45 protein-coding genes (1 of these 45 running past the window's edge) are annotated in these 57671 nt (G+C 51.6%); 5 read left to right on the top strand and 40 right to left on the bottom strand.

Annotated features, from left to right (window positions below; all coding sequences use genetic code 11):
* From B5F29_RS00225 to B5F29_RS00110, 24 genes are all read right to left on the bottom strand, one after another.
* Positions 1–1794: the 5' portion of a DUF6020 family protein gene (locus B5F29_RS00225; protein WP_087152674.1), read on the bottom strand. The gene continues 108 nt to the left of window position 1, outside the view; 1794 of the gene's 1902 nt are visible here — the first part of the coding sequence; its start codon is at positions 1792–1794; its stop codon lies beyond the left edge, outside the window.
* Complete coding sequence (locus B5F29_RS00220; protein WP_087152673.1) at positions 1788–2627, bottom strand: Cof-type HAD-IIB family hydrolase; 840 nt, start codon at positions 2625–2627, stop codon at positions 1788–1790. Before B5F29_RS00220 ends, B5F29_RS00225 begins: the two co-directional genes overlap by 7 nt.
* Before the next feature lie 14 nt (positions 2628–2641).
* Positions 2642–3700 carry a glycosyltransferase family 2 protein gene (locus B5F29_RS00215; RefSeq protein ID WP_087152672.1) on the bottom strand — a complete coding sequence of 353 codons (1059 nt, stop codon included), beginning with the start codon at positions 3698–3700 and terminating at the stop codon, positions 2642–2644.
* On the bottom strand, positions 3697–4674 hold the full coding sequence (locus B5F29_RS00210; RefSeq protein WP_087152671.1) for a glycosyltransferase family 2 protein: 978 nt from the start codon (positions 4672–4674) through the stop codon (positions 3697–3699). Before B5F29_RS00210 ends, B5F29_RS00215 begins: the two co-directional genes overlap by 4 nt.
* On the bottom strand, positions 4671–5699 hold the full coding sequence (locus tag B5F29_RS00205) for a glycosyltransferase family 2 protein (protein ID WP_087152670.1): 1029 nt from the start codon (positions 5697–5699) through the stop codon (positions 4671–4673). The genes B5F29_RS00210 and B5F29_RS00205 overlap by 4 nt, the downstream gene beginning before the upstream one ends.
* A complete protein-coding gene (locus B5F29_RS00200; protein ID WP_087152669.1) occupies positions 5699–8287 on the bottom strand; it encodes a DUF2142 domain-containing protein in 2589 nt (862 codons plus the stop codon). Before B5F29_RS00200 ends, B5F29_RS00205 begins: the two co-directional genes overlap by 1 nt.
* 81 nt (positions 8288–8368) lie before the next feature.
* Positions 8369–9634: a CdaR family protein gene (locus B5F29_RS00195; protein ID WP_087152668.1), complete on the bottom strand. Its 1266-nt coding sequence runs from the start codon at positions 9632–9634 to the stop codon at positions 8369–8371.
* On the bottom strand, positions 9612–10490 hold the full coding sequence (cdaA, locus tag B5F29_RS00190) for a diadenylate cyclase CdaA (protein ID WP_143449095.1): 879 nt from the start codon (positions 10488–10490) through the stop codon (positions 9612–9614). The genes B5F29_RS00195 and cdaA overlap by 23 nt, the downstream gene beginning before the upstream one ends.
* 41 nt (positions 10491–10531) lie before the next feature.
* Complete coding sequence (locus B5F29_RS00185; RefSeq protein WP_087152667.1) at positions 10532–11482, bottom strand: hypothetical protein; 951 nt, start codon at positions 11480–11482, stop codon at positions 10532–10534.
* A 1-nt stretch (position 11483) separates the two neighbouring features.
* Positions 11484–11912 carry a hypothetical protein gene (locus B5F29_RS00180; RefSeq protein ID WP_087152666.1) on the bottom strand — a complete coding sequence of 143 codons (429 nt, stop codon included), beginning with the start codon at positions 11910–11912 and terminating at the stop codon, positions 11484–11486.
* A 42-nt stretch (positions 11913–11954) separates the two neighbouring features.
* Positions 11955–12662, bottom strand: coding sequence for a ComF family protein (locus B5F29_RS00175; protein ID WP_087152665.1), 708 nt, complete (start codon positions 12660–12662; stop codon positions 11955–11957).
* The gene (gene recD2, locus B5F29_RS00170) at positions 12652–14877 is read right to left on the bottom strand and encodes an SF1B family DNA helicase RecD2 (protein ID WP_087152664.1); all 2226 of its coding nucleotides are present in this window, start codon (positions 14875–14877) and stop codon (positions 12652–12654) included. Before recD2 ends, B5F29_RS00175 begins: the two co-directional genes overlap by 11 nt.
* Before the next feature lie 103 nt (positions 14878–14980).
* Positions 14981–15976 carry a rod shape-determining protein MreB gene (gene mreB, locus B5F29_RS00165; protein WP_087152663.1) on the bottom strand — a complete coding sequence of 332 codons (996 nt, stop codon included), beginning with the start codon at positions 15974–15976 and terminating at the stop codon, positions 14981–14983.
* Between the two features lie 133 nt (positions 15977–16109).
* Positions 16110–17375 (bottom strand): peptidoglycan-binding protein, encoded by a 1266-nt coding sequence (locus B5F29_RS00160; protein WP_087152662.1) that lies wholly within the window; start codon positions 17373–17375, stop codon positions 16110–16112.
* A gap of 100 nt (positions 17376–17475) precedes the next feature.
* Positions 17476–19410 (bottom strand): NAD(+) synthase, encoded by a 1935-nt coding sequence (locus tag B5F29_RS00155; RefSeq protein WP_087152661.1) that lies wholly within the window; start codon positions 19408–19410, stop codon positions 17476–17478.
* Position 19411: 1 nt separating this feature from the next.
* Positions 19412–20290 carry an Hsp33 family molecular chaperone HslO gene (gene hslO / locus B5F29_RS00150; protein ID WP_087152660.1) on the bottom strand — a complete coding sequence of 293 codons (879 nt, stop codon included), beginning with the start codon at positions 20288–20290 and terminating at the stop codon, positions 19412–19414.
* Positions 20287–21060 carry a class I SAM-dependent DNA methyltransferase gene (locus tag B5F29_RS00145; protein ID WP_087152659.1) on the bottom strand — a complete coding sequence of 258 codons (774 nt, stop codon included), beginning with the start codon at positions 21058–21060 and terminating at the stop codon, positions 20287–20289. Before B5F29_RS00145 ends, hslO begins: the two co-directional genes overlap by 4 nt.
* Positions 21061–21128: 68 nt before the next feature.
* Positions 21129–21386 (bottom strand): HPr family phosphocarrier protein, encoded by a 258-nt coding sequence (locus B5F29_RS00140; protein WP_087152658.1) that lies wholly within the window; start codon positions 21384–21386, stop codon positions 21129–21131.
* Positions 21379–22335, bottom strand: a complete 957-nt coding sequence (whiA, locus tag B5F29_RS00135; protein ID WP_087152657.1) for a DNA-binding protein WhiA — start codon at positions 22333–22335, stop codon at positions 21379–21381. Before whiA ends, B5F29_RS00140 begins: the two co-directional genes overlap by 8 nt.
* A gap of 12 nt (positions 22336–22347) precedes the next feature.
* Complete coding sequence (gene rapZ / locus B5F29_RS00130; RefSeq protein ID WP_087152656.1) at positions 22348–23223, bottom strand: RNase adapter RapZ; 876 nt, start codon at positions 23221–23223, stop codon at positions 22348–22350.
* 21 nt (positions 23224–23244) lie between these two features.
* On the bottom strand, positions 23245–24144 hold the full coding sequence (gene murB / locus B5F29_RS00125; protein WP_087152655.1) for a UDP-N-acetylmuramate dehydrogenase: 900 nt from the start codon (positions 24142–24144) through the stop codon (positions 23245–23247).
* Positions 24145–24191: 47 nt separating this feature from the next.
* A complete protein-coding gene (gene uvrA / locus B5F29_RS00120; RefSeq protein WP_087152654.1) occupies positions 24192–27050 on the bottom strand; it encodes an excinuclease ABC subunit UvrA in 2859 nt (952 codons plus the stop codon).
* A gap of 12 nt (positions 27051–27062) precedes the next feature.
* Complete coding sequence (uvrB, locus tag B5F29_RS00115) at positions 27063–29051, bottom strand: excinuclease ABC subunit UvrB (RefSeq protein ID WP_087152653.1); 1989 nt, start codon at positions 29049–29051, stop codon at positions 27063–27065.
* 217 nt (positions 29052–29268) lie between these two features.
* Positions 29269–30618, bottom strand: a complete 1350-nt coding sequence (locus B5F29_RS00110; protein ID WP_087152652.1) for an MATE family efflux transporter — start codon at positions 30616–30618, stop codon at positions 29269–29271.
* 166 nt (positions 30619–30784) lie between these two features.
* Here B5F29_RS00110 and B5F29_RS00105 point away from each other — a divergent pair, with 166 nt between their 5' ends.
* On the top strand, positions 30785–31243 hold the full coding sequence (locus B5F29_RS00105; RefSeq protein WP_087152651.1) for an Lrp/AsnC family transcriptional regulator: 459 nt from the start codon (positions 30785–30787) through the stop codon (positions 31241–31243).
* Between the two features lie 25 nt (positions 31244–31268).
* Here B5F29_RS00105 and B5F29_RS00100 read toward each other — a convergent pair whose 3' ends face one another.
* Positions 31269–32039, bottom strand: coding sequence for a uroporphyrinogen decarboxylase family protein (locus tag B5F29_RS00100; protein ID WP_162608318.1), 771 nt, complete (start codon positions 32037–32039; stop codon positions 31269–31271).
* 74 nt (positions 32040–32113) lie between these two features.
* Here B5F29_RS00100 and B5F29_RS00095 point away from each other — a divergent pair, with 74 nt between their 5' ends.
* The 3 genes from B5F29_RS00095 (at position 32114) to B5F29_RS00085 (ending at position 36001) form a co-directional block, all read left to right on the top strand.
* Positions 32114–32902, top strand: coding sequence for a uroporphyrinogen decarboxylase family protein (locus B5F29_RS00095; protein ID WP_242955533.1), 789 nt, complete (start codon positions 32114–32116; stop codon positions 32900–32902).
* Positions 32903–32919: 17 nt separating this feature from the next.
* Positions 32920–34488: a PucR family transcriptional regulator gene (locus tag B5F29_RS00090; protein WP_087152648.1), complete on the top strand. Its 1569-nt coding sequence runs from the start codon at positions 32920–32922 to the stop codon at positions 34486–34488.
* Positions 34489–34645: 157 nt separating this feature from the next.
* Positions 34646–36001, top strand: a complete 1356-nt coding sequence (locus tag B5F29_RS00085; RefSeq protein ID WP_087152647.1) for an NCS2 family permease — start codon at positions 34646–34648, stop codon at positions 35999–36001.
* A gap of 49 nt (positions 36002–36050) precedes the next feature.
* On the opposite strand, the gene B5F29_RS00080 is transcribed toward B5F29_RS00085, so the two are convergent.
* The 14 genes from B5F29_RS00080 to B5F29_RS00015 all read right to left on the bottom strand — a co-directional run bounded on the left by B5F29_RS00080 (position 36051) and on the right by B5F29_RS00015 (position 54945).
* Positions 36051–36605 carry a hypothetical protein gene (locus B5F29_RS00080; protein ID WP_087152646.1) on the bottom strand — a complete coding sequence of 185 codons (555 nt, stop codon included), beginning with the start codon at positions 36603–36605 and terminating at the stop codon, positions 36051–36053.
* A gap of 15 nt (positions 36606–36620) precedes the next feature.
* The gene (locus B5F29_RS00075; protein WP_087152645.1) at positions 36621–37769 is read right to left on the bottom strand and encodes a tetratricopeptide repeat protein; all 1149 of its coding nucleotides are present in this window, start codon (positions 37767–37769) and stop codon (positions 36621–36623) included.
* Between the two features lie 28 nt (positions 37770–37797).
* Positions 37798–39264 (bottom strand): tetratricopeptide repeat protein, encoded by a 1467-nt coding sequence (locus tag B5F29_RS00070; protein ID WP_087152644.1) that lies wholly within the window; start codon positions 39262–39264, stop codon positions 37798–37800.
* A complete protein-coding gene (locus tag B5F29_RS00065) occupies positions 39265–39852 on the bottom strand; it encodes a tetratricopeptide repeat protein (RefSeq protein WP_087152643.1) in 588 nt (195 codons plus the stop codon).
* Between the two features lie 30 nt (positions 39853–39882).
* Positions 39883–41538, bottom strand: coding sequence for a leucine-rich repeat protein (locus B5F29_RS00060; protein WP_087152642.1), 1656 nt, complete (start codon positions 41536–41538; stop codon positions 39883–39885).
* Between the two features lie 38 nt (positions 41539–41576).
* Positions 41577–42281 carry a hypothetical protein gene (locus tag B5F29_RS00055; protein WP_087152641.1) on the bottom strand — a complete coding sequence of 235 codons (705 nt, stop codon included), beginning with the start codon at positions 42279–42281 and terminating at the stop codon, positions 41577–41579.
* 19 nt (positions 42282–42300) lie between these two features.
* Positions 42301–43671: a hypothetical protein gene (locus B5F29_RS00050; protein ID WP_087152640.1), complete on the bottom strand. Its 1371-nt coding sequence runs from the start codon at positions 43669–43671 to the stop codon at positions 42301–42303.
* 12 nt (positions 43672–43683) lie between these two features.
* Positions 43684–45705, bottom strand: a complete 2022-nt coding sequence (locus tag B5F29_RS00045; RefSeq protein ID WP_087152639.1) for an AAA family ATPase — start codon at positions 45703–45705, stop codon at positions 43684–43686.
* Positions 45706–45723: 18 nt separating this feature from the next.
* Positions 45724–47202, bottom strand: a complete 1479-nt coding sequence (locus tag B5F29_RS00040; RefSeq protein ID WP_162608317.1) for an Hsp70 family protein — start codon at positions 47200–47202, stop codon at positions 45724–45726.
* A gap of 44 nt (positions 47203–47246) precedes the next feature.
* Complete coding sequence (locus B5F29_RS00035; protein ID WP_162608316.1) at positions 47247–49355, bottom strand: tetratricopeptide repeat protein; 2109 nt, start codon at positions 49353–49355, stop codon at positions 47247–47249.
* On the bottom strand, positions 49327–50685 hold the full coding sequence (locus tag B5F29_RS00030; protein WP_087152636.1) for an MATE family efflux transporter: 1359 nt from the start codon (positions 50683–50685) through the stop codon (positions 49327–49329). The genes B5F29_RS00035 and B5F29_RS00030 overlap by 29 nt, the downstream gene beginning before the upstream one ends.
* A complete protein-coding gene (locus tag B5F29_RS00025; RefSeq protein WP_087152635.1) occupies positions 50682–52682 on the bottom strand; it encodes an NB-ARC domain-containing protein in 2001 nt (666 codons plus the stop codon). The genes B5F29_RS00030 and B5F29_RS00025 overlap by 4 nt, the downstream gene beginning before the upstream one ends.
* Before the next feature lie 4 nt (positions 52683–52686).
* Positions 52687–53619 (bottom strand): hypothetical protein, encoded by a 933-nt coding sequence (locus B5F29_RS00020; RefSeq protein ID WP_087152634.1) that lies wholly within the window; start codon positions 53617–53619, stop codon positions 52687–52689.
* Positions 53620–53859: 240 nt separating this feature from the next.
* Positions 53860–54945, bottom strand: a complete 1086-nt coding sequence (locus B5F29_RS00015) for a KamA family radical SAM protein (protein ID WP_087152633.1) — start codon at positions 54943–54945, stop codon at positions 53860–53862.
* 169 nt (positions 54946–55114) lie between these two features.
* Between B5F29_RS00015 and B5F29_RS00010 the strand changes: the two genes are divergently transcribed.
* Complete coding sequence (locus B5F29_RS00010; RefSeq protein ID WP_162608315.1) at positions 55115–57028, top strand: transglycosylase domain-containing protein; 1914 nt, start codon at positions 55115–55117, stop codon at positions 57026–57028.
* A gap of 9 nt (positions 57029–57037) precedes the next feature.
* Here the strand turns inward: B5F29_RS00010 and B5F29_RS00005 are convergent, their stop codons facing one another.
* Entirely contained in the window at positions 57038–57538 is a 501-nt protein-coding gene (locus tag B5F29_RS00005; protein ID WP_087152631.1) for an ATP-binding protein, read from the bottom strand.
* Between the last annotated feature and the right edge of the window lie 133 nt (positions 57539–57671).

Here is a 57671-nt window from a genome sequence, read left to right as displayed (position 1 = left end):
GGGCGACGCCACGCATACCAGCAGCGCGACCAGCAGAGGCAGTGCGGAAAGCAGGTATTTTTTCCGTCCGGAGCCGATCCACACCGCTGCCGCCAGAATCGTCATCCAGGATACAAAACCGGCATTTTCAAACCAGTTGACGACCGGTACTCTTGACAACAGTTTGGCCACACGCTCCATCACCTGGCGCACCCCTGCAAGTTTCTCCGGCTGCACAATCTCCCAGCGGATTTCCTGCCCGTCGATTGTGGGCGTCATCAGGTAATTATGGGCGTACCCTTCCTGATAAAACCAACCATAAGCATTGTTCATCGTAGCTTCCACCGCGCTGCCCGGGTGCTTCAGAAGCTGTCGGAACCACACGCCAAAATAATCCAGCAGATCCCCTGTCGCCTCCGCGTGATAGGTATATTTCACCGGATCGGATGTAATCGGGTCATACAGCTCTGCCAGATTCTCATAATCCAGCACCTGTCCTATGATTTCCGCCTCTTCCTCTGTCACTTCATCCCCATAATCCCGGACATATCGCGCCGTCTGTTGGAACGGGATAGACAAAGCTTCTTTCGGGCCGTTGTCTGTCACTCCGCAGGCAGGCAGCAGGACCTTCTGATAACCGGCAAAAAGCAGGAGCGGCAGCAGAACTGCCGTCATGATCCGGATACAGTTCGTCCGATGCCCGTTCCATAAAATCCGGAACACATATACCGCCACGGCGATGCCGGATACCAGAATTAAATAGAATCCTTCATTCCGGTTGCAGGCCACTCCCATACAGACCAGAACCATGCCAACCATCTTTTTCCAGGAATACACCTCGTCCGCCCGAATCGTCCGCACCAGTTCGTAGAGCAGCAGCACCAGGAAAATTACGCACGCTGTATAGGGGACATCTTTCTCCACGATTGTAGATTCCATCGGGAAAAACTGTACAATACAGATAATGGCAAGCGATGCATAGCGGATCATGTACGGAGTCTTCCACCGTTTCATCAGAACGAACCCATAAGAGAACGCCGACAAAAGAAGAGCGAGCTGCAATACCAGATTCAGGAAAAATCCAAGCGTATACGAATGTATCAGATTGCCGAGCTGCATGATCAGACTCATGGTCACCGTATGGAACGGCGGGTAATAATTGTTAATGTCGTTCCAGTAAAACTGCCTCATTTCCGCCAGCGTCTCCGGCATGGCGGCTCCTGGGAATTTCGCCAGGATATACGGCGCCCAGAACAGCAGAATCACCAGAAAGGGTCCCCAAAACGCATGCTTTTCAAAGATCCACTCCGTTGCTTTCCACGGTCTCGCATTTACGCCCCTTTCAGAGGCCATTCTGCAGATCCGGTAAAGAAACTGGCTGTAAATTCTGGAGAACAGGAAATAATATCCCGCCATCATCAGTGCAGATACCAGAAGATGGAATGTATCCATGAAAATTAAATCCCATGAATTGGTATATCGGAAGCTGTAACCGAACACCAGAAAAAATGCGGTCAGTGCCGCCGGCATCCGGTATGTCCACCGGGAAATCTGCGTATCCCATTCCTCTCCGGCTTTTTGAAAAAAGAAAAAAATAAAAAACGCAAGCAGCGCATCCCGATAGGTAAACACCGGAAGCAGATACTCCAATTTTTTTATGTATCCCGCCAGCAGATTCCAGAAACCGCCTGCAGCCGCTTCGGCGCTGATCTCACTCAGATCTGTATTCAGCGATATCATCAGCGCGAAACAGGCGAAAACAGCATAGATCCAGTTTCTCTGCCTGCCGATACATTGGCCCAGCTTTTTCAACATATTCCCATCCTTTCCAACTCCCGGATCACCCCGTCTTCCTCCACAGATTCACAGACCCGGTCAGCAATCTTTTTCACTTTTTCATCCGCGTTTCCCATAGCGACTCCCACTTCTGCCATTTCAATCATCTGATAATCGTTCATGCTGTCTCCAAAAGCTATCGTGTCTTTGATATCTGCTTTCAGAAGGTCCGCCGTCCGCCGTACTGCCGTACCTTTATTGTCTTTCAGCGAGATCAGCTCCCCGTTGAAGAAATCACCTGATCCGGTCTGGAACAGCGCCATATAAAAATCATCTTTTAACTCTGATTCCAGCTTTTCCAGATATTCTTTTCCCCACAACATAAAAGTCACTTTAGGGATCGGCGTCTGATCCGGATCCCACTCCTCGAAGCTCCGGACATTCTTTTTCTGCCGGAAGAAATTTCTCCATCGTACCATCTCAGGATTAAGATCTTCGGACGCCACCTGATCCAACAGCAGCTTTCTTCCATAGCCGCATACATACATGTGGTCATAGCCTTCCAGCACATAAACCGCTCCAAATCCTTCCAGGAGCCTGCTGGCCTTCCGGATCTGCTCCACTTCCAGAGAACCGCGGTAGACATTCTGTCCATGAATCCAGATATCGCTTCCGGCGCTGGCGATCACCCCGTCCCATGTCAGATCGTCCAGTTCCGCGGGCAGCACCGACACAGCTCTCCCTGTACAGATAAAGATCTGATGCCCCCGGTTGCGGGCCCTCCGGAGTCCTTCCATAACCTCCCGACGGACAACCATTCCCGGGATCAAAATTGTCCCGTCAATATCCAGAAATATCAATTTCCGTTCCATTTTTCTCTCCTTTATCACTGCATACGGGAAAAGATCCGATAGTAAAAAGTAAAGAATATCTTTGTAACCAGATAGCAGCTAAACGCCATCCCGTGTTTCATCATAAAAATATAAAGCCTGACAGATAATCCTATCCTGTCCATCGTATGATTCCGCAATGCCTCCTGCACGGAGGCATCCCGGCACATGGCACTTACATTTTCCAATACTTTTCCCAACGGGTCCCGACGGTTTCTCCAAATCTCGTTTTTCACTGCCATAACCGCCAGACTCAGAAAATCGTTGCGGATCTGAGGCCGGAAATCATAGACTCCTTTTTCGTCAGAGATCTTCTCCATCCGTTCGCGAAGCAGTTTAATCTTTTGAAGATATGCCGGATCGTGTCCGCCAGTCATAGAAGCCATATTGTACCAGTAATGGTACGGATAATAATCCGGGACCGCGCAGATCCCCCGGGCATCCAGCACTGCGGCGAAGACCATCTGCAGGTCCTCTCCTACCGTCACCCGTTCATCCCACAGGTCCAGGTTGCGCTCCACCAGCTCTCTCCGGAACAGCTTTGTCACACGGGAAGGCTGGATCGTTCTCCCGATAAAACTTCCGTCATTCAAAAGGACCGGAAAAAGGGCTTTCAAATCCGCGCTGTCATAAAACGGCTTCTCCATCCGGTTCGTCTCCCGGCGGGGAGGATATCCCGGATCCGCATAGTCAAAAACCAGCCCCGCCATGGCGATATCCGCATCTTTTTCCTCCAATGCTCCCGCCAGCCGCTCATACATGTCCGGATCGATCCAGTCATCGCTGTCCACAAATCCCAGCAGCGCTCCTTCCGCATGACGCACTCCTTCTTTCCATGCGGAAGTAAGTCCTCCGTTCCTTTTGTGTATGGTCCGGATATTGGAAAATCTCCTGCTGTAGTCGTCGCAGATCGCCGGACAGCTATCCGGCGATCCGTCATCCACCAATATTATTTCTATATTTTCATATGTCTGCGCCAGAATACTTTCCACACAGCGTCCCAGCACTTTTTCCACGCCGTAAACCGGCACAATTACACTGATCTTTTCTTTCATCCCGGCTCCTGTATCCTGCTCAGAATTTTTTGATAGACTCCCGGTGAAATACGAAACAGCCGGTACCCCGTCCGTGTTTTCCAGGGAAGCTTGCGGATGAACGCCGCTCCGTCCTTCTGATATTTCTGCAGGCGTTTTTTTAAGTCAGCCTGCAGCGTCTTTGAGCTCTCCACATCCTCCGTACAGCGAAAATAAAAAGTGATGCATGCGTCGCATAGCTTTCTGTACGCTGCCGGAAGCAGATTTTCATATCCGTGATCCGCGAAAAAGCAGATCCTCTCCTCATGGGCAGTCATCCAGTCCAGTCTTTTCCGCGAAAACACCGCCGTAATGCTCCCTGTATTTCCTGTGTAGTATCCATACAACGCGCGGTCCAGAAAAGCCAGTTTTTTCCCTGCATGGAATAACCGGTATGTCGTTGCCTCGTCTTCATGAACCCTGCCTTCCGGGTATCGGATACCGTCAAATAAATCCTTTCGGTATAGTTTGTTCCATGCCACAACAAAACAAGTCGCTTCTTCTTCCGGACCGTAGAGCTGGGTCATCAGGCTCTCTCCCCGATAGATTTTCCAGACCTGATTTTCTCTTTCCCGAAGTCTTTCTCCCTGTACATAAGAAAATTTGCACTGCGCAATCGGACACCCGGTCTCCTCTGCAAGCGTGTACAAAGATTCGATAAAGTCCTCCGTTACATAATCGTCCGAATCCACGAATGCCAGATATTCGCCTGCTGCCGCGTCGATTCCCGCATTCCGCGCTCCCGAGAGTCCTCTGTTTTCTTGATGAATAACCCGGATCCTCACATCTCTGGCCGCATATTTCTCACAAATCTCCGGACAGTGATCCGGAGATCCGTCATCCACCAGAATAATCTCCAGATTTTCATAAGTCTGCGCCCTCAGACTGTCCACGCATCTTGGCAGAAATTCTTCCACCCGGTAAACAGGCACAATTACACTGATCAAAGGTTTCATCTCTGTCTCCTCCTGCGCATTTCATGTACAATCGTCACCACTGCACGGCGAAGCACACATAAAGCATACACGGTGCGCGGCATATCCCGTTTCAGAAAAAACCACAGAATCCGGTAATCCGGCAGCGAAAGACATGCTTCCTTACCTCTCTGCCTCACCCAGGAATCTCCGGCACACATATGAATGTATTCTCTTTTTTCTTTCAAACTCAGACTGCGGTCCGTCGGCAATTTCTCACATTCATCCAGAATCTCGTTCATATATCGGGTAAAAATTCTTCCATCCGGTCTGGTCTTCCACCGTTCTTCGTAGAAATGTTCCGTCTCCCGACATACCATTTTCGCCAGTTCCAGACGGTCTTCCCTCTTTCGGGAAGAAAGAGTCGTTTTCTGCTCTTCCTGTATATAAAAACAAAGAGCTTCCGGAACCACTGTGATTTTCCGGCATCTTCTCAGATACTCCAGGTTAAAGAGCAGATCTTCTCCCAGGCTGAGATCTGTATCGAATTTTCCCAGCCATTCTCTGCGGAAAAGCTTGTTCCAGGGCATATTCAGATAACTCTTTTCATACAGAGAGAGAAACGGCTCCGCGAAAGCTTCCATTGCCCAGGTTCCGGACAGCTCCGGAACTTTCCTGATATCCGTTCCGTCATACAGATGGTGAAACCCGCATAATACCAGATCGCTGTCCTCCAGCCGCTGCGCGGAGGCCATCTTTTCCAGATAAACTGGTTCCACATAATCGTCGCTGTCCGTAAACAGCAAGAATTCTCCCCGCGCGGCACCAATTCCCGCATTTCTGGCCGCGGACACGCCCGCGTTTGTCTGATGTATTACACGGATCCTGGAATCCCCACCGGCCAGTTCTTCACATTTATCGCCGCTTCCGTCCGTGGAACCGTCGTCTACCAGAATCAGTTCCAGATCACTTCTCGATTGTCCCAGCCAGGAAGCCACACATCTTTCCAGCGTATCCAGAGCCTGATAGACCGGAATCACCACGCTGAACCTCACATCTTCATTCATTATACCATCGTCACCTGTTTTATCACATACATAAGGGTCAGGAGCTGCCCTGTCACGGCAGCGGACACAATTCCTCTGTCGATCCTGCGCCTGAGCAGAATAAATTTGTTTTTGCACGCAGTCAGCAGGACCAGCATAAACGGCAGGAAATATCTTCCCTGAACTCCCTCGATAGACACATACCCCATAGGCGTCCACTGAAGCAGCATCCCCAGAAGAATCAATCCTGTACTTCCCGCACACAGCAGAAACATCCATGCACGCTGTCCCTTGCAAATCTGTATCTGGCTTCCTTCCGTGTCGCAGACAGACAGGAACAACAGGAACCAGAACAGCAGAACCACTATCACGGACGTCTCGATCTCTACCCATCCCAGCTGATATCCGACCAGAGACTCCAGATAAAATCCGCCTTTGTCAAAAACAGTATTGACCAGCATATAAACCAGTTCTATCGGATCGTTCAGAAAATATCCCAGCGTATAACCAGTCAGATATTCCGCTCCTCCCCCGGTCTCCACCACGCTGGTCTGCGCTGTCGTCGCCATAATCCCGGTCACTACGCTCAGGTTTCTCATAAGGAATCCCACCAGAGGAATTCCCAGCAGCGCAATCATGGCCATGCCTTTTTCCTTTTTGCCCCGGTAACGTACCACAGGAATCAGCAACGGAAGGAGCGCCAGCGGAAAATAGCTTCCGCTTTTGCAGTATATCAGGAACAGGGCCGCGAGTTCCATCAATATCATCTGTTGTCCGCTTATCTTCTCTTCCGCAAATATGGCCCGGATACACAGACAGCTATAGAAAAATACAATTCCGTGAACCATGGCGTCATGGGAAAATGAAGTGCACTGCTGCATATTAACCGGCAGAAGCGCAAGCACAAAAAGCGTTGTCTTGCCGAACGGAAGTCTTCTCATCCCTGCCCAGGTCAGGAAAGCAAACGCGGCAAGATTCAGATACCGGGCCAGCAGCAGCATAGGAACTGTCCCCCATCCCAGAAGACGCGCCAGTGTCATCCCCGCCACTGCGGGCAGATACAGAAGGATACTTCCCTCAATATTGCTGTTTACTTCCGCCTCCACCATAGTATCATCCGACACTTTGGAAAACATGCCATGATAAATATTCCGGTAATTCCGAAACGACGGCGAGGAAGTAAACTCCATCTCCGCGTCATCCGCCCGCTTCAGACATGCGGTGTCTCCAAGGGATTCATATCCCAGCACATCGTTGCTGTAACGGTATGCCATATCGATGTGTTTCTCTTCGTCCGGCACCATATACGGCGTCAGCATCACATTGTATATAAGGCCGAAGAACAGCACTGTCACCAGGAAAACCGTTTCCAGACGCGCCTTTTTCACAAAGGTCACATACCAGAAAACACACAGGAATCCTTCCACTCCCAGGAACATGAAAAAGAAAAATCTTTTGAGGAATATATTAAAATACAGATACGCTCTTACACAGATTCCCTCGCTGCTGCTCATGATCTGAAGACCGCTGTCCCAAAGCTCTTCCGAGAAAGTCAAATCAATGCGGTATTCATGATCAGACACCCCGCTCTGCGAATTTTCAAACAGCAATCCCACATATTCTCCCGAAATAAACTGGGAGGCCTGAATATCTGTCTCACACAGGACTTGTCCCAGGGTCAGGTCCGTCACGACCGCATGCATGCTTCCCTGGTCCAGGGTTACTCCGTCCTCCAGATAAAACCTTACGCCAAGCCCGGTCAGCAGTTCCTCCCCCGGTTTCACCTTCTGACTCACCACAGATGTGGCTTCTGTCACCGGTATCAGCTCGCCGTCCGCCTCCAGAACCGTTACCTGTTCTGTAGTATTCTGGGCAATCCGGATTCTGGTATCATACAGATAATAAAAAAGCAGGGCCCCCAATACCACTATACATAACAATCCTGCTGCCTGCCGTCTGTTCGGTCTGGGAAATCTTTCTCCGTCTTCCGGCGATTTCTGTCCTTTTTCCTTTCGGAATGAAAAACCGTTCGCCGCGTAAACTCCGAGACCTCCCAACAGCAGAAGCACGCCCACAGCCAGAGGCTGCCAGACGCGGTGAATCCGCACCGTATAAGTCAGATTATATACAAGACTTTTTTCCTGTCTGACACCATCCAGATATGCTTCTCCCGGCGTCACGGTATTCTCGTTGAACCAAAGAGAAGGACCTCTCGCAGCCGCGTCTGAACTTATGCATACCCTCAGTTCTTCCGGCGGAGTATCCAATTGCACTGACAGGAACTGCACGTCCCCTATCTCTGACAGGAGAAAATCCCTCCCTCCGATGACAGTGTCTCCGTCAAATGCCATGATCCGGAGATATCCCTCCGTAAACTGATACCCTCCGGATGAAAAGAAAAACCCGATCTCTTCCGCCGTATCCGCAGGGGGCTCCAACACAAATTCCAGAACCCTGCCTGCTGTCAGTTCTTCTGTTCTGCTGACCATATTCGCCTGATTTGCCCCTTCCAGCCCCAGAGATCTGGCGCTGGTCACCGGATACGCGATCCCTGCCGCCGTGATCAGCAGACAGCAGACAGCCCATATCAGTAAATGCTTTTTACCCATGCAAGACTCCTTACATAAATTTCTTTTTAAGCAAAAGACAGGGCTTTGCCGCCAGAGCAGCAGAACCCCGCTTTATTCAGTCTATTCTTCTGTTCTCACCAGACGCACTGTGATCTCAGGGGTATCCGAACATGTATAACCGTCCGGAACCGTTACCGTCACCGGCACCGTATATGATCCGGCTCTTGTACAATCTGCCAGATCTGCAGTAAGCTGGATACTGTCCTGTGTCAACGCGGCCAGATCCGCCGGCAGGCCGCTGACCTGTATCGTCACATCCCCGCTGTCTTCCGCATCCAGTTCCAGTCCTTCCTGTATATTGGCGAAATGAATCTGTCCCGGGACGAATGTATAACTTGTGGTCTCATACGGTATGATTTCCATCCGTACCACAATTTCCCTCTCATTCTCATCCGGAATCCGGATCCCGTCAGGCAGATACTGACTGATGTCCACCGTCTGCTCCACGCTTCCGGTCTGTCCGTCCGGATTCAGCGCCTCCGCCGGAATATCCAGATTCAGTATCGGCCGGATATTAGACTGTTCCCCTGCGATCGTCACCGTCTGAGGAGTATAGGAAATAGCCGACAGTCCATAGCCTTCCGGCGCCGCCTGGCTTACGTCAAAGCTGATCCCCACTTCCTTTGTATTCAGGGTCGTCACCGTCACCTGGAACGGCTGATCTTTCTCCGCGTATTCCAGATAAGTGTCATCCATCTCGTCTCCATTTCCATCGATCAGTTTCAGCGTGCAGGTGCGCACCGCCGTTCCTGTGATCCCGGCGATATTGACTTCGGCAACCACTTCCCGGATTTCATCCACGGTAGATTTCGGACCGGTGATCTCCACCACCGTCTGTTCCGGAGTCAGCGTACCTACTTCCAGTCCGTCGCTGGGTTCGTTGGTATATCTGGTCGTCACTTTAAACTGCTCTGTCACCGACTCTTCGATGCTGACCAGCACATTGGAACGGCTCTGGTCTATGCGCTCGATGGCATCTTCCGTACGTGCGTTTCCTCCCACATAGCTCACAGAAATGCTCACCATGCTGTCATACCGCAGATCCTTCTGCACATCTGCCGTCGCCCTGAAATCTGATGCCTGAAGGCGCCCCGCCACAGAGGTGCGGGCATATACCGTCAGATCTACGGTATCCGTACCTTCCACGACCCGATATACCTGCCCCTGATCCGCAAGTATATCCGCATTAACAATGTCAACTTTTATGTTTCTGAAAGAAACGTCTGTTATGGGATCATCGATATTTACCACGATCAGCCACAGAACCATGGCTGCCGCTACGGAAAGCAATTTCAGCAGCAGGTTATTGAGCAGTTTTGTCTTCATGTCCGCCACGTCCTTTCCACAGTCTGAGCACCTTTCTTTTTTTCTCTCCCGTCTTCGCCTGAAGGGCGCGAAGCTGTTCCCTGAGCTGTTCCTGATTGAGGTTGCGAAGCAGACGCCCGCTTTTTGCCACAGAAACGGATCCCGTTTCCTCAGACACCACAACCGTCAGAGAATCGCTGACTTCGCTCACCCCTACGGCAGCCCGGTGTCTCGTTCCCAGTTCCTTACTCAGAGTCATATTGTCTGATAAAGGCAGATAACAGGTGGCAGAACGGACTCTGTTTCCTGCCAGAATCACCGCTCCGTCATGCAGCGGTGTGTTTTTTTCAAAAATATTCAGAAGAAGCTGACTGGACACAAGAGAATCCAGCGAGATTCCTGTTCTGTCGTATTCCTGCAGGCTCACACTTTGTTCGATTACTATAAGCGCGCCTGTTCTTGCCTTGCCCATCTCAAAACAGGCTTTGACCAGTTCCGACACCGTTCGATCCGTCATCCCTTCCCCCGCTGTTTTGGGGCTGTCAAACGGAACAATCGTTGTAAGTATATTTTTTTCTCCCAGCTGTTCCAGCGCACGCCGAAGCTCCGGCTGAAACACGATGATCAGCGCTGTGATACCAAGACTGAAAAAATTCTTCGCAATCCACAGAATTGTGTCCATGTGAAAAATTGCCGCCACTGCCAGAAGTGCAAGCACCACCGCAAATCCTTTCAGCAGCGTCCAGGCCCGCGTCGATTTGATCCAGATCATGATCTGATATATGATAAAAGACAGGATAACAATCTCCGCCACATCCGTCCAGGTGACGTTCAGTGTATTCCAGTCCAGGTATTGCCTTATTTGATCCAGACTCATTGTCCCACATCCTTTCTCAGGCAGTCTCTGCGATATGGCTGTCAGCGTCTGCGGCGGGCATTTCTTCCGCCGGAACTGATCTTTTTCACTTTCTTCTCCGGTATGGCGATCGACATTTTGGGCACCGCTTTCACATAATAATAATACTCGTCGTCTTCAAACTGTGTATATTCTGTACGTGAATAGTCCACACTGAATACAAAAAACTCCACTGCCACGGCAATCGCCAGAGCCACCAGCGTTCCCAGCACCAGCGGGAGAATCTCTATGGAGATCGACATTATCAGTGAACCTACCAGAAACAGCACGACATTCACCACAGCCCCGGCTCCAATCGCCAGATACCATGCGTAATCCATACTCATCCGCCGAATAGCGTAGACGACCATGAGCGTCACCGCGAATACCAGAATCGTCAGCAGAACCGTCTTATTATTCAGAATGTTTTCCACCAGGTAAGCAAGACGTGAAACCACTTCTTCCGACTCAGGGTTCGTCAGCATCGTAGTATTATTCTTCATATAGAAAATCAGATAATAAATCACCGTTCCGCATGCCACCGGCACCGCGCATACCGGACCTCCCAAAAGGCCCATCACCAGCGGAATCACATACGGAATATTCAGAAAAAACGCCAGCGGTGTTATCACCAGCACATAGCCGTATCCCGGCGCCACCCGAAAGTATAACGCATACATAATAAAAAGCAGTCCTGCCGCCATAGCGAACACCTCAATGGACAGCGCGAAAGCATGCAGGCAGATCAGCAGCGCTCCAAATAATGCGATCAAATTTACGGGAAGAAAAGCGCATAGCAGCGCCAGCAAAAGAGAAACTGCCGGTCCTGCGGCCCTTTCCATAAACCCGATCTGACCGTTGATCGTAAAAAACACAGCCAGCGCCAAGAGAAATTTCAGAACCGGAATAATGTAAGTATCGAATTTGGAATAAAATAATTTCAAATGCTGTTTTAATTCTAACAATGATGTCATGTTACGTTTCCTCCGTCATATTTCCCGGAGCCGGGTTTTTTTCCTCCTGCTCGTAAATCTCCAATATCTTCTGGAGCAGGCGTCCATAGGATGCCGCGCATTTTTTGGCTGTTGTGTAACGAAAAGAACAGACCCCGTACAGAATACAGGAATAAACCGCCACAGCGCAGACGTACAGCAATATCCATGTCAGGCCAAAATTTCTCAAATCCATCTTATGGAGATTATCCAGCAAATATTCCATGTTGCAGAACGCCCATAACGCCGCGCAAAGCCCAAAGCTGACCGTAGCAAAAAACCAGCCGGAAAGAAGCTGAAGGCTGATATAATCATGCCGGAAATACCCGGCAATTTTTAACTTTTTCTTTGTCTCTTTTGCCTCGCACAAAGAGGCCTTCGTCATCAATACCACTTTTTCCTCATTAATCATAATCCGCAGCCCTCATCTCATTTACATCATAGTATAACACAATTAATTGCCTCTTCCAACACAAATGCACAAAAAATATACGGAATCGGCCCCTCCCTCCCGGAGTATCCGGGCTGCTTCGTCTACGGTGCTTCCGGTTGTATAAATATCGTCTATCAATATCACTTTTTTATAAGGAAGAGTTCCTTTTCCAAGCGAGAAAGCCCCTTTCAGATTGGCTGCTCTTTCTTCCCGGTTCAGTTCCTTCTGTACACGGGTCTTCTTTACCCTGAACAAAACCCCGGCATCCGCAGGAATACCTGTCCTCTTAGACAGTTCGCGCGCAAGAAGCTCTGCCTGGTTAAAACCGCGCTTTCTCCTGCGGGACGGATGCAGCGGGATCGGAATAAACGCTTCTGCTTTCCAGAGCGCGGCCTCTCTGCCGCATTTTCTCAGAATTTCTTCCGCGTAAAATGACGCGTACTCCCGGCGGCCTCCATATTTAAACCTGGAGACAGACCTCCTCATAATCTCATCATACACAAAAGGCGCCCTTCCCTGTCGGAAAACATGTTTCCCGGACGCGCAGTCCCGGCAGTATTCCTTTTCCTCCGCATACAATGGTTTTCCGCATTTTCTGCAGGACGGCTCCCTCACATAGGGAAGTCTCAGCCTGCAGATTCTGCATATACGCTCCCCCCTGTCCTCTACCACGTCATGACATACAGGGCATCTTCTCGGAAACAACAATCCGATCAGGTCAGCTTTCAATCCGCTCTACCTCCTGTATTCTTCCCAGCAGACCGCTGTAACGCGCCTGCTCGCTGCCATTGGCAATCATCATCTGAAAAGTTTCCTCACTGCCCACCAGCGTTACGCAGGATCTGGCGCGGGTAACCGCCGTGTAGAGAAGATTCCGGTTCATCAGCATCCTCGGGCCGGTCAGCAGCGGGATCACCACGGCGGGATATTCACTTCCCTGAGACTTGTGAATCGTCACGGCATATGCCAGCTCCAGTTCTTCCAGCTGCGCAAAGCTGTATACTACAGTCCTGTACTCGTCAAACAGCACCTCCACGGTCTCCGACAACAGGTCAATACTGCGGATCACACCCAGATCTCCGTTGAAGATCCCTGTACCTTTATCTACTGCAATACCATAACGGTTTCTTGCTTCCCACTCAATCTGGTAATTATTTTTGATCTGCATCACTTTATCGCCTTCCCGGAATACTCCCCGGATATACTCTTTCTCTGTCTTCTCCGGCGAAGGCGGGTTCAGATATCGCTGCAGGATCTCATTCAGATGCTCCACCCCCAGAACGCCTTTCCTCATCGGAGTCAGAACTTGAATATCGTAGGGCTTCGCGCGGACATACGGAGGCAGCTTGTCCTGAACCAGAGCCAGCACTACCCGCAGGATCATATTAGGATCCTGTCTCTTAAGGAAAAAGAAATCCCTGCTCTTATTGTCAAGAATCACCGGCTCACCCCGGTTAATCTTATGGGCATTCACTATAATATCGCTCTGACTTGCCTGGCGGAATATTTTGCGCAGCATCACCACCGGATACTTGTTCGACCGTATCATATCCTTAAGCACGCATCCGGGGCCCACACTGGGGAGCTGATTGATATCTCCTACCAGGATCAGCCGGGTTCCCACGCTTACCGCCCGGAGAAGCGAATGCATCAGGAAAATGTCCACCATAGACATCTCGTCAATGATGATCACATCCGCTTCCAACGGATTATCCTCGTTTCTTTCAAAGGAAGCCTGTCCCTGATCCTCTCCGGGAGCGCCGGACAATTCCAGAAGCCGGTGAATCGTCACCGCTTCATATCCGGTAGCCTCTGTCATCCGCTTTGCCGCCCTCCCGGTTGGCGCAGCCAGCAGTATCTCCATGCCTTCCGTTTCAAAATACCGGATAATCGTATTAATCGTAGTGGTTTTCCCTGTGCCGGGGCCGCCCGTAAGAATAAGCAGACCGTGTTTTACCGACTCCAGTACGGCCATGCGCTGCATCTCATCCAGTTCAATTCCCGAAGCATGCTCAACCTGTTCCAACTTTTCCCGGATCTCTTCCTCCTCCATCCGGCAGGTAAGATTCAGATCATGGAGCATTCTGGCCGTATTTAATTCCATATAGAAATACCGGCTGTAGAACACCATGACCATCCCGTTGTCTTCTCTCATCACCAGTTTCCGATCCATGCACAGATTCATCATCTGTACCTCGACAGCACTTTCCTCCACCCCCAGAAGCTCCGACGCTCTCCGAAGAAGAATATCCTGCGGAAGACAGGTATGTCCATCTCCCGCAGCCTGCTGCAGCACATAAAGCAGCCCGCTCCGGATCCGATAATCTGACGACGTATGTATTCCGATCCTCGACGCGATCTCATCCGCCGTGCGAAAACCGACCCCGACGATATCGTCTGCCAGCCGGTAAGGATTTTCCTGTACGATCTGATAGGTGCGCGGCCCGTATTCTTTATAAATCTTCACCGCAAGCTGCATGGAGATTCCATACTGAGTCAGAAACATCATCGCCTGGCGGAGTTCTTTTTTTTCCTCCATCTGCTCCGAGATCTCCATTGCTTTCCGCTCGCTGATTCCTTTTACTTCCGCCAGTCTCTCCGGTTCTTCTTCAATAATCCGAAAAGTATCTCCTTTAAACCGCCTGACAATCCTGGCTGCCAGGGCCGCTCCGACCCCTTTGATCGCTCCGCTTCCCAGATAGCGTTCCATCGCCGTCTCATCCTCCGGAGCCAGAATACAGTATTCTTCCACCTGCATCTGCTCCCCATACAGGGGATGCTCTTTCATTGTCCCTTTGACCTGCACCAGTTCTCCTTCTGACAATACGGAAAATATCCCCACACAGGTCAGTTCCTCTTCCTCCGACACAAGCTGAAATACTGTATATCCATTTTCTCCGTTTCGGAACACTATATGCTCCACGTATCCTTTTCGTATTTCCATATTGCTTTAACCAAAAGGACATGGCACTCCCGCCATGTCCCCACATCATTTTTCTATTTCATACTTCCCTGCCCGCGTCCCCGGACCCTGCCGGGTCTGTCTCTCACTCTTCGTGATGGCTGCCGGACAGGAACTCCACAAACTTGCCGGTTCCGATCGCCACACACTGCATCGGTTCTTCCGCTGTCATCGTATTGATACCGGTCTTGGACTCCAGAAGTTCTTCCAGCCCGCGCAGAAGTGCGCCGCCTCCGGTCAGCACGATTCCTCTGTCGGCAATATCTGCCGTCAATTCCGGCGGAGTACGCTCCAGCACGCTGTGAACCGCTTCCACAATCTGAGCCGTCGCTTCTTTCAGCGCTTCTTCCGTCTCTTCGGAAGTGACTGTCACCGTCTTCGGCAGGCCGGTCACCAGATTACGCCCGCGCACATCGATGCTGTCCACCTGGGCTCTCGGATAGCAGCTTCCCACTTTGATCTTGATGTCCTCGGCGGTTCTTTCTCCAATCAGAAGGTTATGTTTCTTACGCATATAACGAACAATGGCCTCGTCAAAATCATCGCCTGCGATCTTGATCGACGTACTGACCACAGTGCCGCCCAGAGAGATCACCGCGATATCCGTTGTGCCGCCTCCGATATCCACAATCATATTTCCGCAGGGGCGGGAAATATCAATCCCTGCTCCAATAGCCGCCGCGATAGGTTCCTCAATAATAAAAACCTCCCGCGCGCCGGCCTGATAAGTCGCATCCTCCACTGCCTTTTTCTCCACTTCCGTAACCCCGCTGGGCACACAGACAGCGATTTTAGGCTTTCGGAAAGTTTTTTTGCCGATTGCTTTCTGAATAAAGAACTTCAGCATCTTCTCAGTCACCGTATAGTCGGAGATGACCCCCTGCCGAAGCGGACGCACCGCTACAATATTCCCCGGAGTACGTCCCAGCATCAGACGTGCCTCCTCTCCGATTGCTTTGATTTTATTTGTATCTCTGTCGAATGCTACGACAGACGGCTCTTTCAACACAACGCCCTTGCCTTTGATATACACAAGAATACTGGCTGTTCCCAGGTCAATTCCAACATCGGTTCCTGCCATAATACGTTCTCCTTTCGTTCTTTCCATCTATTTAAAATACAGCATTTTCATTCATTCTCGTATCAAAGCGCGTTTTTACGTACTCTGACTTGTTACATTATACCCAATATTTCCAGAAAAAGAAAGGGGGTATTTAATTTAATTCTGCGATACGCGAAACGCCTACATAGATCTCCGAAATTTTATACCAGGTGCGGTAATCTACGATTCCTGTCACCGGCAGTCCGAATACTGCCTGAAAATCTTCTACCGCGGCACGGGTGGCCGGGCCAAAGATTCCGTCTGCGGCAATCCGCGGAAGAGCCGGATATGCTTCCGCAATCATGTTAAGCTGTTCCTGCATCTGCTGTACCTTTGCGCCGGCAGATCCTTCCGTAAGATCATACCCCGGCCAGGATGCGGGAACTCCGGATATCTCCATCGCCGTATTGATATAAATACTGTCTCCATAATAATAGCGAAGGATCTCTATCGCGCTGTACCCCTGTTCTCCCAGACTTTGCGACCCCCACTGACTGAGCCACTCCGGACAGGACACCCGTCTGCCGTCGCAGTACTGTGTCAGAATCGGCTGTTTCACGTTCGGCCTGGAAAGATAATTTCCAAACATTTCGTCAACCACATTGGAAATATTCTGATAAATATTTCTTCCGTAAATCCACTTCTGATCAAACGCCGTGGACGAAGTGATTGTAAAGTCATATCCTTTATTGCGGTACCATTCTGTATAGACACGGTTCAGCGTAAATGACATGATCGCCAGAATATTGGCGCGGACCGCCGCGTCTGTCCAGGTGGCGTAAATCTCGCTGGACGCCACATTCTTGATATAATCCCGGTATCTCACCCAGTAATTCTGCGCGCTGGCATCTGTGGGTGCCCCGTCATGTACGATCACATACTCCGGAATCACAACCCGGCTCAGCACAATCTCTCCGGTCTCTGATACCGGTTTTATCTCCGATTCCGCGATTTTCGGCGGATAATCCCCATAAAGGGTATGGGGGCCGATGACAATCCGGTCAAAAACGCCTCCTCCTGCGGATGATCTCAGCCGGATCTCCTGGATCGCCGTCACCCCAGGCAGGATCTCTGTTCCTTCCACTTCCGCGTCTTCATAGCCGGCCGCCTTCACCTGCACGGTATATTCCGCATATGGCTGAGGCTCTGAAAACTGCGTACTGTATTCCAGATTCGGAGCCGGCAGTTCGATCAGTTCTGTCATACCGGATTCATTCGTTATAAACCGGCGTACACTGCTCTCTGGATCTCCTTCATAAGAAATCATGACTTCAGCCCCCGCGACCGGTCTGCGGGAGCCCTCTTCCACCAGCCGCACCTGCAGGCGGCCTGTCTGAACCGGCAGCGCCGGTTCGTTTGCAAATTCATTTTCAGGCATAAAAAGACCTCATTTCTAAATTATTCCATAACAGTTCAAGCCGTCCTGAACGGTTACATTATTTCTATAATATATGAATGAGGCCTGTTTTAATTCCTTTTTAGTCTGTATCTTTTTCCATCAGTTTATTCATGCAGCCCAGCCACAGCCGCGCGGAAGCGTCGCTGGGCATACGCAGATCCCCTCTGGGCGACACCGCCACAGTTCCCACTTTGGGGCCGTCCGGCAGACAGGACCGTTTGAACTGCTGCGCGAAGAATCGTCTGTAGAAAGTATTGAGCCATTTCAGAATCACCTGATCTTCATATTCGCCCCGAAACGCCGCGCGCGCCAGATAATAGATTTTATCCGGAGCGAAACCGAAACGCAGCATATAATACAGGAAAAAGTCGTGCAGTTCATATGGCCCGACCAGATCCTCCGTCCGCTGAGCGATCTTGCCGTCTTTGGGGGGAAGCAGTTCCGGGCTGACCGGCGTGTCCAGGATATCCAGCAGAATCTCCGAAAGTCTGCTGTCTTTACAGGTATCCGCGCAGTACCGTACCAGATGGCGGACCAACGTCTTGGGAACTGACGCATTGACGCCGTACATGGACATATGGTCTCCATTATAGGTAGCCCATCCCAAAGCCAGTTCCGACATATCTCCGGTTCCGATCACCATGCCGCCCAGACGGTTTGCCGTATCCATCAGCACCTGAGTCCGTTCTCTTGCCTGGGAGTTTTCATAAGTTACATCGTGCTTTTCCATGTCCTGTCCGATATCACGGAAATGCGTGGTCACCGCTTCCCGGATGTCAACTTCCATGAGGTTCGCCCCCAGTCTCTTCGTCAGTTCGCAGGCATTCGTATATGTCCGGTCTGTGGTTCCGAAGCATGGCATGGTTACCGCTGTAATACAGTCACGGGGCAGGCCCAGAAGGTCCGCTGCCCGGGCAGTCACCAGCAGAGCCAGCGTAGAATCCAGCCCCCCTGAAATCCCGATCACCGCGCTTCTGCAGCTGGTATGCTCCATGCGTTTTTTCAATCCCATGGACTGGATTGACAGGATCTCTTCACATCGTTTCTCCCGTTCTGCCCGGTTGCCGGGGACAAATGGAGCTTTATCCACAAAGCGGTCCAGTCTTCCCTTCTGCGGGCAGATGGCAAATGTAGAAACCTGATATCTGCCTTCATCATATATATTATCAAATGTAGAGACTCTGCGGCGTTCGCCGGTCAGCCGTTCCACATCTATCTCTCCATAGATCGTCTCGTTGCGGAACCGTTCCGACTCCTTTAAAAGCGTACCATTTTCACAGATCAGATGATGGCCTCCAAATACCAGATCCGTGGAAGATTCCCCTTCTCCCGCGCTGGCATAGATATATCCGCACACCAGATGTCCCGACTGCATCCGGATCAGATCCCGGCGGTACGCGTCCTTTCCGGTAATCTCGTCACTGGCGGACAGATTCACGATGACCGTGGCTCCGTGCATGGCATGGCGGATACTGGGCGGATTCGGAGTCCATACATCTTCACAGATCTCGGCCGCCACCTTAAGCAAGGGAAAACCCGCGCAGACAAAAAGCTGATCCGTTCCGAAAGGAACCGCCCCCCACTCCGGCAGTTCCAGAACGCGGCATCTTTCCGGTGCTTCCGTAAAATGACGTCTTTCATAGAACTCACTGTAATTGGGCACATGAGTCTTTGGCACAAATCCCAGTATCCTCCCGTCCGAGAACACCGCAGCAGTATTGTAAAGTTTTCCTTCCACCTCCAGAGGCATTCCCACGAAAAAGAGACCGTCCATTCCGTTGCTGGCTTCCACAATCTCCTGAAGCGCCTGTCTGGCCCCCGTCAGGAGAAGGTCCTGATGAAACAGGTCTCCGCAGGTATATCCGGTGACGCATAATTCGGGAAATACCAGAATCCTGGCTCCGTTTCCATGAGCCTCTTTCATCAGACGGATAATCTCTTCCGCATTGTATTCCGTATCCGCCACCCTGATTTTCGGCGCAAGCGCCGCAGCTTTCACAAATCCGTACTGCATCTTATCTGCTCCTTTTTATGATTCTCTTCAAATCTTCCATGCTGAACTCATATGCTTTATTACAGAAATGACATTTGACTTCCACCGGCTTCCCTTCCTGAATCATCTCTGCAATCTCTTTCTTTCCTATGCTGACCACAGCTTTTTCCACCCGTTCCCTGCTGCAGTTGCAGAAAAACTGCAGTCCTGTTTTCTCCTGGAATTCCAACTCGAGTCCTTCCAGCAATTTTTCCAAAAGTTGTTCCGGTGTATCTCCCCGATCCAGACAGGCGGTCACCGAATCAATTCCCGCCAGATTTTTCTCCAGCTTTTCGATGACCTCTTCTTCAGCAAACGGCATGAGCTGAATCAAAAATCCTCCTGCGCATCGCACCGTATTATCCCTGTTCATCAATACGCCCAGTCCCACCGAAGAAGGCGTCTGTTCCGAGCTGGCGAAATAATAAGTCAGGTCTTCCGCGATCTCTCCGGTCTGCAGCTCTGTCTGTCCCGCATAAGGTTCTTTCATGCCCAGATCACGGATCACGCTCAGGATCCCGTGCCCCAGCGCGCCTCCTACATCCAGTTTTCCTCTGGCGTTGGGCGGCAGCATCACTTCCGGATGGTTCGCATACCCTTTTACATGTCCGTGAGAATCTGCCGTCACCACCAGACCGCCGATCGGGCCGTCGCACTGAATCTGAAGTGTCAGCAGATCATCTTCTCCTTTCATCATAGCTCCCATCATGGCTCCCGCGCTTAAAAGTCTTCCCAATGCCGCCGTCACCACCGGGCTGGTATCATGCGCTCTCCGTGCAGTCTCCACCGTTTCGGCAGACGTCACCGCAAACGCGCGGATCTGCCCTTTGGCCGCCGTCGCCCGCACTATATAATCGTTCATATCTGTTCTCCTTTATCCGTCTTTTCTCTCTGACAGATCACGTAGATCCGTTCTGAATCTTCCCTTGCCGGTTCTCTGGTAAACGCGTCATACATATGCAGCAGTCGGAGTCCGGAACGTTCCACCAGATTTCGTACCGTATCCAGGCTATATGCCCTCTGATAGTGTGTCTCTTCAAACTTTCGGTAAATATCTTCTTTTTCTTTTACAAAAAGCGTCAGCTGGTATTCGTTGATTCTTTGAGCTTCATCATAATAGTTTTCCCAGATAAAGCTTCCTTCCTCCCTGTTTTCCGCAATAGTCTGTTCTCCCAGAATTTCCCTGTATTTATATTCTGTATTCAAATCAAAAATGAAGAGGCCGTCATAATCCAGGTAATTGTATGCCGCCGCGGACAAAATGTCCAGAATCTCCTCCTCTTCCAGAATATAGTTCATGGAATCACAGACGCATACGATGGCCCGAACCGTTCCGTACAGTTCAAATTCCCTCATATCCTGGCAAAGATATAAAATATCATGGCCGGACGCTTCCTTTTTTTCCAATGCTTCTTCCAGCATTTCCTCCGACTGGTCGATACCAATCATATCATATCCCGCTTCGGCCAGCAGTTCTGTCATGGTCCCTGTTCCGCATCCCAGATCGAGCACCAGCCCGTCTTCGACCCCATATTCCCGCAGCAGTCCCGTAATATATTCGGCCCACTGCTCATATGGGACATTGTCCATAAACAGATCATACACTTCCGCGAAACCGGTGTACGCCTCCATAGTCTCCTCTCCTTTTCCGGTCATGACATAAAACGAGGGTCCGAAGGCCCTCGTTTATCTACTCTTAATTAATTGTCACTGCTCAAATATCTTTCAATATTTTCAATGGCCGCCTGCTCGTCGCTTCCCTCTGCAGATACAACAATGGATTCACCCGTGGACAGCCCCAGCGACATCATACCCATAATACTCTTGGCATTGACCTTCCTGGATCCGTCTTCTACATAGATTTTGCTTTCATACTGGCTTGCCACCTGAACCAGCAAAGCCACCGGCCGGGCTTCCAGTCCAGACGCGATCTGAATAGTGATTGGTTTCTTAATCATATGACTCCTCCTTACCCTCTCGCAACTGCTCTGCCATAAGACTCAACTTACGCAGGCGATGGTTTACTCCGGATTTTCCCACCGGCGGGGAAAGCATCTCTCCCAGCTCTTTTAGACTGGCTTCCGGATGCCCGATCCTGGCCCTGGCGATTTCCTCCAGGTTTTCAGGAAGTTTATGCAGTCCCAGAACAGATTCTATATATCGGATGTCCTCTACCTGCCGGACCGCTGCGGATACAGTTTTATTCAGGTTTGCCGTCTCACAGTTCACCTTCCGGTTTACTGAATTGCGCATTTCCTTCACAATCCGCACATTTTCCAACTGCATGAGTGATACATGAGCGCCCATGAGACCAAGAAGTTCCACTATCTGTGAACCCTCTTTCACATAGACTACATAGTGTTTCTTTCGGAGCACAATCTTTGCATCGATCTCATACTGATGCAGGATCTCCCTCAGCTGCTCCGCTTTCTCCGGAAAAGCACAGACAATTTCGAAATGATAGGACTTCTCCGGATCACTGACCGACCCCGCCGCCAGGAACGCTCCCCGTATAAAAGCACGCCTGCAGCAGTTCTGTTTCAGGATTCGATTATGTACCAGCGACATGCATTCATGAATGTCTCCGTCCCCGTCCAACAGGCACACTTCCCGAAGCAGTCTGGCTGCTTCATTATTTTTACGCACCACCACCGAGTAGCTGTGCGCCTCCCTGTTCTTCCGGACTGACACTTCAGATCTAATATTAAATGTTTTTTTCAATAAAGTAAAGTACTTTCTGGCAACGGGAAGATTTTCCGTCTGTATTTTAACACAATATTGATTACTTTCCGTGATCAGAACCTTTCCGCAAAGACTCAGAATCGCGGCAGTCTCCGCCACCCGGCAGTGGCGGCCGGATGAGCTTTGTCTGGATAACTCTTCTTTGATTTCTCCGGAAAATGACATATTCCCCTCCGTCTATTTACCAACGGCCGCATCTTTGCCGATATCCCGGTGTTCCAGTTTCACGCCGTAATCGCTCTGTTTTTTCAGCCTTTCATACAGCTTATTGGCCAGCGTCACGGAACGGTGCTTGCCGCCTGTACATCCCACGGCAATCACCAGCTGGTTTTTTCCTTCCAATACATAATTGGGAATAAGAAAACGAATCATATCTTCCAGCTTGTCCAGGAAAACATGCGCCATATCATAGCCCATGACAAAATCCTGGATCTTCTGGTCATTACCGGTCAGTTTCCTCAGATCTTCGTAATAATAAGGATTCGGAAGAAAACGCACGTCAAAGACCAGATCCGCGTCGCTGGGAATCCCGTACTTAAATCCGAAAGACAGGACCGTAATCATCAGATTTTTAAACGCGCGGTTCTGAACAAAAATTTTATCCAGTTCCTGCTTCAGTTCCCTCGTCAATAATTTGCTGGTATCGATAATATAGTCAGCGTGTTTTTTTAAAAACACCAGACGTTCACGCTCCCGGACAATTCCGTCTTCGATTCTCCCTGACGCCGCCAGCGGATGCATCCTTCTGGTCTCCTTATAACGCTTTACAAGGACCTCGTCGGAAGCGTCCAGAAAAAGGATCTCATAGTTCAGCCCGTGCAGGGTCATCCTCTCCAGGATTTCCTCCAGCTCGCTTAAAGATTTTCCGCTGCGGACATCCACTCCGATAGCCACTTTCGTGATCTCGCTGTTGCCTGAAGCGGTCAGCTCTGCGAATTTTTCTATGAACGGCACCGGAAGGTTATCGACGCAAAAATATCCTGCGTCTTCCAGCATCTTCAGCGCCGTTGTTCTTCCTGCTCCGGACATACCGGTCACGATCACCAGTCTCATACTTTTCTCCTCGTCTTTGTCCTAAAAGTTTCCTAAAAATTTTACCTCCGGCTCCAGAAGAATGCCTGAATAAGCCAGAACACGCTCCCGGACTTCTCCGATCAGTTCGGCGATCTGCGAAGCCGTAGCATTTCCGCGGTTAATGATAAATCCGCAATGTTTCTCCGACACCTGCGCGTCACCGATCCGGAAGCCCCTAAGACCCGCATCCTCGATCAGTTTTCCCGCGAAATGGCCTTCCGGTCTCTTAAACGTGCTCCCGGCGCTCCCGTATTCCAGCGGCTGCTTCTCCATTCGCTTCACCCGCAGGTCCTCCATCTGAGCACGGATCTGCTCCGGATCCCCCTGCTCCAACTGCAGAGTCACTTCCAGCACAATGCCCCCTTCTTCCGCAATCCGGCTTCTGCGATATCCGAATCGCAGTTCTTCTCTTACATATTCTTTTCTGCCGCCATCCGGAGCCAACACCCGGACGCTTTTCACCACGTCCCTCATCTCTCCGCCGTAAGCGCCCGCATTCATGACCACTGCCCCACCCACAGTTCCCGGAATCCCGGAAGCGAACTCCAGTCCCGTCAGGCCTTCTCTCATGGCGATATGAGAAGCGCGTATCAAAAGCGCTCCCGCCTGCAGCGTAATCTCTGTGCCGCGCACTTCCACCCCGGACATATTCCTGAACAGATGCAGAATAACTCCGTCATATCCTTCGTCGCTTACCAGCAGATTACTGCCGTTTCCCACCACATAGCAGGGAACCCCTTCTTCCCGGCAGACTTTCATCACATTCCACAAGTCCTCTGCTGACTGCGGCTCCACAAACCATCGGGCAATGCCCCCTACGCGAAAAGTCGTATGATTTTTCATGGGTTCATCCGCATACACATGCTCCGTACCGGCCAGTCTCTGCAACTTTTCCAGCATTATCCATTCCTCACTGTCTATGCCCGTCTTCCGGGCGCTGTTTTCCCTTATGATACAACAGTTCCGCCTTTTTGCAAATACTTTTTCACATAATAACCCGTATAGGACGACGGATTTTCCGCCACTTCCTCCGGAGTCCCCTGCGCAACCACCGTACCGCCGCCGTCTCCGCCTTCCGGTCCCATGTCGATGATATAATCGGCAGTCTTGATTACGTCCAGATTGTGTTCAATGACAATCACGGTGTTGCCGCCCTGAGCCAGTCTCTGAAGAATCTCTGTCAGCTTGTGTACATCGGCAAAATGAAGTCCCGTGGTAGGCTCATCCAGAATATATGCCGTCTTGCCGGTACTGCGGCGGCTCAGTTCCGTAGCCAGCTTGATCCTCTGCGCTTCTCCTCCGGACAGCGTCGTAGACGGCTGCCCCAGTTTAATATAAGAAAGCCCCACGTCGTACAGCGTCTCGATTTTTCTGCGTACAAACGGCACATTCTCAAAGAATGTCAGCGCTTCCTCCACCGTCATATCCAGCACGTCGTAAATACTCTTGCCTTTATATTTTACTTCCAGAGTTTCCCGATTATACCGTTTTCCCTGGCAAACTTCGCAGGGCACATATACATCCGGCAGAAAATGCATCTCAATTTTCAGGATGCCGTCTCCTGCGCAGGCCTCGCACCGGCCGCCTTTTACATTAAAGCTGAACCTGCCTTTTTTGTATCCCCGCGCTTTCGCGTCTGCAGTGGACGCAAATAAGTCGCGGATCATGTCGAACACCCCTGTATATGTTGCCGGGTTGGAACGAGGAGTCCGGCCAATCGGAGACTGATCGATACAGATCACTTTATCCAGGCATTCCATTCCCTCAATGCCTTTATGTTTTCCGGGAATTGTCCTCGCATGATTCAGGTTTTTCGCCAGGCTCTTATACAAAATCTCATTTACCAGCGAGCTTTTGCCTGAACCGGACACTCCTGTCACGCAGGTAAATACTCCCAACGGAAATTTTACGTCAATATTTTTAAGATTATTTTCCGCAGCTCCGTGAACCGTCAGCCAGCCGACGGGCGTCCTCCTTATTTCCGGCACGGGAATGCAGAGGCGGCCGCTCAAATACGCTCCTGTAACCGACGCCGGGTTCTCCATCAGTTCCCGTGCGGTTCCTGTTGCCACTACTTCTCCTCCATGCTCGCCTGCCCCCGGTCCGATATCCACAATATAGTCTGCCGCAAGCATCGTATCTTCATCGTGCTCCACAACAATCACGCTGTTTCCAAGATCGCGCAAGTGGCAAAGCGTATTCAGAAGCTTATCATTGTCTCTTTGATGCAGGCCGATGCTGGGCTCGTCCAGAATATAGGCCACGCCCACCAGGCCGGATCCGATCTGCGTAGCCAGCCGAATACGCTGAGCTTCTCCGCCCGACAATGTCCCCGTAGCGCGGGTCAGCGACAGGTAGTCCAGCCCTACATCCATCAAAAAGCGGATCCTCGCACGGATTTCTTTCAAAATCTGTCCTCCGATCAGCTCCTGCTGCCTGGTCAGCGTCATCTGTTCCAGAAATCTCTGCAGATCCTGCACCGATTGATTTGTTACTTCATAAATATTTTTTCCGCACACCGTCACCGCCAGCGAACTGGGTTTCAGACGCTGACCGCGGCAGGCGCGGCACGGAGTAATCCTCATAAAGCTCTCATACTCCTGTTTCATGGTATCAGATCCCGTTTCCCGGTATCTCCGTTCCGAATTCTTGATCAGGCCTTCGAACGCCACGTCATAAAAGCCTTCTCCCCGCTGTCCCTTATAATGTACTTTTACCTGCCTGCCGTCCGTGCCGTAGATCAGCATGTGCCGGACTTTTTCCGGAAGTTCCTGGTACGGAGTGTTCAGATCAAATCCGTACGTTTCCGACAATGCCTTCAGAATCGCAAAAGTATAACTGGACGGATCCGTACAGGACTGCCATCCCAGCACCTGGATCGCGCCCTCCGCAATGCTCAGCGATTTGTCGGGGATCATCAGGTCCTCGTCAAACTCCATCTTGTATCCCAGTCCTGAGCACTCCGGGCATGCTCCAAACGGATTGTTGAAAGAGAAGCTGCGGGGTTCCACTTCTTCCACACTGATTCCGCAATCAGGACACGCATAGCTGGAACTGAATGTCTGTATCTCTCCGCTGTCTGCTTCTTCCACGACCAGCAAGCCTTCCGACAGGCTGAGCACCGTCTCGATAGAATCCGTCAGGCGCTTTTCAATCCCCGGTTTGACCACCAGGCGGTCCACCACCACTTCTATCAGGTGCTTATTATTTTTTTCCAGTCTGATCTCTTCCGACAAATCATACAGATTTCCGTCGATCTTTACACGGACAAAGCCGCTGCGCCGCATCTTTTCCAGAAGTTTTACATGCTCGCCCTTCCGGCCTTTTACCACCGGCGCAAGCAGCTGTATCCTCGTTCTCTCCGGCATCGACATGATCTGATCCACCATCTGGTCCACGCTCTGCTTCTTAATCTCACGTCCGCATTTCGGGCAGTGAGGCGTTCCTATCCGGGCATACAGCAGACGAAAATAGTCGTAGATCTCCGTCACGGTTCCCACCGTAGACCTGGGATTGCGGTTCGTGGATTTCTGATCTATGGAAATGGCCGGAGACAAACCGTCAATGCTTTCTACATCCGGTTTCTCCATCTGTCCCAGAAACTGACGCGCGTAAGAAGACAGAGATTCCATGTAGCGTCTCTGTCCCTCCGCGTATATCGTATCAAAGGCCAGGGAAGATTTCCCTGATCCGCTCAGTCCGGTCAGTACGACCAGCTCATTTCTTGGGATATTCACATCGATATGTTTCAGATTATGTTCATTGGCTCCGCGTATCCGGATATATTCTTTTTTCTGTTCTGCCATTTATCTTCTCCTTTATTCCTTCGCTTTCTGCAGCTGCTGCTTCAGCTCAATCATCTGGTCGCGCAGCATGGCGGCCGCTTCGAAATTCAGATCCGCCGCGGCTTTCTTCATCTTCTTCTGAATATCTCCGATCAGTTTCTCCAGTTCTGCCGCGCTCATGGATTCCGGATCTTTCTCGAAACGTACTTCTTCCTGCGCCACCTCTTTGGAGATCCGGATCAGATCCCTAACCGCTTTATGAATGGTCTTTGGTGTAATGCCGTGCTCTTTATTATATGCTTCCTGAATCTCCCGGCGCCGGTTCGTCTCATCGATCGCCATCCGCATAGAGTCTGTGACCGTGTCCGCATACATGATCACGTGCCCCTCGCTGTTCCGTGCCGCGCGTCCGATGGTCTGGATCAGAGAAGTCTCCGAACGCAGGAATCCTTCCTTATCCGCATCCAGAATGGCAACCAAAGTAATCTCCGGAATGTCCAGTCCTTCCCGAAGAAGGTTAATGCCTACCAGCACGTCAAACACATCCAGACGCATATCACGAATGATCTCCGTCCGTTCCAGCGTATCCACATCCGAATGCAGATACCGTACCCGGATCCCCAGCTCCCGCATATAATCCGTCAGGTCTTCCGCCATCCTTTTTGTCAGCGTCGTGATCAGCACTTTATGATGCTCCGCGACTTCTTTGTTGATCTCTCCGATCAGATCATCGATCTGTCCTTCTACAGGCCGCACCGACACCTGAGGATCCAGAAGACCGGTGGGCCGGATGATCTGTTCTGCCCGCAGAAGCTCATGTTCTTCCTCATACTCTCCCGGTGTCGCCGACACAAATAAAATCTGATCTATCTTGTTTTCAAACTCTTCAAAACTGAGCGGACGGTTGTCCAGCGCTGACGGAAGCCGGAATCCATAATCCACCAGAGTGTGTTTCCGGCTTTGATCGCCAAAATACATACCCCTGATCTGAGGAATCGTCTTATGCGACTCGTCAATAATAATCAGGAAATCATCCGGGAAATAGTCCATCAGCGTATTGGGCGGCATTCCCGGCGCCGCACCTGACAGATGACGGGAATAATTCTCGATCCCGGAACAGAACCCTGTTTCTTTCAGCATCTCTATATCGAAATTTGTGCGCTCTGCTATCCGCTGTGCCTCCAGAAGTTTGTCTTCGCCTTTAAAATACTGTACCCGTTCTTCCAGTTCTTTTTCTATAGAATCCGCAGCCTGCCTGATCCGCTCAGCCGGAACTACATAATGAGAAGCCGGAAAGATCGCCACATGTTCCAATTCCCCTTTGATCTCTCCGGTCAACACGTCGATCCTCGTGATCCTGTCGATCTCATCCCCGAAAAATTCCACACGCACGGCTGTTTCCGCCTCATTGGCCGGAAGAATCTCCACCACATCCCCGCGCACCCGGAATGTTCCCCTCTTAAAGTCCATCTCATTCCGGTCATATTGTATATCAATTAACTGTCTCAGCACCTCGTCACGGTCTTTCTGCATCCCCGGACGCAGTGACACCATCATCTTCTCAAAGTTTTCCGGTTCACCCAGGCCGTAGATGCAGGACACGCTGGATACAATGATCACGTCTCGCCGCTCGATCAATGCCGCCGTTGCCGACAGACGCAGTTTATCGATCTCGTCATTGACGGAAGAATCCTTGGCGATGTAGGTGTCGCTGGAAGGAACGTAGGCTTCGGGCTGATAATAGTCGTAGTAGGAGACGAAATACTCTACGGCGTTGTTCGGGAAAAATTCTTTGAACTCACCGTAGAGCTGCGCCGCCAAAGTCTTGTTATGGGCAATAATCAGCGTGGGGTTATTAAGTTGCTGGATGACATTAGCCATCGTGAAGGTTTTACCGGAACCGGTGACGCCCAGAAGGGTCTCCGCCTGGTTGCCTTCTTTGAACCCTTTCACCAAATCGGCGATAGCCTGTGGCTGGTCGCCGGTAGGTTTGTATTCCGACACTAATTCAAAATGATCCATAGCAAATCTCTCCTTTGTGATTTTTGATACATCTATCATCAACCATATATTTACTATCTATTTGTTTCCTATTCTTTTTTGTTTATATATTTATTTAACTGTCGGATGACAATACAGTTAATCAGGCAAATTATAACACGGAAAAATAAAAAAGTATAGCCACGTTTCAGAACATCTGTTCTTTCCGCGACTATACTTTTTCTCATAAATTATATTTTTATACAGTCTGTATTGCGTCAAAAATCCTTTTTCTTTTTACTGCCAGATACCCTATTCCCAGCGCGTCTGCCAGAAACCATCCAACAGGTACGGACCACCAGATTCCCACGACTCCCAGTGCGGGGATCGCAGAGAGCGAATAAGCCAGTGCCACACGGGTTCCCAAAGACACTAAAGTAAGCACAACAGACATGCCCGGTCTCCCCAGCGCCCGGTATAATCCATAGAGAAGGAACAATATTCCAATCATAAAATAAAATATTCCCTCTATCCTCAGATATCTCACACCTTCCGAAATTACTGCCGTCTCCCCGGCGTCAATGAACATGCTCATCAGCGGCACGGCAAAAACGAAAACACAAAGCGAAATAAGCAAACCAAACGATACCGAAATCAACACCGCTGCACGCATTCCTCTGTGAATACGCTTCTTTTCTCCCGCTCCATAATTCTGAGCTATAAAAATAGAAAAAGCGTTTCCAAAATCCTGTACCGGAAGATATGCAAACGCATCAATTTTCACTGCAGCCGCAAATGCCGCCATGATCGTCGTTCCGAAACTGTTGACCAGCCCCTGAACTGCCAGAATGCCAAAATTCATGATGGACTGCTGCATGCAGGTCAACGCAGAAAAGTTAGTGATTTCCAGAATCCGTTCTCTGCGCAGACAGATCTTTCCGTCACGGTGAAAAAGTTCGGGAAATTTCATATACGTATAAACAGCGATCCCGATTCCGGATACATACTGGGATATTACTGTTGCCTCCGCGGCCCCGGCCACACCGCGATTTATTCCCGCCACAAACCATAGATCCAAACCTATATTCAAGAGTGCAGACACCGCCAAAAATGCCAGAGGCACCACAGAATTGCCCAAAGAACGCAGCAGCGATGCAAAGAAATTATAAAGAAAAATTCCCACAAGACCGGCAAAAATCACTATCAGATAGTCTTTCATTATCTCTTTTAATTCCTCGGGCGTGCGCAGGAACCAGATAATTCCGTCAAGTCCGGCAAATACCAGCACATTAAGCAGCGCCGTAACTGCGCCCAAAAGAACAAACGCGGCCAGAATCCCCTCTTTCAGCCGTACCATGTCTTTCTGTCCGTAACGGATTGAAAAAACCGTGCCGCTTCCCATAGCCAGTCCCAGAATCACAGACGTCAAAAAAGTCATTAAAGAAAATGCAGATCCCACAGCTGCCAGCGCATTTTCTCCCAGATATCTTCCCACAATCAGCGTATCCGCGATATTATAGCACTGCTGCAGAAGATCTCCCAGAATCATCGGTACTGCAAAACGAAGCATGGTACTTATTACCGGCCCACGTGTCAGCTCATTTTCCATCTCTCATCACTTTTCTTTCTTTATGTAAGTTTTAAATTAACATTCGTAATTTATTATAGAATCAGACATATAGAATGTCAATGCAAACCGCCTGTTTTCTTGACGTACATTAAAGAAACATTATATAATCAATATTAAAAACACAGAAACATAAGGGGACTTTTTTATGTTTTTAGAAGGACTTGACGAATTAGACCAGGAAATTATCCGTCTTTTGACAGAAAACGCTCGTATGTCTTACTCAGAGATCGGGCAGAAAATCGGCATCTCCCGCGTAGCTGTAAAAATGAGGGTGCAGTCGCTGGAAAAAAGGGGAATCATTGAAGAATATACTGTAATTATTAATCCTCAGAAGATCAGCGGAGCTGTCTCCTGCTATTTTGAGATTGAAACAAAACCCGAAGCCCTAATGGACGTAGCAGAAACGCTCCGGCAAAATGATACTGTCACACAAATTTACCGGGTCACCGGAAAAAGCAAACTGCATGTGCATGCCATTGCCGCATCTAATGAAGAAATGGAACATCTGATCTGCGGAACTCTGGATCATCTTCCCGGCATTCTATCATGTACCAGCAACGTAATCTTATCCAGGATCAAAGATATCAAGGGACTGCGTCTGTAAACGCAGTCCCCTGTTTTTCATCCGGTTACAGATCCTGCGGGTTGGCCGGCTGACCTTCCCTTCCGGCATACAGTTTCCGGCTGTAAGTATAGATTTCATCAATCACGGAAGTATATACCATCGGAGTCAGCGCTTTGAAAGCCAGCGCAAGCCCTCCGTTTGTTCCCAGGCGGTCAATAACGCTCCGGACATAATTCCGTACCTGTTCTTCCGTCACATCCGGATCCTGAAGCACATACGGATCCAAAGTTACCTGCAGATTCAATTTCCCTTCTGTAGCTCTCTGTACCGCTTTATGATCATTCATGTTCTGTGTTTCCCACATTCGGAATCCGATATCTACCATATAAGGAGCCAAAGCCTGGCATTTCCCGCAGGAATGGCATACATAGTATACGCCATAAGACTTGACCACTTCTCCGATCCGTTTCATGGGCGGAAGGATCAGTTCCTCATACACTGAAGGCGACATAAATGTACTCATCTGAGTCCCCCAGTCGTCGCTGTTGATTATCATGTCGATATGTACCCACTCTTTCATCAGCTTATGGATCATAGCGATCTTATAATCTGCCATGGCGTTAAAAAAGTCCGCCGCGTCCTCCGGCTCCTCAATCATCCATGCAAGTCCCTCTTCTGTAGGACACAGAGACATCAGCCGTTCAAACAGGCCATCCTGCATCACATAACCGGTTATCTTGTCCGGAGACAGTTTCTTCTCGGCTTCCTCTCTTCCCGCGGAAAAATCAATTTTGTCAAGATCCGGAAAGATAAATTCGTTTCTCCAGTTGGACATATCCTTCATAATGAATGTATTCGGGATGGGGAACCTCGTTCCTTTTCCTTCCTACCGCGCCGGGACCGCATCCGGTGGTCAATGATCAGAATGCGGTAATCAAAGACATTGAACACTGGGAAGAGCAGCTTAAAGTTCCCACTCTTGAAGGACTGGACTGGAGTGCCGCCGTCAAACAGGCGGAAGAGGTAAACCGGGACGAATACTTTTGTGCCATCTACTGCTCCGGCGGGTTATTTGAACGGACTCATCATTTGATGGGAATGCAGAACGCGCTGATTAACTATATGGAATACCCTGAAGAAATGGCCGGCGTGCTCAGGAAAATCGCCGACTATAAAATCGAATATCTGAAACTGGCGGCCAAATATCTGAAGCCGGATATTGTATTTTATCACGATGACTGGGGAACCAAACAGAATGTGTTTCTTCCGCCCCGGGTCTGGAGAGAACTGATCAAACCGCTTCACGCAGAGATTGTCAAAACAGCCCACGACTGCGGCATTATGTTCATGCACCATGCCGACTGCGTCTGTCAGCCTCTTGTTCTGGATATGGTAGAAATGGGTATCGATATCTGGCAGGGCGTCATCCCGCAGAATGACATCGTGGAAATCCAGAGAATCACAGAAGGAAAGCTGGCCATGATCGGAGGCATTGACGGTCCGAAGATTGATATTGAAAACATTACAGAAGAAGAAATCCGTGCCGAGGTGCGCCGGGCGTTCGATACCTATTGTCCCGGAGGGCGTTTCTATCCTTCCATCGCCAACGAATGCTGCTTCAGAAAATGGAACAATGACATTTATCTGGACGAGCTGGCCTCATATGGCCGCAAATACGCCCAGGAACACCAAATCTGATCAAAAGGATGATCTGAATGTATATCAGTATGTCTGTTTTATGGGAAGAATTAAGCAAAAATTTTTCCCTGGCTCCACTTTGTTCCGGCCATTTATACGGCAGAAATCTTTCAGGCGCTGCTCTTTTTACGAGCGGCGCCTCTGATCTGCCCGACCCCCATACCGTCTACATCACAGAAGCCCGCCGCCTTCCTGCTCACTGGAAATCCGACAGCCATGTTTCTCTGATCGTGGTCGGTTCTCCTGCTGAAAATTATTTTGACCAGGCAGATATAGAATATTTTTGTGTAAACGACAAGCGGTTTTCAGCCATATTTAATTACGTGCTGCAGATTTTCCAAAAATATTACTCTTTTGACAATTCCATTAAACGGCATCTGCTGAACGGGGATTCCCCGGAATCTCTCTGCGATCTTATCGAAGACTTTCTTCAGGTGCCGTTTATTGTATTTGATGAATCGCTGCGCCTGCAGTATATTTCTCCAAATGCTTCCGGACTTCTGGAATGGGAAAACGATATGTTTTCCGGACGCAAAGTCATGCCTACTGAATTCGTAAACCAGCTGAGTCTGGTATTTACGGAAAAAGCACGTTGTTTTGTGGGCAGCGCCGTACTTTTGCAGGACGACCGTCTTCCTTACAACCTGATCACTACCATGAACGGCAGGGATAATTATATTATTGCCGCTTTTGAAACTGCGCGGAAATTTACTCACGGAATCGTGCAGCTGATTGATTATATCCATGAATACATCCTGCTTTCTTTTCAGAATCTGGAACATGACGCGCCGGACTCCCGCAGCCTTCCGTCTATTATCCTTTCCATGCTGGAAGGCGTCAAATTCAGCACGGAAGACCTGAAAAATCTGCTCAGCAACATCGGCTGGCAGATCACTGACTGCTGCTGCTGTATCGTCATCTATCCGCTGGATGATCAGAAAACAGAGCGTTACAATTACCTTAATCCTTTCTGTCTGAAACTGGAAAATCAGTTTCATGACTGTATCGCGATTCCTTACAAAGGCCAGATCGTTGCGATCGTGAATCTGGATAAAGCGGGCTGTTCTGTCTACGACATCCCCCACAGCATCAGCTTTCTTATACGGGACGGACTTTTAAAGGCAGGCATCAGTTTTAAATACTGGAGTTTTGAAACCACTCCCATATACTATCAGCAGGCGTGCTATGCCTATGAGATGGGACAGGTATACAATCCCAATATATGGTGTTATATTTTTGAAGACTATGCTCTTTACCATTTTATCCATTACGGCTCCAGCCGCCTGCCTCCCCGGCATCTTTGCCATCCGGCTCTGGTAGAGCTTCATGGTTACGACAAAGCAAACGGCACAGATCTTTTGAAGACACTGGAAGCCTATGTCCAGAACAACTGCAATGCGGCAACTGCGGCCGGCGCGCTTTATATTCACCGCAACACTTTCTATCAGCGCATGAGCAAAATCCGGGAACTTGTAAACCTGAATCTGGACGATCCGAATGTACGCCTTTATCTTCTGATCTCCACCGAGCTCATCCGCATGTATTATTATGAATTAGAGAACGGATTTCATTTCCCGCATGAATAAAGCATAAAAAAAGAACCCGCAAAGCGGTTCTTTTTTTATACCCTGCTTATCAGAATCAATTTGCCATTCTCAGGAAAATCTCCTATAATGGAAACGTCTTTTGGAATTATATACAACAATAAACGGATTCCGCATATCCAGAAGGGAGAAACGTAATATGAATGATTTTTTCAAACTGCGTGAGAACGGTACGACAGTTCTGACCGAAGTCGCTGCCGGGCTCACCACCTTTTTCACCATGGCGTATATCATCGCCATCAATCCCGCGATCCTGAGCCAGGCCGGCATGGAATGGGGCGCGGTATTTCTTGCCACGATCATCGCCGCCATCATCGGCACGCTGGTCATGGGACTGGTGGCGAATGTGCCGTATGCGCAGGCCCCCGGTATGGGGCTAAACGCCTTTTTCGTGTACACGGTCTGTTTCGGTCTCGGCTTTACCTGGCAGCAGGCGCTGTCCATGGTATTTATCTGCGGTATTCTCAATATCCTGATCACCGTGACAAAGCTTCGGAAGTACATCATCAAATGTATTCCCAGAAGCCTGCAGCACGCCATCGGCGGAGGTATCGGCCTGTTTATCTCTTATATAGGGCTTCTGAACGTGGGATTTATCAAATTTGATTCCGGAGTCCCGGCACTGGCGACTTTCAACGATCCGCAGCTCTGGCTCTTCCTGATCGGCCTTGCTCTGACGATCGTGCTTCTGGTACGCAAGGTTCCCGGGGCAATCCTGATCGGGATCGTTATTGCCACTGTCGTCGGGATCCCCATGGGCGTCACCACGATGGCCGACACGGTCTCTTTCCGTGAAGCCTGCGCCGCGCTGCCCACCACCGTCGGCGTCATCTTTACCCCCGCAGGACTTCCTTCCCTGTTTGCGGACATGACGAAGCTTCCCATGGTGCTGATCACGATCCTGGCATTCAGCGTTTCCGACACGTTCGACACCATCGGCGCGTTCATCGGCACCGGCATTCAGAGCGGTATCTTCAGCGAAGAAGATGAAAAGACCATGGAAAACAGTTCCGGATTTAAATCCAAGATGGACAAGGCTCTTTTCGCCGACGCGGCCGCCACTTCCATCGGCGCGCTTTTCGGCACTTCCAACACCACCACCTATGTGGAGAGCGCCGCAGGAATCGCCGCAGGAGGACGCACCGGACTGACCAGCGTCGTCGTGGCTGTCTGCTTCGCGCTCAGTGCGTTCCTGGCTACTTTCGTCAGCGCAATCCCTTACGCGGCCACCGCTCCGGCTCTGGTGAGCGTGGGCGTTATGATGACCTCTGCTTTTAAGGAGATCAACTGGGAAGACTTTGAAGAAGCGGTACCCGCGTTTTTCGCCAGTCTGTTCATGACGCTGTGCTACAGCATCTCGGACGGCATCGCATTTGGTTTTATCACCTACTGTCTGGTAAAAATCTGCAAAAAAGAAGCCGGAGAGGTTCATCCAATCCTCTGGGCGGCCACATTTTTATTCATATTAAATTTTGTACTGCTGACGTTTATATAAAATCGCCTGACACAGGCAAATATTTTGAGGGGCCGCAAGCCCCTCTTTTTTATTGATAACTTTGAAAAAATCCTGCGTCTGTCTGGATATTCCCCCTGCATACGCTGGCCTGGCGGATCGTAATCTTGTTGCCGTCGTCATCGTGATAGACCGCATGATCCCGGCATCTGTACTCCAGCTGCCAGCGCTTGTAGCCATCGTACATCAGATTGGGGAGCGCATCCAGTCCCTCCTTTTCGTCACTTTCCTGGCTGTGTGTTGTGTCAGAACTGCTCCCGTCCAGCGAACGGAACCAGAAATAAGCGATCGCCAGTCCGATGACAAGCGCGATCAGGTAGACAATCTTGCCCAGGATCCAGCTCACCACGCCAAACAGCAAAAGGCCTGCCAGCCAGATCGCCCCGTGGACGCCCATGGCAATCCCCAGTCTTTTCCTGTCGGCATATTTTCCTCCCTGAATCTTATAGGTCTTCCATAATCCCATGACGGTCAGCAGGACTCCGACGGCCGTTAAGAACACTGCCCCGCCGTCGCTGGGATTGATCACATTGACATACCACTGGCGGAGGAACATCCCGATAAAAGTAAACACATACGGAATCATTCTTTCTCTCTCCTTTCAGCGGAATAATCCAAACAGTCCCTTTTTCTTCTTTTCCGGCTCCCTGGAAGCATCCGGCTGAGCCGGAGCGCCGTTTCTGAGCGCCTCCGCAAAATCCATAAACCGTCTGCAGTCTTCCACTGCCGGGGCCTGTCCCGGCATATAGTCCTCGGAAAGATCCGGATATTCCCCCGCGCGCAGCCGGTTTTCCATAATCTTCCCGTATTTTTTCTCCATTTTTCCATACAGTTCTGTTACATCCGCGAAATCCTCCGGATAGGACTTTCTCTGTTCCTCCGACAGGCTGCCGTTCAGCTCCTGTATCCGGTCCATATGCCATCTGGCGTTCGCAAACATCGGCTGGTTCTTTTTCTCAGAGCAGTCGTACAGACACATGGACATGCGGAAATATTCTGCCATGGCTTTCCATCCTGCCTGCTCCATCTGGCTGTATATTCTCGCCGCATTGATTCTCCAGTAACGCTGCTCTTTGACGTTCCCCTTGCCGGACACGAGCTGCAGCCCCAGGTTCAGGTAATTCTGAGACTCCGAATCTTTCACGTTCACTTTTTTTACTTCTCCGGCCAGGCTCAGGAAATACATCATGTCCGCGGCGCGGCCGTATCCCTGCCAGTCGGCGTCCTCCAGTTCGTCGGGATGTTCCTGCACGATCTTGTCATAGAGGGCCATGGAGCGGATATACAGAGAAACCGCCCGGTTATTGCACTCCCCGTATTCTTTCACATTCAGCGTTCCCGCCGCCTGGTTGCGGAACTGGTCTGCCAGGATCTTACAGCTTCCCGCCAGATCCACCGTTCCCTGGATATGTCCCATTCCGGATGCCTTTTCAAAGCATTCCGCCGCTTCCGGTTCATTTCCTTCCAGCCGCAGGAAAAGGCCGTACCGGTACCATCCTTCCGGGTCGTCCGGCACGCGGCGCACGTATTTTTCGATCCGTTTTAAAGCTTCCCTTCTGTCCTCCCGCACACATTCTCCCATAAAATAAAAATAACTCATATGATAGCCTGCGGCGTCCTTGTCCAGTTTATCGAACTCCAGAGCTTTATTATAAGCCTCCTGAGTCCTATCTGCGTCTAGGAGCTGTTCAATTTCCTCAGACCATTTCTTTCTCTCTTCATCAGCCATTTTCGGTTTGACAAAAAACATCCTATCTTCCTCCTTGACCGTCCTTGATTTATTTCTTCCGCTTCAGAGCGCCAAATTCTCTTTCGTAGATATCCCCGGCATCCTTATAATCTTCCTTCGCCAGCGCCTTCAGCCAGGTCTTTGCAAGCCCTCTGCTGAATCGGCTCTTCTTATCCGCCAGATAGCACAGCGCGGCCCGGTATTCCCCTTCCAGCTCATACTCGCCTTTCAGCTTCAGAAATACCAGCGCCGCCCTGCTGTAGTTTCCCTGCTCATAAAGAGCCGTAGCCTGCCGGATCAGATCCTGCCTGGAATCCCTTTTCGGGGATATCAACGATTCCATCTCTTCTTCCGACTCCGCTTTCCATGACGTTTCCTCCGGTTCTTTCTCAGGCTCTCCTTCCCATGACGCCGCTTCCGGCTCTTCCTCCGGTTCTTCCCCGGATCCTGCGTTTTCTGCACGTCCTTTCTGGTCTTCCCAGGCTTCTTCGCAGTCTTCTGACCGGTATTCCCGGATCCCGCGCTGCAGGACCTCCTCCGCCTCCCGCGTTCTTCCGAACTCATCGTACAGGACGCCCAGCCCGTAGCACACATCCCCGTCCGGGCTCTGCCGGTACGCTTTTTCATACCAGGCAAGCGCTTCCTCCGGGTTTCTCTGCCCATAACTGTTCTCGTCCACATCGTAGACCACGCCCAGGCGGTACGCCGCTCCCGGCACGCCGATCTTGTCCGCCGCCTTGAGGCAGGTCTCCGCCCTGTTGTAATCTCCCAGTTTATAAAACGCCGTGAACGCGTACAGATACGCCTGCGGATGCTCCCGGTCCGCAGCTTTCGCAAAATATACTGCGGCCTGTTTCAGGTCAAAGGAAGGGCTTCCCTCCTTCATGCACTCTTTTCCCATCTCAAAACAGGCGTCCTTGTGTCCGGTCTGCGCCGCCCGGCGCATCCAGTAGCGGCATTTCTCCGGGTCCGCCAGGCCGTCCGTCCTGGTCCGCTGCAGGTCGTACATCTCGTTGGTGTGCTGAGGATAATGGAACCACTCAACCGCATAGGCAAGCCATTTTTCTCTTCCCAGAAAGCTGCCCTTCCGTTTATAGTAATCCAAAAGCTTCAGGATTCCCCGGAAGCTGACTTCTATATTCTTTCCCTGGTCTTTCCTTATCTGTTTCTCCAGGCGGCGGATCTCCATCATCTCAGCGATCGCCTCCTCCTCGGTCTGCGCGTTCTCGTCAAATTCAATCTGCGTCTGGGACAGGCTCTTCGTCTCCAGCTCCACATCGTCCAGAGACAGTTTTCTGCCTCCCGCGCGTTCCAGCTCTTCCATCGCCGTCTCCAGGACGTCCAGTTCCTGTTCCAGTTCCTGCTCCTTTACGGCGTTTCCGAAGACATGGTTCAGTTTTCTCAGAAGCTTTTGATGTTCTTTTTCCAGCAGCGTCAAGGCCTGGCTGTCCGGCAGGGATGAGTCGATCCCATACCGTTCCAGCACTCCCTGTGCCATTTCCGTCCTTTCCGCCATCTACCGCACCTCTTTCCCCAGGGCCTCTTCCGCCACACGCTTCATCTGCGCGCCTGCCGCTCCGGTCAGATACAGGCGGTACAGGTTCTCCCGGTATTCTTCCCGTCCGAAGTCCCGGACGGCGGTCTTGTACCAGTGGATCGCCTGGATCGTTCTCCCTGCTTTCTCATACGCCAGTCCCAAAAGACCCGCGCAGAGCTTTCCATAAGCGGGTTCTCCCCTGAGGCCCTCTTCCAGATAGCGGATGGCGAGGCTGTAGTCTGGCGTGCCTGAAATCTGTCCGCTCAGGTACAGTTTGCCAAGTTCCATCTGGATAAACGGGATAGCGTCGCCTTCTTCCGCCTCCAGGCCTTTCAGCAGTTCCTGCTCTGCCTCTTTGTATGCCCTTTTTTCCTGCCAAATCAGGGCCGACGCGTACCGGGCCAGGGAGCTTTTGCTCTTCCTGTACCACCGCAGGGCCTCGTCCAGATCCTTCTCCACGCCGTCTCCTGTCTGGTAGCGGCGCGCCGTCTTTTCAATCTCCAGTTCATCCAGGGCAGGCTGCTCTTCTTCCACCGGAGCGCTGTATAACAGTTCTTCCTCTCTCATGCTTCCTCCTTCCGGCTCCCTGCCCGCAGCCTACCGAAACTCTGCCCGGGCTTTAGGGCAGTATTTCCCGATACATTCCTGGAACTGATCCTTAAGCTTTGACGGCAGGGAAAACTTCTCAATCCGGATCTTTCTGTAGCTGGGCTCAAAAGGAATCATTTTTTCTACCGAATCCGGCACGATCACCTCTCCGATCCACGTTTTGTCTCCCAGAAATTTCCAGTCCAGCACCTTTCTTCCCTCCAGGAATCTCAGCGTCATGATCCGGTGGATTCCAAAGAGGGCGTCCTCTTCCAATTCTGTGCATGCAGGGATCTCGATGCACTGGAACGTCCGTTTGTCGCGCACCCATAAATTGATAAAATTCACCCAATCACCGGAAAAAGCATCCTTGCCCAGATACTTAAGGCGCGGCGGCAGCGTGATCTCTTTGAGCGAATCCATGCACGCAAAAGCCCATGTGTCGATCTCTCTCACGGAATCCGGGAAGCGTATAGATTCAATATTTTTTGTATATTTCAGCTTTTTTGAAGCTCTGCTGTCAAACGCGCGGACGCCGATACCTGTCACGCCCTCGGGGATCACCAACACCGTCTCTCCGGTCCTGCTCATACGTTCGACAATCTCTTCCGCTTCTTCCTGCTCCAGAATTCTCTCCGGTACAGCGTCCTCCGATCCTGCTTTGTTCCCGGCTGACGCGCCCTGCTCTTTCGCCCGGATCGCCGCCTCAAAACGAGCGACGATTTCACCGCCGTTCTCCACGGTCCCGATCCACACCTTGCACCTGTCAAAATATTTTCTTGCCAGCCCGATATCCTCCGGAATGTCAGTCCGCCGTCTTCCGGTCCCCAGATATTCCTGCACCAGGAGGAACTGCGCGTATTCCACCCCAAAATCGGCGGCTTTCACCAGCCACTCTTTATATTTCGCGGCGCTCTGGGGCAGATCTGTATTTTTATCCCAGTACTGGAAAACCGTCATCATGGCCAGCTGGTCGCCTCCATCCGCCAGATGCTCCATCCCTTCCAGCGCTTCTTTATAAAGGCTGCTGCCCGGTCCCTCTCTCAGCACCTCTCTGCAGACCGCTGTCAGCTGCTTCTTCACGCCCGTGTCCTCGCAGCCGTCCGCCGAGAAACGGAGCCATTCCAGCGCTTTCTCCAGATTTTCCTGCTTCGCGAACACGCCTCCAAGAATCCCTGCAAGTTTGCAGGCGATCTGCTGATAATCCTCCGGCACTCCCAGATCCGCCGCCTGGCGCAGATACCGATCAGCTTCTTCCGGGTCTTCCGCGCAAAGCTTCAGCGCCAGGTTGATGCAGGCGGAAGCACGGAAGCCCCCGAACCTGTCTTCCGGCGCGGATACGGCTCGCCGGTAATATTCCACAGCCAGCTCTTTGCTGCCTTCTTTATCATATATTTCCGCGATCTGCACCATCGCCATGGCGTCCCTGCTCTGTTCAAACCAGTAGCATGCTTCCGCGAAGTCCTGCTCTACCCCTTTGCCGTGCAGATATGCGATCCCCAGGTTCAGGATGCCTTCTTCCTTTCCCTGTTCCGCCGCGCCCTTCATCAGCTCAATGTTTTCTGAATCATCCTCCAGTCCCAGAAGATCCATCAAAGATTCGTCCTGTTCTTGTTCCTGCCCCTGCGCCTCGTCCAGCAGAATACCGTCGTCTCTGTCGCCCATATGCTTTCTTCTCCTTTTCAGTTATTTTCACAGTCCGTTCAGGACGCTGCCCTGCCCAGGTTTCCGACCACAAACAGCACAAGCGTCGCCACAATATAAACCGCCGTGAAGGTTCCTGCCACCGCTCCGGCCCGGTTCAGGATCGTCAGTATGATGTAGACAGCCGCCACATCCGCCACCACTGTCTCTATGACCGACCGGATGGCAAAAAAACCCAGGAGGCCAAGTCCGACCTCCCCTCTCGCCAGTCCGGCGCATGCCTGTACGAACGCGATGAAGACCAGGGCTGAAACTACCAGGATCAGCACTTTCAGTACCGGAAGCAGAAGCCTTCCGCCCAGGCTCTGGTTCATCCACTGCACAATGCCGCCGAAAAGGAAGCTGGCCACGCACACCGTCACGACCAGGGACAGCGCGGACACTGCCATCCCCTGTATTCCCACTTTTCCGTCAGGGCTGAAGATATGTCCCAGCGTTGTGGAAATGCCTCCCGACAGCGCCACCGACAGAAGAAGCACGATCAGGTCGTCCACGATAGAGGAATACACCGCCGGGATCATGCTGATATCATACCCCAGTCCTTCCGCAAACGCCTCCGCAATCTGCCTGTGGAACGGGAACCTGGAGACCAGCATCCCGGCCATCCCTCCAAAAGGACCCGACGCCCCCAGAAAACTCACAAAAATATACACCAGCAGGGAGCCGAAGATCAGCCTGGCTCCCAGTCCTGTCACTCTTCCCATCTGCGTTTCCTCCTGTTATCTATTTCTTATTCTGCGAAGCCCGATACCATCCGGCCATCAGGAGACGGAACAGACTGTCCGGCATCCCCTCCGGCTTCTTCATAAACGGATCAAATGCCGGGAAATAACTCCCGCAGTATTTTGTCAGATAATCGATCGTGGACGCCATATCCGGGCTGGCCTGCTTGCCGCTTGTATCCACCTTTGCCAGGTATCCATGGTAATCTGCCCACCGTTTGTACTGTCCTTTTCCGATGTTAAACTCCATAAGCAGCGAGCCCACCGGATGGTTGGACAGAGCGGCGCATACCAGCTTTCCGTTGCAGATAACCAGGTATCCCTTTTCTATCAGCAAAAAAGTGTACGCATAATGCAGATGCTCAAAATCCTCCTCGTCCACTATCCCGTAGTGGTAATCCTGCCTTTCTTTTTCCAGCGTTTCATTCCTGTCGTCCTTCACCTGGGAGCGGGGAATCCGCTGGGGGATGAACGGGTCGTACGCGTCGATCCCGGAGCTTAAAAATCTGGCCGCGTCCGACATGGTCCTCACCGCTGTCTTTATCGCCTGATTCAAGTCCAGGTTCCCCAGTTTAAATATTTTCCTGTCCTTCAGGGGTTCTTGATACATATCCCACATACCGAACAGGACGCACTCTTTTTCCTGGTTCTCCCGGATCCATTTCCTGTCAGGACAGATCTTTACATAATCCTTGTCCGTGAGGACGTCCATCGCCTCTTTGATCTTGCAGCTTTTTCCCGGATGGAACCCGTCCAGGCGGACCGGCCAATTCTCATGATATTTATAGATCACCGGCGGGCCTCCGATGAAACTGTTGCCCATCTCAGAACTGTAAAATTCCACGCCGTCCCTGAACGTCTTGTATGTGGCCGCCGGATCAAACGGGATGTCATAGAAATACCCTTTCTGTCCCTCCGTGCGCAGCATCTGAAGGATCCGGGCATGATCCTCCTTCGCTTTTGCCAGATCCGCGTCCAGTTTTTCGTTGAAACGTTTATTCTCCGCGTAAGTACGGTCGGCCTTTTTGTCCGTCTCGTCTACTTTGCCGTAGATTCCGCCCAGCCACAGAACAAGTCCCAGGGCGCAGAGCAGAATAAACCAGAATCCAAACTTACAGATCCCCGCGAAAAAAGTCATCTCAAAGCTGTCGTCCTCTCCTGCCACAGGCAGCATCGGCTTCACGACCAGAAAAGCCACCGCCAGGATCGCCGCCACGAATATCCATTTGATGAGTTTGCTCCGGTTCGCCTTCTGTATATTCGCGTGGGCCGAGCCCAGATCCGGAAGCTTCTTTTTACTCGTTCCTGCCAGCGTTCTCCATTTCTCCTCCACTGCCAGCAGTTCCATGCACAGGTTTCTCACATCGCTCATTCTTTTTCCCTCCTATACAAGCATATCTTCTTCTGTGAATGTCACAAAATCCTCGTCCGCCAGGACCGCTCCCTCCCGCATCCGGGCCGCGATCCTGCTGTCTTTTCTCCGGCACGCTGCCTCAAATACGTTGCGAACCCCGCGTCCGTTGCCAAAATCCGGCGCGGACGCCTTTTCTTCCAGGCATCTGCGGATGGAGGGCAGAACGTCCTCGGGGATCCGGATCCCTCCTTTCTTCGCCAGCGAGCAGAAGATCTCCGTCATCTCCTCCGCCGTGTAATCGGCAAAAAAGAGGTCCCTGGTCACCCGGCTCCTGAGTCCCTGATTTTCCGCCAGGAACCGGTCGATATCTCCGGTATATCCCGCCAGAATCACTACCAGCGCGTCCCGGTGGTTCTCCATCTCCGCCACCAATGTGTCCACCGCTTCCCTGCCGAAGCTGTCCGACTCATCCTTCACCAGCGCGTACGCCTCGTCGATAAAGAGCACCCCGCCCAGCGCCGAACGCACTGTCTCTTTGACTTTCGCCGCCGTATGCCCCTGGTACTGTCCCACCAGATCCGCCCGCGTCGTCTCTATAAATACGTCTCCCCGCTTCAGAACGCCCATCTCGGCCAGGATCTTCCCCAGCAGACGCGCCACCGTGGTCTTGCCCGTCCCGGCATTGCCCTTGAACGCCATATGGAGGCTCCCCATGCCGAAGTCTCCCTGGATCCCCCGCCGTTCGGCCTCCTTGCCGACTGCGATCTTATCCAGCATTTCGGATACGCTTTTCTTCACTTCCGCAAGTCCTGTCAGCCCGTCCAGTTCCGCCAGCAGTTCTTTCAGGTCTTTGCCCTGATCCTCTTCCGGGAATATGTCCTCCGCTTTCAGTACCGTCAGGTCCGCCTGTTCAAAATGCCCCATTTTTACCAGTCGGTCCGCCAGGTTTTTCTCTGCGTCGTTGATCACCTCGCGGATAAAACGGGCATTCCCGAACGTCTCGTCGATCCGTTCCCGGTCGATCCGCTTTTTCAGCGCTTCATAACCTTTTTCTTCTATTATGTAATGATGGCTTCCCGCCACGCTGCGGGCAATCTCAAGAAGCTCTTCATCGGAATAATCCGGGATCACAATATGGTAAGTGAACCGGGAACGGAAGCCCGGGTTGGCATGGTTCAGCATCTCGGTCATGGGTCCCCGGTATCCTGCCAGGATCACCGAATATTCGCTGCGGTGGTCTTCCATATCCTTTAACAGGGTATCGATGGCCTCCTGCCCGAAATCTTTGGCGTCATCCTTTTTATACAGACTGTAGGCTTCGTCGATAAACAGCGTGCCGCCCCGGATCTCCGCAAGCGCCTTCTGTACGTTTTTGGCCGTCTGCCCCACGTACTCACTGACCAGTTTCCCGCGGTCCACTTCCATAAACGCGTCTTTCTCCCGGATCCCCAGCGCGTAGAGCACTTTCCCTATAATCCGGGCGACCGTGGTCTTTCCGGTACCCGGGTTCCCATAAAGGACAAAATTATAAGAACGGCTTTCGTTTCCGGAGATTCCCAGCTGCTCTTCCCTGAGTTTTTCCAGGCGGGCGATATTATAGAAGCTCACCAGCTCCTTTTTCACGGATTCCATTCCTACCATGCCCCGGAACGCCTCTTCGATCACCGGCGGGATCTGCGGACCGCTTCCGTTTTTCTCCGGACGCGGCGCCTCCTTTTCTTTTTCGGCGTCTTCTGCCGCAGTTTCTCCGGACAGCCACGTTTTTTCCAGTATTTCCGGCAGATCCTCGTCCCCGTCCAGGAGGCTCAGCGTCTCTCCTGCCCGGTCCGCCCACTCGCCTTCCCGGAAAAACTGGCGGATCTGTTTACAGGTTCTTTTCGCCCTGGCAGGGTATCCGTCTTTCCAGTACCACAGCGCCAGCTCGTACATCAGCCGTCCGTCGTAGGAAATCTCCATAATTTCCCGGAGCAGCTCCGTCATCCGTCCCGCCTCTGCTCCTGCTTCTTTTTCTCTCTGGTATTCCTTTACCAGTTCTTCAAAATCCTTTTCCATCCCCGGCTCTCCTCCCGCCTACTGCACCACGATCCGTTCCAGAAGCGTCGTCTGCTCCGCGATCTCCGACTCGTCCAGGTTGCTGCTGCGGGGAATCTCGATCTCTTTATAGATCTCCGGCTCCGCATGGATCCTGGCGTATACGTGCAGAAGCTGGTTCTGGTTCAGGAACATTTCCACCGTCACCCTGGTGTTCCTGGGAATCCCCGGCGGCAGGAGGATCTCAATCCCGGCCAGGATGCTCACATAATCCAGGTCCTCGTCCTCCCCCTCCGTGATCTCCAGGCAGATCTTTTTCATATCGTTCGTCCCTGTATAATAGTCCCTGGACATCCGGGCAGGAAGCGCCGTATTTCTGGGAATGATCACACTGTTGTATTTCTCCGCTCCGGCTCCTCTGCGGGACACGATCCCCAGGCTGTGGGAACACACATCCTGGACCTTTTCAAACAATCCGGAAGCATAGAGCGCCGCTCCCAGCGCCACCGCCTCGTCCGGATTCGTCTCATGGGAAGGCTCCATCCCGGAAAATTCCCGGAGCCGCTCCGCGATATACGGAATCTTGCTGGATCCGCCCACCAGGAGAAGTTTGTCGATATCTTTCCAGCTCATCCCGGCATCCTGGAGCACCATCCGCACCGTGCTCTCCGTCCGCCCGTAAAATCCTGCGATCATCTTTTCAAACTGCGCTCGGGTAATCTCCAGCTTTTCACGTACCTTCCCGATCTTGATGACCATCTGGGCGGAAGTCCTGCTGCTCAACTGGATTTTGCAGTTCTCCGCTTTCAGGCTCAGTTCCTGCAGTTCGTCGATATATTCGTCGTCGTACACATCCAGACCGTATTTCTCCAGAAGGTAATCCGCCGCATAATTCAGGATCAGCTGGTCGAAAAAATGCCCGCCCAGTTTGCGGATCCCTCCGGTGGCCACCACCTCCGCCTGTTTCCCGCAGATCTCCACGATGGAAGCGTCGAAGGTCCCTCCGCCCAGATCGTAGACCAGGATGCGTCCCTTCTCCATACGGCTGCTCCATGCATAGTAGAGCGCGGCGGCCGTGGGCTCGTTGGGCATACAGGCCACATCGAGTCCCGCCATCCTTCCCGCATCCTTTGTGGCCTGCCTCTGCGCGTCATTAAAATAGGCAGGCACTGTAACCACTGCCTGCCGAATCTCTTCTCCGAGAAATTCCTCGGCGTCTTTCACAATTTTTTTCAGTATCAGCGCCGACACCTGCTCCGGAGTATAAGCCGTTCCTGAAGGAAGAACAAACTTTCTGTCCGTACCCATATAATCTTTTACCGTGGAAACGACCGCGTCTCCCATCAACACCATGGACTCTCTGGCATCTTCCCCCACGACGACCGTGCCGTCGTCCTCTTCCATCACTACCGAAGGAGTCAGACGCGCCCCCCTGCTGTTGCTTACAAGCTGCGGGTTCCCGTCCGGATCCAGATACGCCGCCGCTGAAAAAGTAGTTCCCAGGTCAATCCCGATCATCATTCACCCTCCTGACTCTGTATTTTTGTACATTAACGATTTCTCTATTCTTCGTCAATAAGGTGAACTTTAACATTTCCGCCCGCCGCCTTCCATTTGGACTGTATTTTCCGGATCCAGTCTTTTTGATATGGAAAATCTTCCATCAGCTTCTGTATGATCTCCCCGTACAATCCGGCCGCTTTCTTTTCATCGCCCATTTTCAGATACAGGTCCGCCATCTGCTCCCGGCAGCTTAATACCTCCTTCGATCCCTCCATCCGGTAAGCCAGCGCGGTCTTCAGCATCTCTTCCGCGACTTCCTCAGCCCGTCCGTAATCTTCCAGCGCCATCAGCGCTTTTACCAGAAAACGTTCAAATTCCACCAGTTCGTAGCCATAGTTCTTGCCTTCCTGCACCTCGTCCCAGACTCCCTTCCATGCCTGATGCCCCAGTTCCCAGGCTTCCTGCAGCCTTCCCATGTCGTACAGGATCCTCGCCTTGTTCAAAAGCCAGTGGCACCAGGTATTCTGGGCGTCACTCTCCTCGTACCAGACGCCCCTTTCTTCACAGAGATCCCAGTATTTCCTGCCGATCTTCAGCGCCTCATCCGCCAGGTCAAGCGCCAGCTCCAGATCTCCTCTGTAGCGCGCGGATCGGGAAAGTTTGGCGTAGGAAGTGCCGAGGGTATTAAAATACCGGTCGTCAAACGGCCTGCAGGCGTTCAGGCTCTGAAAGCCTTTCTCATACCAGACGTCCGCTTTCTCAAAATTCATGGAATTATAATAGACGGCGGCCATCCACAGATAGGTTTCCCCGGTCGCCTGATGTACAGCGCCGTAACAGGCTTCCATCTGACAGACCAGGCTCCTGCAGCATTTTTCCGCCTCTTCAAAATATCCCTGGATCCACAGCCATGCGATAAACGCGCCGTATTCTCTGAACAGCCACGGTTTCGGCGCCGAAAAAGCGTTCAGGAAAGCAAATATATACGGCTCGATCTCCTGGTTTTCCAGATAGGTCCTGTTCCAGGAATTGCGCGCGATCTTATAGAATCCATGCAGAAGCATTCTGCAGTTTGTCTGGGTAGGTACAAACACGTCGCGGGCCGCTTTTGCGATGATCGGATGGAGCGAAAGCACATATTTCCCCTCTTTCTCCTCCCGCCGTATCAGCAGACGGTCTTCCAGCCGTTCCACTGCCCCGGGAGCCATTCCCGATACCTGATAATACAAATCTTCTGAAATCCCCTGCACCGGCATCAGGGACAGTTCCCGGAGCGCCTGTTTTTCCCATTTTTTCAGAGGGAATCTGCGGAACATATCCTTGGCGATCATCTCCATCGTGCCGGATGCGTCTTTTCCCGGCTCCACGCCGTGCAGCTTCAGCATCATAAGCAGCGTATGCCCGCCGATCCTCTCCCGGTATTCCCGATATTCTTTCCATTCCTCCTGCGTCGGCTCCGATCCCCGGTACGCCCGGACAAACTCTTCCCATTCCCGGCCCGGTTCCAGTTCCGTCACCGGGATCCCGCCGGCCACTCCCCACATGGCAGGATCGACCCGGGTCGTGACCAGAATATCGCAGGGCAGGGCAAAGATCTGTTCCATGTACGGATCTGCTTCCCGGTTGCAGTCGTCCAGCACCAGCAGAAATCTGGATTCTTCCCCAATCTCCGTCAGAGCTTTCATTTTTTCTTTAAAATACTGCTTCTTGCTCCCGTATTTATCTTTGGAATAATGCAGGTTGGAGACCGCCACGCGGATATCGTCGCAGAACAGCGGAGAAAAGCCGATGTCGCAGGACAGGAAAAGCACGGAATCATACTCTTCCTGATGGCGGCGGACATATGCCCTGGCGATCGCGGTTTTGCCGATCCCCCCGATTCCATACAGAACCGCCGGCCCGGATTTTTCCGCCAGGATCTCCTCGATCCGCGTCAGGTAACGCTCCCTTCCCACAAAACACTCCTGCAAAGCCCGGTATCCGGAACGGATCCGGTATTTTTTCCGCTCTTCATACTCTTTTCTGATCCGGCGAAGGTCGCGCAGGCTTTTTTCTTCTTCCTCCGCTTCCCGGAATCCCGGGGGCGTCTCCCTGTATTTTTTCCGAAGGCGGAACAGGCGCTCCTGCCATTCCAGATTTTCACCGTCCAAATACTCGTTCTTCCCCATAAGCATCCCTCCATGCCTCTTTCATTCTCTTCCGGTAAAGCCACAGCGCGGTGAGTCCCGGCAGTCCCCAGACCAGCGCCGTATTGAGGCAGACCGCCGTATATCCCATCAGCGGGACCAGTACCCACGCCGAGAAAAACCGCGCCGCCATTTCCAGAAAGCCCAGCAGCAAAAGCACTTTATAATATCCCATCCCCTGCAGGGCGTTCCTTCCGATCATCAGGACCACCAGGAACGGGTAAGAGGCCACCGCCACATACAGCCAGCTGTTCCCGGCCTGAAGAAGGCCAGGAGATACCCCTGGCCCGGCCAGAAGGCGCATCAGGGACGGAACCCACACCGGCGCCAGCAGTACATAGCCCGCGCACCAGTACAGGCTGTGCACCGTCATCTTCCGATTATAATAAAACGCCATCTCCGGGCTCCCGCTGCCCACGTTCTGCGCGGACATGATATTCGCGGCAATCGCATACGCGCATAACGGCTGCATAAACAGATTCATCAAAGACATCGCGTATGTATATCCGGCGATCACATCCACAGAATACAGATTCACGCAGCGCTGCACCGCCATATACCCGATGTTGGTCATAATCCCCATCATAGATTTCGCTGTGCCGCTCTCCAGAATATCCCTCCATATGCCGGGGGTTCCTCCGGCCAGGGGACATATCAGTTCCCTTCCCCAGTCCCTGAGGCACAGATAAAGGAACAGCAGCAGGGAACTGATGCCCTGACTGATGAACACAGCCAGAGACACTCCTTCCACCCCCACGCCAAGCATGCCCAGCAGGACGACAGACATCGCGGTCTGGGCAACAGCGGAAGCAATCATCACAACGGAAGGGAACGTGCTCTCCCCCTTTCCCTGTATGACGCAGGCCAGAAGGTTCTGGATCCCCCAGAAGCCTCCGCCCAGGAAAAGCCATACAAGGTACCGGCGGGCTTCCGGCCGCATCCATTCCGGAATATTTGCCAGACCCATAAAAGGCTCTGTGAAAAGAGCCAGCAGCATGCTTCCGAAGGTCAAAAAAAGCGTGATTTTTACCGCCGTCTGAAATACCGAACGCATCTTTCCGCTGTCCTTTAACCCGGCCTGCCGGTTGATACAGATGCTGAATCCTGTCGTCATGTGCACAAACAGAGATTCCACCACGCCGCTCCATCCGCTGCACGCGCCGATCACCGCCACCGCTTCCTCGTTCAGGTAGCGTCCCGCCACCGCGGCGCTGACGGGTTCATAGATCTGCTGAAAGACCGCGGACAACATCAGCGGCAGCAGAAAAAGTCCCAGCTTTTTTCCGGATATTTTCTCCGTAAAACGTATCACATCCTGTCCCCCCTGTTCTCTCCGGCCATATGCGGCCGGGCTGTCCGGCTTCCGGATAATTTTTCATCGATCCGCCTGATCCATTCCTCCTGATACGGGTATTCCCGGCACAGAAAACTTCGGACAGCTTCATACTCTTCCCCGGCCTCCCGGAAGTCCCCGGCTGCCATGCACACGTCGCCCAGCTGTTCCCGGCAGCTCAGCGTGTCCTTGAAGTACCTGCCCCGGTACCGCTCCGCTTTCTCTACCATATCCCTGCACAGTTCCTTTGCCTGCCCGAATTCTCCCCTTGCCGCCAGCACTTCCACCAGGACGCTTTTAAACTCATTTTCACGGAACTCCTCCGCGCCCTTTTTTTCCTGTACCCGGCGCACATACCCTAGTCCCTCCCGGCACAGCGCCTCCGCCTCTTCATTCCGTTCCATGCCGAGCAGGATTTTTGCTTTATCCAACAGCGCATAGTGATACAGCACTTCCCAGTTTCCTTCCCAATCATACCAGGCACCTCTCTCGGATTCCTCCCGGAGCGCTTCTGCGTGCCTGAGGGCTTCTTCGATCAGTTCCAGCGCACTTTGATATTCTCCCTGATACCGGAAGATCCGGGAAATCTTACTGCAGGCATTGGTACGGGCCTGATAATATAATTTGTCAAAAGACGGACATTTCTCCAGTACCTCATACCCTTTCCGGTACCAGGATTCCGCCTCGTCATAATATCCCTGGATCCATAAAAACGTAGCCACCGTATCCAGCTGGCGCGCCAGCCAGGGAAGCGGCCTGGGGAAAGCGGAAATCAAAGCGAACACATACGGTTCCATTCTCTGGTTCTGCAGGTACGTCCGGTTCCAGGTATAGTACAGCAGATGTGAAAAACCATCCACCAGCTTATGGCAGTTCTCCAGAGACGGCGCAAATACGGCCCTGGCAGCTTCTGCGATCAGCGGGTGCAAAGACAATATTTCATCCTCTTTTTCATCCTCTTGATCCGCTCCGCATACCATTTCTCTCCGCACCAGCAGATGGTCCGCAAGGCAGTCCACCGCCCGGTCCGTCACCCGGGAGACTTTCCGGTAAAGAGATCTTGAGATTCCTTGTACCGGCATAATTGACAGCTCCCTGAGCGCCTGCTTTTCCATCTTCCCGAGCCGGAAACGGGACAGCAGATCCCTGGCGACCGTATCCAGCAAATCTCCCTGAATCTCTATTCCCCGGACCCGCATCATCATGAACAGCGTATGTCCGTTCACCTGTTCCCGGTACTCCAGGATTGCTTTTATCTCTTCCGGGGTAAGTTTTCTGTCCTGATAGGCCCCGACAAACTGCGCCCATTCCTTGTCTGTCTCCAGCTCCCGGATCCGGATCCCCTTGTACGCGCCCCATACGGAAGGATCCATCCTGGTGGTGACAAGAATATGGCAGGGCAGCGAAAATACCGTTGCCATTTTCGCATCCCTGTCCATATTGCAGTCATCGAACACCAGCAGCAGCCTGGTTTCTCCGGCAATATCCTGAAGAACCTTTATCTTTTCCTTAAAGTAACGGTTTTTATTTCCATATTTATCCGCGGAATACTGCAGGTTGACGATCGGGAGCTGGCAGTCGTCGCAGATCACCGACTTGAGGTCCGCCTGGCAGGACAAAAACAGCACGGCGTCATAATCCTGCCGGTGCTTCCGGATATATGCCCTGGCCAGAGCCGTCTTGCCGATCCCTCCGACCCCGTACAGGACTACCGGGCTTTCCCACTCCTGGAACCGGCGCTGTATTTCTTCCAGGTAACCTTCGCGTCCCACAAAAGGCTCTTCCGGAGGGCAGTAACTTGCCTGGATCCGATGCCTGTTCCTGGCCGCATACTCTTCTTTTTCACGGATAAAACGCTCCCATTCCCGCAGCGCTTCCTCATCGCTGCGGAAACCGGGCGGCGTATCCTTATATTTCCCGCGCAGAAGAAACAGCCGTTCTCTCCATTCCCAGAATTCATCATTTGAAGAAGTCATCCGTCTATTCGCTCCCCTTCAGCGCCTTAAAATATAAGAATCTCAGGCTTGTATTTCCTCTTTCTTCCAGATACCGGTCCAGGATCCCGTATGCTTCCCGGAACCACCGGCTGCAGCTTTCCGGATCTTTTCCGGAACAGTTTTCCTCATACAGTTCCAGGAAGCCAAGGATCAGGCGGTCCAGACGGCTCCCGTCCACCTGCGTATGCGTATCCTGCAGCGGAAGGTACCCAAACGCCTCCAGGCGGCTGCTTAACAATTCCCTGCTCACGAAAGGAACCGCGAACAGCAGAAGATGCCGGATCATCGTCTTTCTGGGAATCTCTCCCAGAAGCTTCATCTGACGCCCGAATTCCGATACATAATTGATGCTGGCAATGTGCTGCTTCACTTCTGTCTGATCCGGTTCTCTGGCGTCCAGATAGCTTCTGGCGTCCGTATAATAAATATGGCGGAGACTGTGTTCCAGATCCGCGCCGGAGCGGTAAAGACGGTGGCGGATCACAGGATGGACTTTATCCAGATATTCCTGGATCAGCTCGTTCAGAAGCCCGATCCTCCGTCCATAGGCTCCTCCCTCCTGCTCCGTCTCAAAAACGCGGTCGCTCCGGTCATAATATCCCTGGATCAGATACCGCATCTCCTCTTCGGAAAGATCCAGTGCTTTTCCAAAAGACAGACACTGTTCCCTGCTCACCGGAAGGTGTCTCCCGGTTCTCCAGTAACGGATCTTCAAAGTGTCCGACGGTTTCCCCGGAATCTGCGCATACATTTTCATATAGATCTGCTCGTCCGCTTCCGCTTTTCCCAGGCTTCTATTCGCTTCCCGGAATCTGTCATACATACGTCCGAGCCACTGCTTTTCCGGCCGCTCCCTTTCTCCTGCCTCCAGACATGTGTCCGCAAGGTTCCAAAGCGCCTTTTCCATATTTCCCATAACTCTCCCCCGAAAAATCTATCTCCCCTGTATTCCGGTTTTCACTGTACCCACAGAAAGGTATATATATCCAAGTTAAAATTAACATTCTTAAATTTTACCGGCAATCATGTAAAGTTTAACATTTTCTTTATATCAGGGCATCCGGCATCTTTTTCCATTCGGGCCGGCGCGCGCCAAAAAACCGCCCGCACCTCGTATTTACGATTGTGCGAGCGGTTTATGTTTTATCACGCAGTCTTAGAAAAGCCAGCACTGCCCCGGCTCCAGACGCGCTGCAAAAAGCTTCGCCGCGTCGGTGCCGTCCTTGGCCTGATTGAATTTAAAAAGCATCTGTCCATCCGGAAGTTCTCCCAGGATTTCGATCTTTCCCCTGGGCGTGGACATGCAGTAGCGGATGCATTTCCCCTGTCCATTCTGCATGTTTTTTGCCTCGTCCACGATCCGTACGCCCCGTTCCAGAGGCACCTGGAACTGGTTCTTTACACCGCGCACCGGACGGCACTGGAAAATGTAGTACGGAACGACGCCTGCCGCAGTCAGATTCCTCAGGAGCCGTCCCAACACCTGTGGGTCATCATTGACGCCTTTTAACAATACCGTCTGATTTTTGAAGATGATCCCCATTTTGCGGAAAATACGAATCACTTCCCTGGCCTGCCAGGTAAGTTCTCTGGGGTGATTGAACTGACTTACGATATAGATCTGTTTTTTATCTGCATAATAACGGAAAATGTCCTGCAGCTCCTGATCCTTCAATATCCGGTCCGGAAATACCACCGGCACCCTGGTACCGAACCGGATCAGGTCCAGATGCTCCATCCCGGTCAGCGCGTCCAGGTACCGTTTGATCATCCGGTTGGACATCATAAAGGAATCGCCTCCGGATACCAGCACATTGGTCAATTCCTTGTGTTCCGCCACATATTCCATCATGGCCTCAAAATTCTTGGCAGTCTCCGCGTCATCCAGTCCTACCAGCCTCTTCCGGAAACAGTGTCTGCAGTACATGGCGCAGCGGTTTGTGGAAAGGATCAGCGCCGTCTGGGCATATTTATGCTGCAGCCCCGTCTGTACCGTATTGTCCGCTTCCCCGCTGGTGTCAAATTCCCCCGACATATCTGTCTCCGTCAATGACGGAATACACATACGGCGAATGGGATCATTCGGATCCTCCCTGTCAATCAACGATAAATAATACTCCGGCACTGCCATCGGATACCGTTCCAGGATCTCCTGCATCTGCCTTTCTTCCTCCGCCGTCAGTCCCAGGTATCCTGCGATCTCCGATGCATTTGTATAAATTTTTTCTGTGTTCCAGCTCATAGAACCCTCCTTTCCTGTTTTCATCCCCAACACTTTAACGCTTTTTAACGTCAGTATACTATATTTTAAGACTTTTGACCAGAAAGCTCCGGGGATTTCTTTTTTAGGAATTGCACTTCCCCGCAATTTGTAGGATAATATCCTTATCATGCCGCGCAAGGAGGACAACGTGAAAAAACACCATATCAAAAAAAAGAGGCAGACAAAGGGAAGCGTCTTTTTCCGCATCTCCCAGATTTTTGTACTCTGCCTTTTTATCGGCGCCGGATTTCTGTTTTTCCGCGCCGGGTATATTCAGACTGTATTTTCATTATATAAGGAAGCAAAAGAGGTCATAGCGGATTCCTCCATCGACGACTTCCGGAACTATCAGTCCGGAGAAGTCTACGACGCGGACGGGGAACTGATCGCTCTTCTGCGCAATGACCGCAATATCACATATCTGACCTCAGACGAGATCCCGCAGCAGGTAAAAGACGCTTTCGTCAGCATCGAGGACAAACGGTTTTACAAGCATGGAGGATTTGATCCCTTCGCCATTGTCCGCGCTTCTCTTTCTTTAATTTCCAAAAACAGTATTTCTCAGGGAGGAAGCACGATTACCCAGCAGCTTGCGCGTAATATCTATCTGACCCACACAGTGAGATGGGAGAGAAAAGTAGAGGAAATCTTTATCGCCATTGCTCTGGAGAATAAATATTCCAAAGATGAAATACTGGAATTTTATATTAACAATATCTATTACGCCAACGGATACTATGGCATCCAGGCAGCCAGCCGGGGATATTTCAGCAAAGACGCGGATGAACTCACTCTGTCTGAGACCGCTTTTCTCTGCGCGATTCCCAACAGTCCCAGCCTGTATGATCCCCTGACAAACGGAGAGAATACATTGAAACGGCGGGATCTGATTCTGGAGAACATGTATAAAGATGGGAAGATATCCCAGGAAGAGTACGAAGAAGCGCTTGCTGAAGATATTGTATTAACAAATTCCAGTCCATCATTTACCAGGACCTGGGCGCATACCTACATCTATGAATGCGCCGCCCGCGCTCTGATGGAAGCGACCGGTGAAGACTATGACACCTGCCGAGAGAAACTCTATAACGGAGGTTACCGTGTTTATACTTCCATCGATATGGATATGCAGGAGCTTTTACAGAGTACGATCGACCGGCAGCTGGAAGCTTACAACACCATGAATTCCAACGGGACCTATGCTTTACAGTCCGCCGCGGTCTGTATCGACAATGAGACCGGTCTGGTGGCTGCCATCGTGGGCGGCCGTTCCCAGGAGGATGTTTCTACAGACTATAACCGGGCTTACTTAAGCTTCCGCCAGCCTGGAAGCGCTATCAAACCTCTGATTGTCTATACTCCGGCACTGGAACGGGGCTACACGGCTTCTTCCACCGTGATCGACTCCAAAGAGGAAGACGGGCCGGAAAACTCCGGCGGCAGCTACGCAGGCGCCATCTCTCTGCGTACCGCAGTGGAACAGTCCAAAAATACGGTGGCCCACAAGCTGCTGCGGGAATTAACACCGGAAGTGGGCCTTTCCTATCTTCTGGATATGAATTTTTCTTCTATCGAAGCAGAAGATTACAATCTGTCAGCCGCTCTCGGCGGATTCACCACCGGGGTCAGCACCGTAGAAATGACGGCCGCCTATGCCACACTGGCCAATGAGGGCGTCTACCGTCTTCCCACCTGTATTGTGAAAATCACGGATATGGATGGAAACGTGATCGTGGAGCCGGACCGGGATGAACATCAGGTCTATGAGGCGTCCGCCGCCAGAGAGATGACCAACATCCTGGAGGGAGTCCTTACCCGCGGAACCGCCCGGGGACACGGCCTCTCCGACATGCCCGCCGCCGGAAAAACCGGGACCACCAATGACAATATCGACGGCTGGTTCGTGGGCTATTCTGCCTACTACACCACCGGCGTGTGGGTAGGCTTCGACTCTCCCCGGGGCGTGAGCGCCCTCTCCGGCGCCAGCTATCCGGTCGATATCTGGCATGACTTTATGGAGCAGATCCATACCGGACTGCCGGAGAAAGCACTGAACGACTAGCGGTGAGCATTATACTCGCGCGGTAAAATACAGCTGCCTGGGACTGCTGGGTTTTTCCGGTATGCTCAGGCAGATGAAACCTTTTTCCACCAGCGGTGTCACATGCCGCTGGATGGCATAGGTTGTGGAAGACAGTCCCAGATAATCACAAATCTCCCGTCGGGTACGGGGCGTCCTGCAGAAAATCAGCAGTGATTTCTCTTCTTCTGTCAGCCTGTCCGGCTGTTCTTGTCCATCCTCCCTCATCTTATAAAATTCAACAAGAAAACTTCCTCTGGTGTCCTGAAAAACCGGTTCCGGAAGACCTGCCCCGGCCAATGCCCTGCGCATCGTTGGGATCCCTGAATATCTGTTCTCTGTGACTTCCAGGATCTCCAGCGCCGATGCAAGCACTGGATTTCTTGTATCAGGCTGTACTTTCCCAAGCTGGTCAACCCTCAGTCTGCCGTAAATACCGCCCGGATTACGGATCTCCAGCCGGTCCTCGTACATTACCACCTGAATCGGCATCCCTTCTGTATGGATACTGTAATCCCGGTGTTATGTGAAGTTAATAGTTATGCAAAGGAAGTTCTTGTTTTATCGGAAACAAGGGCTTTTTTCTTTCTTTAACTTAGCATAAAATCATGATACCTTCAAGAGA

This window comes from Lachnoclostridium sp. An196, from assembly GCF_002160135.1.
Lineage (GTDB): Bacteria > Bacillota > Clostridia > Lachnospirales > Lachnospiraceae > Hominiventricola > Hominiventricola avistercoris.
This window is presented reverse-complemented; position numbering and strand designations above follow the sequence as displayed.

Bases quoted from the DNA above. Each gene is read 5' to 3' on its own strand.
- B5F29_RS00090 (WP_087152648.1), top strand. From the start codon at position 32,920: ATGTATATCAGTATGTCTGTTTTATGGGAAGAATTAAGCAAAAATTTT.
- B5F29_RS00040 (WP_162608317.1), bottom strand. From the start codon at position 47,202: ATGATCGGGATTGACCTGGGAACTACTTTTTCAGCGGCGGCGTATCTG.
- B5F29_RS00035 (WP_162608316.1), bottom strand. From the start codon at position 49,355: ATGGGGAAGAACGAGTATTTGGACGGTGAAAATCTGGAATGGCAGGAG.
- B5F29_RS00160 (WP_087152662.1), bottom strand. From the start codon at position 17,375: ATGCCTGAAAATGAATTTGCAAACGAACCGGCGCTGCCGGTTCAGACA.
- B5F29_RS00155 (WP_087152661.1), bottom strand. From the start codon at position 19,410: ATGCAGTACGGATTTGTGAAAGCTGCGGCGCTTGCGCCGAAAATCAGG.
- uvrB (WP_087152653.1), bottom strand. From the start codon at position 29,051: ATGGATCATTTTGAATTAGTGTCGGAATACAAACCTACCGGCGACCAG.
- B5F29_RS00060 (WP_087152642.1), bottom strand. From the start codon at position 41,538: ATGGGCGACAGAGACGACGGTATTCTGCTGGACGAGGCGCAGGGGCAG.
- B5F29_RS00210 (WP_087152671.1), bottom strand. From the start codon at position 4,674: ATGAAACCTTTGATCAGTGTAATTGTGCCTGTTTACCGGGTGGAAGAA.
- B5F29_RS00205 (WP_087152670.1), bottom strand. From the start codon at position 5,699: ATGAATGAAGATGTGAGGTTCAGCGTGGTGATTCCGGTCTATCAGGCT.
- B5F29_RS00065 (WP_087152643.1), bottom strand. From the start codon at position 39,852: ATGAGAGAGGAAGAACTGTTATACAGCGCTCCGGTGGAAGAAGAGCAG.
- B5F29_RS00055 (WP_087152641.1), bottom strand. From the start codon at position 42,281: ATGGGAAGAGTGACAGGACTGGGAGCCAGGCTGATCTTCGGCTCCCTG.
- B5F29_RS00070 (WP_087152644.1), bottom strand. From the start codon at position 39,264: ATGGCGGAAAGGACGGAAATGGCACAGGGAGTGCTGGAACGGTATGGG.
- recD2 (WP_087152664.1), bottom strand. From the start codon at position 14,877: ATGGAAATACGAAAAGGATACGTGGAGCATATAGTGTTCCGAAACGGA.
- B5F29_RS00050 (WP_087152640.1), bottom strand. From the start codon at position 43,671: ATGAGCGATGTGAGAAACCTGTGCATGGAACTGCTGGCAGTGGAGGAG.
- B5F29_RS00105 (WP_087152651.1), top strand. From the start codon at position 30,785: ATGTTTTTAGAAGGACTTGACGAATTAGACCAGGAAATTATCCGTCTT.
- B5F29_RS00140 (WP_087152658.1), bottom strand. From the start codon at position 21,386: ATGATTAAGAAACCAATCACTATTCAGATCGCGTCTGGACTGGAAGCC.
- whiA (WP_087152657.1), bottom strand. From the start codon at position 22,335: ATGTCATTTTCCGGAGAAATCAAAGAAGAGTTATCCAGACAAAGCTCA.
- B5F29_RS00100 (WP_162608318.1), bottom strand. From the start codon at position 32,039: ATGTCCAACTGGAGAAACGAATTTATCTTTCCGGATCTTGACAAAATT.
- murB (WP_087152655.1), bottom strand. From the start codon at position 24,144: ATGCTGGAAAAGTTGCAGAGACTGGCCGGTACGGAGCATGTGTATGCG.
- B5F29_RS00080 (WP_087152646.1), bottom strand. From the start codon at position 36,605: ATGATTCCGTATGTGTTTACTTTTATCGGGATGTTCCTCCGCCAGTGG.
- B5F29_RS00005 (WP_087152631.1), bottom strand. From the start codon at position 57,538: ATGCCGATTCAGGTGGTAATGTACGAGGACCGGCTGGAGATCCGTAAT.
- uvrA (WP_087152654.1), bottom strand. From the start codon at position 27,050: ATGGCAGAACAGAAAAAAGAATATATCCGGATACGCGGAGCCAATGAA.
- B5F29_RS00045 (WP_087152639.1), bottom strand. From the start codon at position 45,705: ATGGAAAAGGATTTTGAAGAACTGGTAAAGGAATACCAGAGAGAAAAA.
- cdaA (WP_143449095.1), bottom strand. From the start codon at position 10,490: ATGAGTCTGGATCAAATAAGGCAATACCTGGACTGGAATACACTGAAC.
- hslO (WP_087152660.1), bottom strand. From the start codon at position 20,290: ATGAACGATTATATAGTGCGGGCGACGGCGGCCAAAGGGCAGATCCGC.
- B5F29_RS00110 (WP_087152652.1), bottom strand. From the start codon at position 30,618: ATGGAAAATGAGCTGACACGTGGGCCGGTAATAAGTACCATGCTTCGT.
- B5F29_RS00015 (WP_087152633.1), bottom strand. From the start codon at position 54,945: ATGAGCTGGAACACAGAAAAAATTTATACAAATGCATCGGAGATCGCA.
- rapZ (WP_087152656.1), bottom strand. From the start codon at position 23,223: ATGAGACTGGTGATCGTGACCGGTATGTCCGGAGCAGGAAGAACAACG.
- B5F29_RS00145 (WP_087152659.1), bottom strand. From the start codon at position 21,060: ATGGAGGCGTACACCGGTTTCGCGGAAGTGTATGATCTGTTTATGGAC.
- B5F29_RS00195 (WP_087152668.1), bottom strand. From the start codon at position 9,634: ATGAAGACAAAACTGCTCAATAACCTGCTGCTGAAATTGCTTTCCGTA.
- mreB (WP_087152663.1), bottom strand. From the start codon at position 15,976: ATGGCAGGAACCGATGTTGGAATTGACCTGGGAACAGCCAGTATTCTT.
- B5F29_RS00020 (WP_087152634.1), bottom strand. From the start codon at position 53,619: ATGGGAAATATGGAAAAGGCGCTTTGGAACCTTGCGGACACATGTCTG.
- B5F29_RS00075 (WP_087152645.1), bottom strand. From the start codon at position 37,769: ATGTTTTTTGTCAAACCGAAAATGGCTGATGAAGAGAGAAAGAAATGG.
- B5F29_RS00025 (WP_087152635.1), bottom strand. From the start codon at position 52,682: ATGACTTCTTCAAATGATGAATTCTGGGAATGGAGAGAACGGCTGTTT.
- B5F29_RS00215 (WP_087152672.1), bottom strand. From the start codon at position 3,700: ATGAAAGAAAAGATCAGTGTAATTGTGCCGGTTTACGGCGTGGAAAAA.
- B5F29_RS00085 (WP_087152647.1), top strand. From the start codon at position 34,646: ATGAATGATTTTTTCAAACTGCGTGAGAACGGTACGACAGTTCTGACC.
- B5F29_RS00185 (WP_087152667.1), bottom strand. From the start codon at position 11,482: ATGACATCATTGTTAGAATTAAAACAGCATTTGAAATTATTTTATTCC.
- B5F29_RS00180 (WP_087152666.1), bottom strand. From the start codon at position 11,912: ATGATTAATGAGGAAAAAGTGGTATTGATGACGAAGGCCTCTTTGTGC.
- B5F29_RS00200 (WP_087152669.1), bottom strand. From the start codon at position 8,287: ATGGGTAAAAAGCATTTACTGATATGGGCTGTCTGCTGTCTGCTGATC.
- B5F29_RS00220 (WP_087152673.1), bottom strand. From the start codon at position 2,627: ATGGAACGGAAATTGATATTTCTGGATATTGACGGGACAATTTTGATC.